The sequence below is a fragment of the Aeromonas sp. YN13HZO-058 genome (genome assembly GCF_001921245.1).
Classification (GTDB): domain Bacteria; phylum Pseudomonadota; class Gammaproteobacteria; order Enterobacterales; family Aeromonadaceae; genus Aeromonas; species Aeromonas allosaccharophila.
Window position 1 is genome coordinate 1 of record NZ_MQSY01000024.1, and the last position, 55,985, is coordinate 55,985.

At 61.1% G+C, this 55,985-nt stretch carries 54 protein-coding genes and 2 pseudogenes (1 of these 56 running past the window's edge); 18 read left to right on the forward strand and 38 right to left on the reverse strand.

The window, feature by feature from the left end; translation table 11 throughout:
- From BSP75_RS21250 to BSP75_RS05195, 11 genes and pseudogenes are all read right to left on the reverse strand, one after another.
- A pseudogene (locus tag BSP75_RS21250) lies at positions 1–243 on the reverse strand (IS3 family transposase); the annotation flags it as partial.
- A gap of 62 nt (positions 244–305) precedes the next feature.
- A pseudogene (locus tag BSP75_RS05150) lies at positions 306–598 on the reverse strand (transposase); the annotation flags it as partial.
- Positions 599–760: 162 nt separating this feature from the next.
- Positions 761–2,398, reverse strand: a complete 1,638-nt coding sequence (locus BSP75_RS05155) for a PAS domain-containing methyl-accepting chemotaxis protein (protein WP_075112521.1) — start codon at positions 2,396–2,398, stop codon at positions 761–763.
- Positions 2,399–2,655: 257 nt separating this feature from the next.
- Positions 2,656–3,516, reverse strand: a complete 861-nt coding sequence (locus BSP75_RS05160) for a TIGR03899 family protein (RefSeq protein WP_075112450.1) — start codon at positions 3,514–3,516, stop codon at positions 2,656–2,658.
- A gap of 103 nt (positions 3,517–3,619) precedes the next feature.
- On the reverse strand, positions 3,620–4,096 hold the full coding sequence (locus BSP75_RS05165) for a DUF3299 domain-containing protein (RefSeq protein ID WP_111807076.1): 477 nt from the start codon (positions 4,094–4,096) through the stop codon (positions 3,620–3,622).
- A gap of 31 nt (positions 4,097–4,127) precedes the next feature.
- The gene (locus BSP75_RS05170; protein ID WP_075112452.1) at positions 4,128–5,375 is read right to left on the reverse strand and encodes an ABC transporter permease; all 1,248 of its coding nucleotides are present in this window, start codon (positions 5,373–5,375) and stop codon (positions 4,128–4,130) included.
- Positions 5,369–6,058, reverse strand: coding sequence for an ABC transporter ATP-binding protein (locus BSP75_RS05175; protein ID WP_005354693.1), 690 nt, complete (start codon positions 6,056–6,058; stop codon positions 5,369–5,371). Before BSP75_RS05175 ends, BSP75_RS05170 begins: the two co-directional genes overlap by 7 nt.
- Positions 6,059–6,062: 4 nt before the next feature.
- Entirely contained in the window at positions 6,063–6,671 is a 609-nt protein-coding gene (locus BSP75_RS05180; RefSeq protein ID WP_075112453.1) for a DUF2796 domain-containing protein, read from the reverse strand.
- Between the two features lie 31 nt (positions 6,672–6,702).
- Entirely contained in the window at positions 6,703–7,002 is a 300-nt protein-coding gene (locus BSP75_RS05185; RefSeq protein WP_075112454.1) for a DUF2607 family protein, read from the reverse strand.
- Positions 7,003–7,046: 44 nt separating this feature from the next.
- Positions 7,047–7,589, reverse strand: coding sequence for a YtfJ family protein (locus BSP75_RS05190; protein ID WP_075112455.1), 543 nt, complete (start codon positions 7,587–7,589; stop codon positions 7,047–7,049).
- Positions 7,590–7,809: 220 nt separating this feature from the next.
- Positions 7,810–8,700 (reverse strand): hypothetical protein, encoded by an 891-nt coding sequence (locus BSP75_RS05195; protein ID WP_075112456.1) that lies wholly within the window; start codon positions 8,698–8,700, stop codon positions 7,810–7,812.
- A 139-nt stretch (positions 8,701–8,839) separates the two neighbouring features.
- On the opposite strand from BSP75_RS05195, the gene BSP75_RS05200 reads away from it, so the two are divergent.
- Positions 8,840–9,187 (forward strand): hypothetical protein, encoded by a 348-nt coding sequence (locus BSP75_RS05200; RefSeq protein WP_075112457.1) that lies wholly within the window; start codon positions 8,840–8,842, stop codon positions 9,185–9,187.
- A gap of 27 nt (positions 9,188–9,214) precedes the next feature.
- On the opposite strand, the gene ppa is transcribed toward BSP75_RS05200, so the two are convergent.
- The 3 genes from ppa to BSP75_RS05215 form a co-directional block, all read right to left on the reverse strand.
- Complete coding sequence (ppa, locus tag BSP75_RS05205) at positions 9,215–9,745, reverse strand: inorganic diphosphatase (protein WP_033137821.1); 531 nt, start codon at positions 9,743–9,745, stop codon at positions 9,215–9,217.
- A gap of 216 nt (positions 9,746–9,961) precedes the next feature.
- Complete coding sequence (locus tag BSP75_RS05210; protein WP_075112458.1) at positions 9,962–11,542, reverse strand: response regulator; 1,581 nt, start codon at positions 11,540–11,542, stop codon at positions 9,962–9,964.
- 110 nt (positions 11,543–11,652) lie between these two features.
- On the reverse strand, positions 11,653–12,534 hold the full coding sequence (locus tag BSP75_RS05215) for a LysR family transcriptional regulator (RefSeq protein WP_075112459.1): 882 nt from the start codon (positions 12,532–12,534) through the stop codon (positions 11,653–11,655).
- Between the two features lie 158 nt (positions 12,535–12,692).
- Here BSP75_RS05215 and BSP75_RS05220 point away from each other — a divergent pair, with 158 nt between their 5' ends.
- Both BSP75_RS05220 and BSP75_RS05225 read left to right on the forward strand, forming a co-directional pair.
- Positions 12,693–13,094, forward strand: coding sequence for an SMR family transporter (locus BSP75_RS05220; protein ID WP_042063140.1), 402 nt, complete (start codon positions 12,693–12,695; stop codon positions 13,092–13,094).
- On the forward strand, positions 13,082–13,402 hold the full coding sequence (locus tag BSP75_RS05225; protein WP_058052527.1) for an SMR family transporter: 321 nt from the start codon (positions 13,082–13,084) through the stop codon (positions 13,400–13,402). Before BSP75_RS05220 ends, BSP75_RS05225 begins: the two co-directional genes overlap by 13 nt.
- Positions 13,403–13,480: 78 nt before the next feature.
- Here the strand turns inward: BSP75_RS05225 and BSP75_RS05230 are convergent, their stop codons facing one another.
- The 3 genes from BSP75_RS05230 to hrpB form a co-directional block, all read right to left on the reverse strand.
- Positions 13,481–13,882, reverse strand: coding sequence for a VOC family protein (locus tag BSP75_RS05230; protein ID WP_058052526.1), 402 nt, complete (start codon positions 13,880–13,882; stop codon positions 13,481–13,483).
- Between the two features lie 58 nt (positions 13,883–13,940).
- Positions 13,941–16,259, reverse strand: coding sequence for a penicillin-binding protein 1B (gene mrcB, locus BSP75_RS05235; RefSeq protein ID WP_075112460.1), 2,319 nt, complete (start codon positions 16,257–16,259; stop codon positions 13,941–13,943).
- Between the two features lie 109 nt (positions 16,260–16,368).
- Complete coding sequence (hrpB, locus tag BSP75_RS05240; RefSeq protein ID WP_075112461.1) at positions 16,369–18,828, reverse strand: ATP-dependent helicase HrpB; 2,460 nt, start codon at positions 18,826–18,828, stop codon at positions 16,369–16,371.
- A 178-nt stretch (positions 18,829–19,006) separates the two neighbouring features.
- Here hrpB and thpR point away from each other — a divergent pair, with 178 nt between their 5' ends.
- The 10 genes from thpR (at position 19,007) to BSP75_RS05290 (ending at position 28,050) form a co-directional block, all read left to right on the forward strand.
- Complete coding sequence (thpR, locus tag BSP75_RS05245; RefSeq protein WP_075112462.1) at positions 19,007–19,564, forward strand: RNA 2',3'-cyclic phosphodiesterase; 558 nt, start codon at positions 19,007–19,009, stop codon at positions 19,562–19,564.
- On the forward strand, positions 19,561–20,304 hold the full coding sequence (sfsA, locus tag BSP75_RS05250) for a DNA/RNA nuclease SfsA (RefSeq protein ID WP_075112463.1): 744 nt from the start codon (positions 19,561–19,563) through the stop codon (positions 20,302–20,304). The genes thpR and sfsA overlap by 4 nt, the downstream gene beginning before the upstream one ends.
- A gap of 119 nt (positions 20,305–20,423) precedes the next feature.
- Positions 20,424–20,873 carry an RNA polymerase-binding protein DksA gene (dksA, locus tag BSP75_RS05255; protein ID WP_005335644.1) on the forward strand — a complete coding sequence of 150 codons (450 nt, stop codon included), beginning with the start codon at positions 20,424–20,426 and terminating at the stop codon, positions 20,871–20,873.
- A 111-nt stretch (positions 20,874–20,984) separates the two neighbouring features.
- On the forward strand, positions 20,985–21,893 hold the full coding sequence (gene gluQRS, locus BSP75_RS05260; RefSeq protein WP_075112464.1) for a tRNA glutamyl-Q(34) synthetase GluQRS: 909 nt from the start codon (positions 20,985–20,987) through the stop codon (positions 21,891–21,893).
- Positions 21,894–22,407: 514 nt separating this feature from the next.
- Positions 22,408–23,883 carry a polynucleotide adenylyltransferase PcnB gene (pcnB, locus tag BSP75_RS05265; RefSeq protein ID WP_058052520.1) on the forward strand — a complete coding sequence of 492 codons (1,476 nt, stop codon included), beginning with the start codon at positions 22,408–22,410 and terminating at the stop codon, positions 23,881–23,883.
- Positions 23,884–23,894: 11 nt separating this feature from the next.
- Positions 23,895–24,404, forward strand: a complete 510-nt coding sequence (gene folK / locus BSP75_RS05270) for a 2-amino-4-hydroxy-6-hydroxymethyldihydropteridine diphosphokinase (protein WP_075112465.1) — start codon at positions 23,895–23,897, stop codon at positions 24,402–24,404.
- Positions 24,401–25,195, forward strand: a complete 795-nt coding sequence (gene panB / locus BSP75_RS05275) for a 3-methyl-2-oxobutanoate hydroxymethyltransferase (RefSeq protein WP_042063124.1) — start codon at positions 24,401–24,403, stop codon at positions 25,193–25,195. Before folK ends, panB begins: the two co-directional genes overlap by 4 nt.
- A 113-nt stretch (positions 25,196–25,308) precedes the next feature.
- Entirely contained in the window at positions 25,309–26,166 is an 858-nt protein-coding gene (gene panC, locus BSP75_RS05280) for a pantoate--beta-alanine ligase (protein WP_042656634.1), read from the forward strand.
- A gap of 24 nt (positions 26,167–26,190) precedes the next feature.
- Positions 26,191–26,541 (forward strand): putative quinol monooxygenase, encoded by a 351-nt coding sequence (locus BSP75_RS05285; RefSeq protein WP_042063121.1) that lies wholly within the window; start codon positions 26,191–26,193, stop codon positions 26,539–26,541.
- A 144-nt stretch (positions 26,542–26,685) separates the two neighbouring features.
- Complete coding sequence (locus tag BSP75_RS05290) at positions 26,686–28,050, forward strand: cation:dicarboxylase symporter family transporter (RefSeq protein WP_042656636.1); 1,365 nt, start codon at positions 26,686–26,688, stop codon at positions 28,048–28,050.
- Between the two features lie 82 nt (positions 28,051–28,132).
- Here the strand turns inward: BSP75_RS05290 and BSP75_RS05295 are convergent, their stop codons facing one another.
- From BSP75_RS05295 to hpt, 12 genes are all read right to left on the reverse strand, one after another.
- Positions 28,133–28,660: a rhodanese-like domain-containing protein gene (locus tag BSP75_RS05295; RefSeq protein WP_075112466.1), complete on the reverse strand. Its 528-nt coding sequence runs from the start codon at positions 28,658–28,660 to the stop codon at positions 28,133–28,135.
- 4 nt (positions 28,661–28,664) lie between these two features.
- Positions 28,665–29,084 (reverse strand): MauE/DoxX family redox-associated membrane protein, encoded by a 420-nt coding sequence (locus BSP75_RS05300; RefSeq protein ID WP_075112467.1) that lies wholly within the window; start codon positions 29,082–29,084, stop codon positions 28,665–28,667.
- Between the two features lie 148 nt (positions 29,085–29,232).
- Entirely contained in the window at positions 29,233–30,594 is a 1,362-nt protein-coding gene (gene melA, locus BSP75_RS05305; protein WP_042063114.1) for an alpha-galactosidase, read from the reverse strand.
- A gap of 9 nt (positions 30,595–30,603) precedes the next feature.
- Positions 30,604–31,587: an ABC transporter permease gene (locus BSP75_RS05310; protein ID WP_075112468.1), complete on the reverse strand. Its 984-nt coding sequence runs from the start codon at positions 31,585–31,587 to the stop codon at positions 30,604–30,606.
- The gene (locus tag BSP75_RS05315; RefSeq protein WP_075112469.1) at positions 31,584–32,342 is read right to left on the reverse strand and encodes an ATP-binding cassette domain-containing protein; all 759 of its coding nucleotides are present in this window, start codon (positions 32,340–32,342) and stop codon (positions 31,584–31,586) included. The genes BSP75_RS05310 and BSP75_RS05315 overlap by 4 nt, the downstream gene beginning before the upstream one ends.
- Positions 32,343–33,353, reverse strand: a complete 1,011-nt coding sequence (locus BSP75_RS05320; protein ID WP_075112470.1) for a substrate-binding domain-containing protein — start codon at positions 33,351–33,353, stop codon at positions 32,343–32,345.
- 134 nt (positions 33,354–33,487) lie between these two features.
- Entirely contained in the window at positions 33,488–33,745 is a 258-nt protein-coding gene (locus BSP75_RS05325) for a DUF3343 domain-containing protein (protein ID WP_075112471.1), read from the reverse strand.
- A complete protein-coding gene (locus BSP75_RS05330; RefSeq protein ID WP_075112472.1) occupies positions 33,742–34,524 on the reverse strand; it encodes an acyl-CoA dehydratase activase in 783 nt (260 codons plus the stop codon). Before BSP75_RS05330 ends, BSP75_RS05325 begins: the two co-directional genes overlap by 4 nt.
- A 9-nt stretch (positions 34,525–34,533) precedes the next feature.
- On the reverse strand, positions 34,534–35,685 hold the full coding sequence (locus tag BSP75_RS05335; protein ID WP_075112473.1) for a double-cubane-cluster-containing anaerobic reductase: 1,152 nt from the start codon (positions 35,683–35,685) through the stop codon (positions 34,534–34,536).
- Between the two features lie 217 nt (positions 35,686–35,902).
- Positions 35,903–36,676, reverse strand: a complete 774-nt coding sequence (locus BSP75_RS05340; protein ID WP_005362866.1) for an ABC transporter permease — start codon at positions 36,674–36,676, stop codon at positions 35,903–35,905.
- Entirely contained in the window at positions 36,673–37,590 is a 918-nt protein-coding gene (locus BSP75_RS05345; protein WP_075112474.1) for an ABC transporter ATP-binding protein, read from the reverse strand. Before BSP75_RS05345 ends, BSP75_RS05340 begins: the two co-directional genes overlap by 4 nt.
- A 111-nt stretch (positions 37,591–37,701) precedes the next feature.
- Positions 37,702–38,232 carry a hypoxanthine phosphoribosyltransferase gene (gene hpt / locus BSP75_RS05350; protein ID WP_005335618.1) on the reverse strand — a complete coding sequence of 177 codons (531 nt, stop codon included), beginning with the start codon at positions 38,230–38,232 and terminating at the stop codon, positions 37,702–37,704.
- 201 nt (positions 38,233–38,433) lie between these two features.
- On the opposite strand from hpt, the gene BSP75_RS05355 reads away from it, so the two are divergent.
- The gene (locus BSP75_RS05355) at positions 38,434–39,048 is read left to right on the forward strand and encodes a TetR/AcrR family transcriptional regulator (protein ID WP_042063099.1); all 615 of its coding nucleotides are present in this window, start codon (positions 38,434–38,436) and stop codon (positions 39,046–39,048) included.
- A 68-nt stretch (positions 39,049–39,116) separates the two neighbouring features.
- On the opposite strand, the gene BSP75_RS05360 is transcribed toward BSP75_RS05355, so the two are convergent.
- Together BSP75_RS05360 and mpl are read right to left on the reverse strand one after the other, a co-directional pair.
- Complete coding sequence (locus BSP75_RS05360) at positions 39,117–39,728, reverse strand: flavin prenyltransferase UbiX (protein ID WP_075112475.1); 612 nt, start codon at positions 39,726–39,728, stop codon at positions 39,117–39,119.
- Positions 39,725–41,095, reverse strand: coding sequence for a UDP-N-acetylmuramate:L-alanyl-gamma-D-glutamyl-meso-diaminopimelate ligase (gene mpl / locus BSP75_RS05365; RefSeq protein WP_042030470.1), 1,371 nt, complete (start codon positions 41,093–41,095; stop codon positions 39,725–39,727). Before mpl ends, BSP75_RS05360 begins: the two co-directional genes overlap by 4 nt.
- 258 nt (positions 41,096–41,353) lie before the next feature.
- On the opposite strand from mpl, the gene BSP75_RS05370 reads away from it, so the two are divergent.
- Positions 41,354–42,067, forward strand: coding sequence for a phosphatase PAP2 family protein (locus BSP75_RS05370; RefSeq protein WP_075112476.1), 714 nt, complete (start codon positions 41,354–41,356; stop codon positions 42,065–42,067).
- A gap of 70 nt (positions 42,068–42,137) precedes the next feature.
- Here BSP75_RS05370 and galE read toward each other — a convergent pair whose 3' ends face one another.
- The 7 genes from galE to barA all read right to left on the reverse strand — a co-directional run bounded on the left by galE (position 42,138) and on the right by barA (position 51,139).
- Positions 42,138–43,151 carry a UDP-glucose 4-epimerase GalE gene (gene galE, locus BSP75_RS05375; RefSeq protein WP_075112477.1) on the reverse strand — a complete coding sequence of 338 codons (1,014 nt, stop codon included), beginning with the start codon at positions 43,149–43,151 and terminating at the stop codon, positions 42,138–42,140.
- Positions 43,152–43,268: 117 nt separating this feature from the next.
- Positions 43,269–44,258, reverse strand: a complete 990-nt coding sequence (locus tag BSP75_RS05380; RefSeq protein ID WP_075112478.1) for a hybrid-cluster NAD(P)-dependent oxidoreductase — start codon at positions 44,256–44,258, stop codon at positions 43,269–43,271.
- Positions 44,259–44,369: 111 nt separating this feature from the next.
- Positions 44,370–46,019, reverse strand: coding sequence for a hydroxylamine reductase (hcp, locus tag BSP75_RS05385; protein WP_075112479.1), 1,650 nt, complete (start codon positions 46,017–46,019; stop codon positions 44,370–44,372).
- A gap of 288 nt (positions 46,020–46,307) precedes the next feature.
- Complete coding sequence (locus BSP75_RS05390) at positions 46,308–46,775, reverse strand: Dps family protein (RefSeq protein WP_021229540.1); 468 nt, start codon at positions 46,773–46,775, stop codon at positions 46,308–46,310.
- Positions 46,776–46,930: 155 nt separating this feature from the next.
- Entirely contained in the window at positions 46,931–47,818 is an 888-nt protein-coding gene (locus BSP75_RS05395; protein ID WP_075112480.1) for an N-acetylmuramoyl-L-alanine amidase, read from the reverse strand.
- 34 nt (positions 47,819–47,852) lie between these two features.
- A complete protein-coding gene (locus tag BSP75_RS05400; RefSeq protein ID WP_042063090.1) occupies positions 47,853–48,332 on the reverse strand; it encodes a DUF1456 family protein in 480 nt (159 codons plus the stop codon).
- Between the two features lie 89 nt (positions 48,333–48,421).
- The gene (gene barA, locus BSP75_RS05405; protein WP_075112481.1) at positions 48,422–51,139 is read right to left on the reverse strand and encodes a two-component sensor histidine kinase BarA; all 2,718 of its coding nucleotides are present in this window, start codon (positions 51,137–51,139) and stop codon (positions 48,422–48,424) included.
- Between the two features lie 153 nt (positions 51,140–51,292).
- Here barA and rlmD point away from each other — a divergent pair, with 153 nt between their 5' ends.
- The 3 genes from rlmD to mazG form a co-directional block, all read left to right on the forward strand.
- Positions 51,293–52,615 (forward strand): 23S rRNA (uracil(1939)-C(5))-methyltransferase RlmD, encoded by a 1,323-nt coding sequence (gene rlmD / locus BSP75_RS05410; RefSeq protein ID WP_075112482.1) that lies wholly within the window; start codon positions 51,293–51,295, stop codon positions 52,613–52,615.
- Between the two features lie 502 nt (positions 52,616–53,117).
- Complete coding sequence (gene relA / locus BSP75_RS05415; RefSeq protein WP_075112483.1) at positions 53,118–55,331, forward strand: GTP diphosphokinase; 2,214 nt, start codon at positions 53,118–53,120, stop codon at positions 55,329–55,331.
- A gap of 180 nt (positions 55,332–55,511) precedes the next feature.
- Positions 55,512–55,985: the 5' portion of a nucleoside triphosphate pyrophosphohydrolase gene (mazG, locus tag BSP75_RS05420; protein ID WP_075112484.1), read on the forward strand. It continues 324 nt past the right edge of the window; 474 of the gene's 798 nt are visible here — the first part of the coding sequence; it begins with the start codon at positions 55,512–55,514; its stop codon lies beyond the right edge, outside the window.

The following is a 55,985-nucleotide window of genomic DNA, read 5'->3' on the forward strand; positions in this document are numbered from 1 at the left end:
CGGTCAGTCGTTCGTCCTCCCGCTGTCGTGGCGATACGGGCTGTTTCAACCACGCGTAGAAGCCACTTCGGTGAACCCCCAGGGTCTGGCACAGGGTAACGACACTGTACTGGTCGAGTCGGGAGGTTATGAACGCGTACCTTTCCTTGACTCGCTGGCAAAGTACGCGGCGGCCTCCTTTAGGATATTGCGCTCTTCGGTGACCTGGCGCAGTTCGGCTTTCAGGCGGCGGATCTCGGCTTGCAAGGCAGACTCTTCGAGCTGCTGGTCAGCGGGCTTACCGTACTGCNGTCGAGTCGGGAGGTTATGAACGCGTACCTTTCCTTGACTCGCTGGCAAAGTACGCGGCGGCCTCCTTTAGGATATTGCGCTCTTCGGTGACCTGGCGCAGTTCGGCTTTCAGGCGGCGGATCTCGGCTTGCAAGGCTGACTCTTCGAGCTGCTGGTCAGCGGGCTTACCGTACTGCTTGAGCCAGGCATACAGACTGTGGCTGGATACCCCAAGGGCGCGTGCAACGTCAGCCACCGGCCGTCCGCGCTCGGTGATTTGTTTAACGGCTTCGATTTTGAATGTTTCTGGATAACGCTGACGGGTCATAACACCTCCAATAGTTGCCTCATTTTAAGGCTATGAGGTGTCTAGGGAACTGGGGGCGATTCAGGTGAAGCGGGAGTATCGTCCTCTTGTTAGCGGGCATTAAAAAACCAAATGGGCCTGCGGGCCCATAGGGTTTTTCTGCGGTGATTGTTTGTGTTGTGGTTATCTGGCTTGGCGCACCGGCACGGCGCGGGTGGCTGCCACTTCGTAGCGGCTTTGGCTCGCCGGGGCGGTTTTCTGGAACTGGCGCACCAGCCGGTCGAGATCGCTCAACTGGTTTACCAGCTGGGTGATGCCGTGCACGGCATGCTGGCTGCCGACGCTGGAGTCATCGGCCAGGGTCTTGATGCTGAGCACGTTGCGGTTGATCTCGGCGGTGACGTGGAACTGCTCCTGCACCGCTTGGGCAATCTGGCCGCTGCCGGAGGCGACTTGCTGCAGCATGTTGTTGATCTGCTGGAGTATGGTGCCGGTCGCCGAGGCTTTCTGCTGGCAGCTCTCGGAGAGTTGGCAGCCCTTCTCCATCGCCTGCTCTGCATCCCCGGCGCTGGTTTGCAGCTCGGTGATCATCTTCTGGATTTCGCTGGTCGAGGATTGGGTCTTGATGGCGAGCGAGCGGATCTCGTCAGCCACCACCGAGAAACCGCGGCCCGCCTCGCCAGCCCGGGCCGCTTCAATGGCGGCGTTGAGGGCCAGCAGGTTGGTCTGGTTGGCGATGTTGTTGATCACATCGAGGATGCCGTCGATATCGCGGCAGTGGCCGACCAGCGCGCTGATGACGACCTTGGAGGTGGTCAGCTCGCTGTTCATGCCCGCCACGGCGGCCACGGTTTCGGCCACGCTGTGATTGCCGCTCTTGAACAGGTCGGCGGTCTTGTCCAGCAGGCTGGAGGATTCGCTGGAGCTCTGCGACACCTCGCGAATGGATTCCGACATCTCGGTCACGGCGGTCGCTACCTGATTGGTCTCGGCCTGCTGCTGTTGCAGGTTGTCGGTGATGGACTCGGCGTTGCGCAGATCCTCCTCGGCGGCCTGCAGGATCTTGCTGCAGGTCTGCTGGGTGCGGGCCAGCACGGCGTTGAACTCGGCCTGATTCATCACCATCGAGAGTTCGATGGCGGCGATGTTGTCCACCTTGTTGGTGTAGAGCAACTGCATCAGCGGGTTGTCAAAGCGGCTGCGGGCCATCTTGTTGAGCTTGCCGAGGCGGCGGGAGAGGGCATTCAGGGTGATGGCCGCTATCGCCAGCGGCAGGGCGGCCAGCGCCAGTTGCCAGTTCATATCGTGGTTGTAGCCCAGCGCCAACATAGCGATCAGGCTCAGCAGCAGGCAGAGGTTGATGGTCAGGGCATGGGAGAAGGTGGGCAGTTTAAGCGCCAGCGGCAGCTTGTCGTTGCGAAGGTCGGCATAGACCTTCTCGGCCCGCTGTTTGATCTCCTCGCTCGGGGCGGTGCGCACCGACTGATACTCCACCACCCGGCCGCTGGCATCCTTGATGGGGGTGACAAAGGCACTGACCCAGTAGTGATCGCCACTCTTGCAGCGATTTTTCACCGGCCCCATCCAGCTCTTGCCTTCGCGGATATGGTTCCACAGATCGGCAAAGGCCTGTTTCGGCATGTCAGGATGGCGCACCAGATTGTGGTGTTCCCCCACCAGCTCGTCGAGCGAGAAGCCTGCTATGTCGCAGAACTCATCGTTGGCGTAGGTGATGCGGCTTTCCAGATCCGTGGTTGAGATCAGGCTCTGGTGGTCTGAATAGAGGCGTTCTCTTTGGGTAACCGGTTGATTGATTCTCATGGCCATGCTTCCGAGCTGTGGTGGTTGAAAATTGAGCTGCATCAAGTTCAAAGCAAAGGGCGGGCCATCAATCACGTTAAGTGACTCTTGTGTCAATAAAGGGGCGCAGCCACTGAATGTGGCGCTGCTGTCGTTGCAATGTGCAAAAAACGAGCGGCAAGAGGCGAGGGGATCTGCATTTTGCACCTCACTTTGCTGAGTGAGGTGCAGTGATCGGGATTTGTGGCGCGTCGGTGGGAGTGTTCCCCCATCGACGATCAGGGGGTGGCGTCAGGGGGGGGCGGTGTGGTCTCGCTGACCTGATGCTGCACCTCGATCTGGATCCCCTGCACCAGCACGGTTTTCAGATCCTGCAGGTACTCCTCCAGCGGCGACTCTTGCAGCAGCTGGGCGAGCTCGTTGCCCACCGGGGTGAGCCGGTAGTAGAGCAGGGTGATGTTGTGCTGCTTGCACTGCAGCCGCCAGCGCTGGTTGCCGAACTCCAGCTCGACCCCGTCGGCGGGCAGCGGGCCGGACTCCAGCTCTGCGCGGTGCAGCAGCCCCAGTTCAAACAGCTGCAACAGGGCGTTGTAGGGCAGCCGGTATTTGCCAAGGCCGAGGCGTGTCGCCTTGGCGCGGCTCAGCAAGCTGGCCCCCTTGTGCAGCCCCAGCAGCAGCCGTTGCTCATCGCTGCCGGCATAGTGGCAGGTGAGGGCGCAGACTCGCTGGAACAGCATGGCTTCGCGCTGGGTCATCTCCTTGAGGGTAGAGAGCGCCCGGATGGAGAAGCGGCCCGGCGTGGCGACCTCGATGGCGAAGATGCGGCCCCACAGCTGCTGCATCGGCACCATGCTGATATCTTCTGCCAACTGTAGGAAGCGGGTCAGCCAGTCGCTGTCCATCTCCCCGCCGGCCGCCGTCTCTTCGCAGTGGCGAGAGGCCATCACCATGATGGCCTCCAGATTGCGCTGGCGGGCGGCCTGATCCGCCAGATGGCGAAAGGTGGCGCGCTGTTCGAAGGTGCTGTCGCTGTTGCGGGTGAGCATGCCGTCGATGCCGCGACTGCGGGCCAGACGCAGGGTCTGCTCCTGGCTGCTCAGGATCGAACTCTCTTTCTTGGGGGGGGGCAGATCGGCCATGCTGGCTCCATTCGCACAGGTTCTGGGCTGAATGTTACTCCAACCGGGATGCCAAGATAACAAAGCGGCCTCCGTGGAGGCCGCTTTTTTTGCAACGGGAGGATTACTCCTCGTAGACGCTCACTTCGACCGCTTCCATCGAGTAGGAGGCGGTCGCCATCTCGTGGCTGGAGCTGACCGTGCGCATCTTGCCCTTCACCCATATGGCATCCCACAGATCATCCACCGGCGCACCCTTGGGGTAGCTCACATAGATCACCTGATTGGTGGGGGGCGGCGGCACATGGATGCAGGCGCCGAAGTAGGGCACCAGCAGGAAGGCGGTGATCTTCTTGGCATCCCCTTCCAGCGGCACCACGAAGCCCGGAATGCGCACATCCTGGTTGTCCAGCTTCTTGTTTACCCCGCCCACCGGTTGCGGCACGGAGGCGAGATCCCCATCGTGGCTCACCTGCGGGGGTGGCAGCAGTTTTTCCCCTTCCGGGATGAGCACATCCCAGTCTATGGTCTTGTAATCGGCGGCCAGGGCGGGCAGCACCAGCAGGCTGGCGAGCAGCGCCACTATTTTCCACTTCATCATCTGTCCTTCTGTTTCTATTTAGGGCGTCTCGCTAGACACGAATGCTCATGCCATCGCTCAGGCTGTAGCGGTAAGCGCGGGCAGCGGGGAGCAGGCCAATCAGCATGCCTGCCAGCCACACTACCCCCAGCAGCTGCCACTCGTAGGCGCTCGGCAGCCCCAAGCTTAATTGCAGGCCATAGTGGCTGAGCAGCCAGGGCGAGGCAAGCCCCTGCCCCAGATAGAGCACGGCGACCCCGAGGGCGATGCCGACCGTGGTCAGCGCCATGGCCTCCAGCGCCAGCAGCAGGAACAGGTGGGCAGGGCCCGCACCGAGGGAGCGCAAAATGGCAAGCTCCCGGCGCCGCTCGTTAAGCCCCGCCAGCAGTGTGGTCAGCATGCCGATAAGGCCCGCCACCACCACAAAACCGGCGATGACCGACAGCGCGGTTTCCGCCACGCTCATCAGGCTCCACAGCTCCTGCAGGGCAGCGCCCGGCAGGATCGCCATCAGCGGCTCCTTGGGATAGGTGTTGACGCCGCGCTGCAGCTGGAACGCCAGGATCCGGTTGCTCAACCCCACCATAAAGGCGGTGATGGTTTTCGGGGTTAGATCCTGCGCCAGCGCCTGCTCCGGTGTCACGTTCTTGCTGTGACGGCCGGTATCCCAGCCCAGATGGATCGCCTCGATCCCCGCCAGCGGCACATGGATGGTGCGATCGATCGGCGTACCGGTCGGTGCCAGAATACCCACCACCTTGAACGGCAGATTGTCGTGCTGGCTGAACGAGGTGTTGCCGGCGCCGTGGGCGATGACGATGGCTTGATCAAGACGATAACCCAGCTTCTCGGCCACCTGGGCGCCGAGCACTGCTTCAAAGGGCGTGTCGAACGGCCGCCCCTCGCGCAGTTGCAGCGACTGCTGCTGACCGTACTTCAGGTGGGTGAAGTAGTCGCCATTGGTGCCGAGCACCCGAAATCCCTTGTGGGAGTCGCCAAGCGAAAGCGGGATGGTCCAGGCGACGCCCGGTTTCTGCTTGATGGCCTGATAGGAGTCCCACCCCACGTTGTTGGTGGGGTTACCGATGCGAAACACCGAGTAGAGCAGCAGGTTCACCTGACCGGAGCGGGCGCCAACGATGAGATCGGTGCCCGAGACGGTGTTGGAGAAGCTTTCACGGGCCTGGGTGCGCACCCGCTCCACCCCGAGCAGCAGGGTGACGCTGATGGCGACGGCCAGCAGGGTGAGCCCGGCGGTGAGGCGGCGGGCCCAGAGACTTTGCAGGGCGAGCTTTAGCACGTTGCCCTCCGGTTAAGTTGTTGCAGGTTTTCCACCCGTGGGAACAGGGGTTCGAGATAAGGGTCATGGCTGACGAAGATCAGGGTCGAGCCCTGCTTGTCGCACTCCTCGAACAACAGCTTGATAAAGGCCGCCCGGTTGTCGGTATCGAGGGCCGAGGTGGGCTCGTCGGCGATCACCAGCGGTGGTGAGCCGATCAGCGCCCGCGCGGCGGCAACCCGTTGCTGTTGGCCGATGCTGAGGGCGTGCACGGGGCGATGCAGCGCCTCGTCCGGCAGTTGCAGCTCCGCCAGCAGACGGCGCGCCTCCTGCTCCGGACTCCCTTGCAGGCGAGCCCGTTTGGCGGGCGAAAAGGTGAGGGCAGCGGTGACGTTGTCCTGCACCGAGAGAAAGGGCAGCAGATTGAACTGCTGGAAGATATAACCCAGATTGGCCGCCCGGAAGTGGTCACGGGCACGGCCAGAGAGCCGGGCCAATGGTTGGCCCAGCACCTCCAGGGTGCCGTGGTTGGCGGTCTGGATCCCGGCCAGCAACCCGAGCAGGGTCGATTTGCCGGAGCCCGACGGGCCCTTGATAAAGACCCGCTCACCCTCGCGGATGGTGAGGGCGGGCAGATCGAGCACAGCGTCGCCACCTGGCCAGGCAAAGGCCAGATCGCGGATCTCAACCACGGCTTTTTTCATGGCGTTACCAGCTCAGCTTGTTGGCGGATGGGGTCAGCTCGCCAGCGGTCTGGCCGGTGGGCAGGATCCCCTGCACGCTCAGCTTCTCAAGGCTCGGATAGACGCTGAACAGGGTCGCCTCAAGGCCGGTCAGTTTGGCGGGCGTGGCGCAGGTGTAGGTGTACATGGCACCCATATCGGCGTGACCCCCTTCGTCATGATCATGGTGGTGTTCATGCTCGTCGCTGGCAGCCTTGTCATGGTCATGGTCATGGTCATGGTCATGGTCATGGTCATGGTCATGGTCGTGATCCTCTTTGGCGGCCTGCAGCTCCTGCTGGGTCAGTTTGCAGCCAGCGGCCGGGTCGAAGCGGAACAGGGCATCAGGCTGCTGGAGGCGGGCGACCGCCTTGGCATACTGCGCCTTCTCTTCATCGCTCTTGGCGGCGTGCTCAAAGCCCACCAGATCGGCTGCGGGGGCCTGCAGCTCGATCATCAGCTGGTTGCCATCGACCACCAGATTGAGGTGACCATGACCATGCTCGTGGGCGCCGTGACTGTGGCTCTCGTGTTCATCGTGATTTGCGTGCACAGCAAAGGTGGCCGCGGCCAGCAACAGAGTAACTGCTTTCATCTTTAATCCTTTTTCAAAACAAATGGCGAAATTAAACAAAGGGATAGAGAAAAGCAGAGGCTGGCGGCGCACGGATGGCATAGCTGTGCAGCGTGGCGGTATCCGCCGATAGTTGCATGGTTGCAACAGCGGGCAGAACAGCCGTCGCATTGGGGAAACAATAGGGGGTGGCGGTGATGACTTGCTTGCCATCCAGATGGAGGGCGCAAACCAGGCAGTGATGGTCGTCGTGGCCGGGCAGGGCGGATTCAAGCTGATGCCGGGCAAGGGCAGGCTGCAGCCATAACCAGCCCAGCAGCAAGATCCAGATTTTCAGCTTGATACGACCCATAGACCCTTATGGAAAGGGCGCCATCAGCGCCCTTGCTCTCTGACTTAGAGATGGGACTTGATGAGCCCCATCACGGTAGCAATGTTGTTGGCATCGAGCTGGCCATCTTTGGCAAACAGCACCTTGCCCTCTTTATCCAGCAGGATGATCGCCGAGCTTTCCGGCATCAGATCCCAGGCGTTGCGCGCCATGCCCTTGGCATCCAGCACCATGGCGGACCAGGGGAACTCTTTCTTGCTGTCCTCGGCGCTGCTCTTCACGAAGCCGGAGGTGCCCCAGATGGCGTCATTGCTGTTGATGACGGTGACGGTCTGGTACTTGTCATGGGGCAGCTTGGCGGCCTTGATCGCCTCGATCATCGGGGCGTTCAGCTCCTTGGCACTGGAGCGACCGGCAATATGCTGGATCAGGAATACCTTGCCGGTGAGCGAGGTGCTCTGCCACGGTTGGTAGCCGATATCCTTGCCGTTCAGTACCAGCTCACCCTTGTCACTGACATTGACCAGCGGCACCGGGTTGCCATCCTTGACGTTGTGAGCAAAGACCAGAGATGGCAGCAGCGCCAAAGTAAGTACCAGATGTTTCATCCTGATGACACTCCATTTGTTATGTTATAACGAGTTTCGGATTGAGGGAATGGGCGAGCTTCATCCTAAACTGATCGGATCTGTTTAAAAAGTGTTAAATAAGATCGCAATTCAGAAGCGTCGGCGCCCCGCCAGTCAGGAGGTTGGCTGGCAAGGGCGGCTAGGATGGCATGACATCGAGAAAAATCAATGAATTGGCAGCTGGTCTGAGCTGTCTGCGTCAGTAGAGCGACTCGCTGATGAGGGGGATCTTGGCCATGGTCATCTGCTGGGCCAGCAGGGATGAGCCGGTCAGCAGCACATGGCGCTGATTGTTGATCACCACCACATCACCGGGTACGCCACTATCTGCCGTAATGGCCAGCCAGGCAGGGGAGACGCTGCCGATACTGATATCCGGATAGATGATGCTGAGCACATATTGCGGGGCCAGCTCCGCCAGCAGGCTGGCCATCAACAGCGCCTTCTCGTCGCTGTCGGCCTTGTTATCCTGCAGTGCCTGCAGCGGCGGCGCGAAGTGATCCAGCTGCTCCGGCTGGGTGGGAATGGCGTTTAGCCACTCCTGCAGCAGGCTGACGCTGGTGGCGAGATCCTTGGCGGCAAACTGCTGCGCCAGCGGTTTGAGCTGACCCTTGAAGTGATAGAAGAGCTGGGAGTAATCGGGTCGCACGCAAGGCAGCTTACGATTGGCCGGATGGACGCAGGGCACCACCCTCATCTGGTAGAAGGCATCCTCCTGATACTGTTGGTAGGCTTGCCAGAACAGCAGCGACTCCATGCTGTTGTCCCGCAGGGTGAAGGCCTGCTCCAGATTGCGAAACTTGGTGGCGGTCTCGGGGCTGCTCTGGTTGATCAGGTTGATGCTGTTGTAGAGGCGCGGGCTGATGTAGGCGTAGAGCGTCTCCAGCGGATTGGTGAGGGAGGCCTCCAGCAGGCTCATCTCGTGGCGACTGGCGGCCATCACCTGATCGTCGGTGGTCAGCTGGAAGTGCTTGCGCTGGCCATCGGTGGATTGCCACTGCCAGCTCATGTTGATTTCGCTGGCGTTGCTTGTGGCGCCAAGGGTGGTGCAGAGAGTAAGGCTCAGCAACAGCGCGGTGATCGGCTTCATGGTGGTGCTTCCTGCCGTGGACGATAATTAACAACTAGGTGAGCCGGCACCACTTTGGTGATGTTTCGTTTTGTGATCTGGATAACAGATTGATGTGACTTTTAATTTAATTGTGAAATTAAGTCACTCTGGAGGGGTTATGAAGCCTTGGATCTTAGTGCTGTCTGGGCTGCTCAGCCTGCCAGCCATGGCGGGTCAGGTGATCGTCAACAAGGGGATGTCCGTTGCGGATACCTTTGCCTTGCGCGATCAGCTGGCGCGCGAACACGAATGGCAGGAGTGGCTGCGCTTCCAGCAGGCCATCAAGTGGCTGGAGGTATTGCCGGTCAACTGCGAGCTGATGAGCCAGCCGGGCGGCGGCTATCGCTGTGGCGGTGATTATTACCGCCCCTACCAGAAAGATGGCCGTGAAATATACATTCAGGGCAATCCTGCCGGAGATACAGCCGGTCAGCGGCCGCAAATACCGACAAAAAAGGCGCCATAAGGCGCCTTTTTTCATACCGGATAACGCTTACTTGGCAGCGTAACGCTCGGCAGAGGTCTTGATCTCGGCTTCGGCAGCGGCCTTGTCGCCCCAACCTTCCACCTTGACCCATTTGCCCGCTTCCAGCTCTTTGTAGCGCTCGAAGAAGTGCTGGATCTGGGCGCGCAGCAGTTCCGGCAGATCGTTCACATCCTGGATGTGATCGTACTGCTTGGTCAGCTTGGAGTGCGGTACGGCCACGATCTTGGCATCTTCGCCAGATTCATCGGTCATCTTCAGCACGCCAACCGGGCGGCAGCGAATGACGGAGCCGGCCAGCAGCGGGTAGGGGGTCGGAACCAGTACGTCGACGGGGTCACCATCCAGAGAGAGCGTCGCGTTCACGTAGCCGTAGTTGCACGGATAGAACATCGGGGTAGACATGAAGCGATCGACGAAAATTGCGCCGCTGTCTTTGTCGACTTCGTATTTGATCGGGTCGGCATTCTGCGGGATTTCGATGATGACATAGATATCGTCGGGCAGGCTCTTGCCGGCCGGTACCAGGTTCAGGCTCATGATATTTCCTTCGTTGTTAGTATCAGGTTTGCAGGCCGATATTATAGCGATGTGATGTTAAATGACCATATTTCAGCGGATATCGCGGCCAAAGAAGAGAGATGTTTCCGGTTTACGGTGCTTTGATGTGTTTCGGATGCAACAAAACGGCAGTTTTGATGCCCTGCCGGTGACCTTGGCCACCGGCAGGGCATGTGGAGTTGCGAGCAAAGAGGGTCAGAGCGAGTAGGGGAGCCTCGACTCATTGACCAGCCGCGACAGGGCCGCCACCACCTGAGGGTCAAACTGGGTGCCGGAGCGGGACTGGATATACTCCATGGTCTGCGCCAGCGTCCAGGGTTCCTTGTAGGGGCGCTTGCTGAGCAGGGCGTCGAACACATCGACCACCGCCACGATCCGCGCCGACAGCGGGATCTGCTGGCCAGCCAGCTGTTCCGGATAGCCCTTGCCATCGAAGTGCTCATGGTGGCCCCGGGCGATCTCTGCCCCCAGCGATAGGTAGCTGGTTCCCTCCACCATCTCGCCCGCCTTGTACAGGATATTGGCACCGATATCGGCATGTTGCTCCATGATGGCCCGCTCGTCGGGATCAAAACGCCCCGGTTTGTGCAGGATATGGTCGGGGGTGCCGACCTTGCCCACGTCGTGCAGGATGGAGGCCATGCCGATCATCTCGACAAACTCCGGGGTCAGCTGCTCGGGATACGCGGCCATCTGTTGCAGCTCTTCCACCAGCGCATCGGAAAGCTTCTGGACCCGCAGCACATGCTCGCCAGTATCGGAGTCGCGAAACTCCGCCAGCGCAGCAAGCGCCACCACGGTTGCCTCCTGGGCGCGCAGCAGCTGGTTATAGAGGTAGAGGTTGTCGTAGGCCGCCGAGATGCGCTGGCAGAAGACATCCAGCAGATCGCACTCGAGCGGGTCGAGAGGTTGGGTCGGGGTGAAGCTCAGCACGAACTCGCGCCCATTCTGGGCGGCTATATAGAGGGAGTCCTGCGGATGCTCGAAGCGGTTGCAGCGTTCGTTCAACGCCTTTATCACCGACTCCTGCAGTGCCGGAAAGTCCTCAAGGAGCTGCTCTTCCAGCAGCCCTTCGTAGTCACCGGTCGCGGCCAGGATCTCCAGGCCATGCTCATCGGGGCGCCGCTCGGCGCAGATGGCCCCTTCGGTGCCCACATCGAGAATCGCGCTGATCTGTTTCAGCACACCGGAGGCGAACTCCTTGAGGGAGTGAAGATGATAGAGATCGCCTGCCCCTTCCAGAATTTTGCCGAGCCCCTGGCGGCTCTTGTCGATGGCGCTGAGGGTTTCGTAAGAGCGCAGGGAGGCGATGACGGTGGTGTAGAGCTTTTGCACCGTCAGTTCGGTCTTGGTCTTGTAGTCGTTGATGTCGTAATCGAGGATCACCCGCTGTTCGGGGGCCTGACCGGGCTGGCCGGTCCGCAGCACGATCCGCACCAGCGAGTTGCGCATCTCGTTGCGGATCCGGTGTACCAGTCGCAGACCGGCATCTTCGGTCTCCATCACCACATCGAGCAGGATCAGGGCAATTCTGGGATTGGCTTCCAGCATGCGACCCGCTTCGGCGCCGCTGTAGGCATTGAGCAGTTCAAGCGGGCGCGACTTGTAGTGAATATTGGAGAGGGCCAGGCGGGTGGCGTGATGAATGTCAGGCTCGTCATCGACGATCAGCACCTGCCAGGGGTTGAGTGCCTTGGGGACCACGACCTCTTCATCATCGAGTTCGATGATGTCGTCGTCCAGCCAGATATCGTCCTTGTCTTGGGCACTGCTCATATCGGTTACGCCTCCGGCGCTCAATGAGTATGTGAACAGTATGCACGATCACATCCGGTCGGATCACCCGGATAATTGTAGAACGTGAGCGGGCTCTGTCTCTTTTTACTCTATTCAAAAGGCTCCAGATACGCCTGGATCGACTTTTTCAACCAGGCCAGCACCTTGCCGTGGTAGGCATTTTCCGCCAGATAGACGCCGTAGTCCCGCCACTGCAGGCTGAACTTGTGTTTCAGGGTCAGCAGGGAGCCCTGCCGCAGCTGGCTCTGGATCAGCGGCGAGGGGAGCACCGCCCAGCCAAGTCCGTCGAGTACCGCATCGCGCATCAGCTCGAAACTGGAGAGCCCGATGTGCTGACCGCCGATGGGCAGCAGACTTTTGACCGAGAATTCATCCACATAGGAGAGGGTGACCTGGGTGTGGTCGGTCAGATCCTGCTGCATCACCCGCTTCAGACTGGCCAGCGGATGGCTGGGGGCCACCACCATCAGGGTACGGATCGGGTTAAGCAGGTCGATATTGAGGCCGCTGCGCTCCTGATCCTCGGTGATAAGGCCAAAGGCGGCATCGACGAAACCCTCTTCCACCAGCGCAGGCAGTTCGGGTGGGGAGGCGAGCACCAGCGAGATACTGGTGCCGGGGAACTGGCTGCGCAAGGCGGCCAGCATCTCGCGCCACACCTGTTCGGGGATGGCGTCATCGCGCGCAACCCGCAGCGCCACCTCGGCGCCGGAGGCGTAGTGTTCACACTTGAGCTTGAGGCTGTTGGCCGCCTGCAGCAGCCGTTTGCAGTCATCCAGCACCAGCTCGCCGATTTCGGTCAGGCGACTCTGATTGGCGCCGCGTTCAAAAAGTTCGACGCCTAGCTCCACTTCAAGGGAGGCGATGGCGGTACTGACTGCGCTGCGGCTTTTGCCAAGTCGTCTGGCTGTATTGGCGAGGGAACCACTGTTTGCTGATTCTACAAAGAGTTCTATCTGATAGAGCTTCATGAAGATGGGTCATGACGGAGTGTTCTGGCATTACCTTAGCCCGCCCGCGGATAACAAGGCAAACCGTCAGCGTCTGATAATTCGACGCTCAGCGATTCCTGACCGAGCCGCGACTGCGGCTATCATCTCTCCCGTCGCAGCAACAGAAGGAAAATTCTATGTTAATCAGTCGCATGCTTTTAGCACGCATATTCTTGACGGGGGCCATCCTCACCGAAGTGGCGGGGACATCCAGTATGGCGATGATCCCCGAGGATGCCGCGGGATGGCTGAACTACCTGCCGATGTGGGCCCTGATCACCCTCTCCTATCTGCTACTGGCTCAAGCCGCCAAAACAATCTCCATTGGTATTGCCTTCGCGTTGTGGGAGGGGCTGGGGATTGCACTGATCACCATCGTCTCCGTGCTGTTCCTCGATTACGACCTGAACGCTCAGGAGCTGAGCGGTCTGGCGCTGGCAATAGTGGGTATTGTTATGGTGACCATGGGGGAAACCGGGGATGAACCGGTGCGCAGGAGAGTCACCCGTAACAGCAAGGAGGCGGTATGCACCCGTTAATTATCGTACTTGGCGCGGCTTTGCTGGATATCGGTGCCAATATGGCGATCAACCGCTCGCGGGGTTTTCGCTACAAAGGGTGGGGTGTATTGGGGATTATGCTGGTGCTGGGTGCCTTTACCCTGCTCTCCGAAGCGGTGAGCAGTGGCAAGATCGATCTGGCCGTGGCCTACGCCACCTGGGGCGCCATCGGTATTCTGGGGACCGCACTCGGCGGTTTGCTCATCTTCCGTGAGCGACTCAAGCCCATCGGTTGGGCCGGGATGGTGGTGATGGCGCTGGCCGTTGCCATGCTGACCACCGCCTGATAGCGCTTCATAGATGACAAAGCCGCCCGGTTTCGCCGGGCGGCTTTTTGTTTGGCCGATTATTTGGCCGATGCAGGCTCAGCAAGGCGCTTCGTAGAGCTCCAGTGGCAGACCGTCGGGGTCGGCGAAGAAGGTGAAGCGCTTGCCGGTCAGCTCGTCCACCCGCACCGGCTCTACCGCGATCTGATGGGCCAGCAGGTGGGCGATGACCCGGTCGAGGTCGCTGACCCGAAAGGCGAGATGGCGCAGACCGCACGCCTCGGGCGTAGAGGGGCGGCTGGGGGTGATTGGGAAGCTGAACAGCTCCAGCTGGCTGCCGTCCGGCAGGGCCAGATCCAGTTTCCACGACTGGCGCGCTTCACGCAGGGTTTCGGCGATGATGGGTAGCCCCAGCACCTCGTGGTAGAAGTGGCGCGAGCGTGGGTAATCGCTGGCGATGATGGCCACATGGTGGATGGCGTCAAACAGCGGAAAGGTCATGGTGTTTCCTTGTCAGCAGCATAGTGAACGGGCAGCCTGCGCTGCCCGTGTTGTTGATCTAGTTGAAGAAACCGCCGAACCAGTCATCCAGCGCACTGCGTGGCGTCGCACTGCTGGCGCAACCGGCCGGGGAGCCCATGGTGGAGGCCTTGGCCGGCACCTGCAGGCTGCCCGGGCAGTCGCTGGTGACGCGAGTGCCGCTGGCGCGGGAGAAGTTGGCCCAGGTGACCCCTTCCGGCATCTTCAGCCCCAGACTGTTGACGCCGCGTTGGCTCATGTAGCCGCTAAAGAGTTGCAGCGCGCCGCTGGCACCGGTCAAGCCCGCCGGGGTGTTGTCGTCGCGACCGACCCAGATACTGACCAGCTCGTTGTTGTCCATCCCGGCAAACCAGGAGTCGCGCAGCTCGTTGGTGGTGCCGGTCTTGGCTGCCATGGTGGCGCCGGGGAACTTGGCACTGAGCGCGCGGGCCGTGCCCTGACTCACCGTCTTGGTCATGGCGAACAGGGTCAGCCAGCTCGCTTGCTGGTCGGTGACCCGCTTGGCGGTCTGATCATGCTGATAGAGCAGGCTGCCATCCCCCTTGACCACGGCGCGGATCGCCGACAGCGGCTGGGTCAGCCCCTGATTGGCGATGGGCAGATACATCTGGTTCACCTCCATCGGGGAGAGCGCTACCGCCCCCAGCACCAGCGACGGATAGGGCTGGATCTCCTGCTGGACCCCCAGCTTGTGCAGGGTATCGACCACTTTTTCCAGCCCGACCTGCAGACCCAGATTGACGGTCGGCACGTTGAGGGAGCTGGCCAGCGCATCCATCAGCGGCACGCTCTGGCGGAACTTGCGATCGTAGTTTTGCGGCGTCCAGACCTGACCATCCTGACCGCGAATGCGGATCGGCTGATCTTTCAGCGGGGTCGCCAGCGTCAGGCCGTTGGAGAGGCCGGTGAGGTAGACCGCCGGTTTCACCAGCGAGCCGATCTGGCGGCGGGCATCCAGCGCCCGGTTGAACCCGGCGTAGCGGGGATCGCGGCCACCCACCAGCGCGACTACTTCGCCCTTGTGCCAGTCGGAGACCACCATGGCCGCCTCCAGCTTCTTCTTGCCGCGCAGCTTTTCGATCTCGGCGAGGCCCGATTCGACCGCACGCTCGGCCGCATGCTGGGCGATGGGGTCGAGACTGGTGAAGATCTTCAGGCCAGATTGCTTGAGCAGATCGGCGCCGAAGCGGCTCTGGATCTCGCGCTTGAGCAGCCCCATAAAGGCCGGGGTGCGGCCATAGCTCATCTGGCCGCGAGCGATGATACCAAGGGGCTGACGGCTGGCCAGCTCATATTCGGCCTGGGTCAGGCTGCCGTGATCCATCAGCAGCTTCAGCACCAGATCACGGCGGGTCTTGGCCCGCTCCGGGAAGCGCCAGGGATCGTAATAGGAGGGGCCTTTCACCAGACCGACCAGCAGGGCGACCTGATCGATATCCAGCTCGTTGACCGGAATGCCGAAGTAGAAGTAGGAGGCAAGCCCGAAACCATAGACCCCTTGCGAGAAGTTCTGCCCCAGATAGACCTCGTTGAGGTAGGACTCGAGGATCTCGTCCTTGCTGTAGCGATAGTCGATCAATACCGCCATGTAGGCTTCCTGCAGTTTTCGCCACAGGCTGCGTTCACGGGTCAGGAAGAAGTTCTTGGCCAGCTGCTGGGTGAGGGTACTGCCGCCCTGCACGGTGCGACCCGCGATTAGGTTGGCGAACATGGCGCGCATGATGGCCACCGGCGAGACGCCGCCATGCTGGTAGAAGTCGCGATCTTCGGTGGTGAGCAGGGTCACCAGCAAGCTGTCGGGCACCTCGGCGATGCGCACCAGCAGGCGATCTTCCCGATCTTCGGTATTGAGGCGATCGAGCAGCACCGGGTCCATCTGGGCGTAACCGAGCTGGCGCTGGTTCTCCAGCGACTGGATCCCCTCAAGGCGCGGGCCGTTGAAGGTGAGGCGCAGGCCGCGGGCCCCGTCGGCGCCGTCATAGAACTCGAACGGACGGCGAATAAGCTCGATGCGGTTGCCGTTGATGGTGTATTCACCCGGCGTGTGAGGCTGGCGCACCTGCTTGTAGCTCAGCATGTTGAGCTCGCGCAGCATCTGGTCTCGCGACAGGCGCTGGCTGGGGTAGAGCTCCAGCGGGCGGCTGTAGACCATCACCGGCAACTGCCACTTCTCGCCATCGAAGCGCTCGCGCACCTTGGTATCCAGATAGATGCCGAACACCACCATAAAGGCCGCCACCACCAGGGAGAGCTTGAAGCCAAGCCAGAACAGCTTGCGCCAGATGGTGCGTTTGGGAGCGGCCTTCTTGGGAGGGCTCTTGCGTCGTTGGGTTGCCATGGTTCCTCTTTACCTGTTCATCATTATTCGTTGTGTTGCCATCGCGGCGTAATCGAACGATCGCGGCCGATTATCCATCAAATAGTCGGTGAGATTTCGTTCATCGAACCTACATCCCCATCTTCTTCTTGGTGACCCTGGTCGGCATCGCCTCCAGCGGATTATCCGGCCAGTAGTGGCGGGGATAGCGTCCCTTCATCTCTTTTTTCACCTGCTCGTAAGAGCCAGCCCAGAAGGCAGCCAGATCGGCGGTGATCTGCAGCGGCCGCTGGGCGGGGGAGAGCAGCTCCACCACCAGCGGCACCCGGCCATCGGCCACGCTGGGGGTCGAACCTTGCCCGAACATCTCCTGAATACGCACCGGGATCACCGGTGCCTGCCCCGGCTGATAGCGGATCCGCACCCGGCTGCCGGTGGGCGCCGCAAAGTGGCTCGGCAGCGCCTCGTCCAGCCGCTTGGGCAGTGGCCAGGGTAGGGATTGACGCAGGATATCGCCGAGGTTGAGCTTCTTCAGCTGCTCCAGCCGGGTCATGCCGCTCACCGCCGGCAGCAGCCACTGTTCCAGCGTGGCCAGCAAACTTTCCTCATCCATCGCGGGCCACCCCTCATCGGGCAGCCAGTCGCGGGCGCAGCGCAGACGGGCCAGCAGCCCTTCGCTGCTCTCGTCCCACGGCAGCACATGTAGCCCCTTGCGGCGAATGCCTTGCAGCAGGCAGCGCCCTTTCTGCTCGTCCGACAGCTCGGTCAGCGGTCGCTGGCTCAGCACCAGCTCACCGATCACCTGCTGGCGCTCGGCGCGCACCCGCTCTTCCCGTTCATCCCAGTCGAACCATTGCCGCTCGCTCACCAGTTCCGGCAGCAGGCGTACCAGCTCGTCCAGATCGACCGGTTCGGCGATAAAGATGCGGCTGCCGCGATCGTTTTGCCCCATCTCGATGGCGATAAGGGCGGCTTGTCCCTGACAGGGATGACCTTCTACCAGATCGCAGCTCACCCCACCACTGAGTTGATAGCGGCTGCCGCTGCGCAGTTTGCCGATTCGATCCGGCCAGGCGAGGGCACAGAGCAGCCCGAGCCACTGACCCTGCGCATTGGCTGGGCGCACGCCAAGCCGCTCAAACCAGCGGGCCGCGCTCTGGCGCAGGGCGCTTTGACGGCGATGGAACAGCACAGAGAGGCGCTCCGATCCTCGCAGATCTTCTTCCTGCAACGCCACCAGATATGCGGCATCGGCGACAATCCCTGTCAGACCCTCGGACTCCAGCTCGCGGGCGCGCAGCAGCATGCGGGCGAGGCGAGGGTGGGTACCGAAGGCGGCCATGGCGCGGCCAGCGGGAGTGAGTTGTTGCTCACCCTCCGGCTTCATGGCGCCAAGGGCCACCAGCAGCCGCTGGGCGCTGGCCACCGCTGCGGCGGGGGGCATATCCAGCAGCGGCAGATCTTCCACCTTTGCCCCCCACTGGGCGGCGTCCAGCAGCAGGCCGGTCAGCTCCTGAGTGAGAATGTCTGGCGGGCTCTGCTCGGCGAGCCGCTCCTGCACTTCGCTGCTCCAGAGCCGGTAGCAGACGCCGGGGCCGAGACGACCGGCGCGACCGGCCCGCTGGGTGGCGGAGGATTTGGCTATCTGGCGGGTCTCCAGTCGGGTGACGCCGCTTTTCAGATCGAACGAGGCCCGTCGCTCCAGCCCGCTGTCGATCACCACCGAGATCCCCTCGATGGTGAGGGAGGTCTCCGCCACATTGGTGGTGAGCACCAGCTTACGGCGGCCCGCAGGCGCCGGTTCGATGGCCGCTTGCTGCGCCGCCATGTCGAGGCGACCGTAGAGGGGGGCGAGGGTCACATCATCCGGCAGTTTGTCTGCCAGCCCCCCTTGTAACCATTGCGCCAGTCGCTCGATCTCCCCCTGTCCCGGCAGAAAGACCAGCAGGCTGCCGCGGTGGGCGGCCAGCGCTTCGAGCACCACGGCACCGACCTGCGGCTCCAGCCACTGCTGGCGGTTGGCGGGGCGGTAGTGGTAGTCGATGGGAAAACCGCGTCCTTCAGAGCGGATCACCGGCGCATCTGGCAGCAAGGTCTCAAGCGCCATGCCATCCAGGGTGGCGGACATCACCAGCAGCTTGAGGTCATCGCGCAGCCCTTGCTGGCTCTCGATGGCGAAGGCCAGCGCAGTATCGGCGTGCAGGCTGCGTTCGTGGAACTCATCGAAGATCACCAGCGAGACGCCGGTCAGCTCGGGATCCTGCTGCAACATCCGGGTCAGCACCCCCTCGGTGACGATCTCGAGCCGGGTCGCTGCGCTGGTGCGGCTCTCGCCGCGTACCCGCAGGCCGATGCGCTCGCCCACCTTCTCCCCCAGCTGGCGTGCCAGAAACGTGGCGATATTGCGCGCAGCCAGCCGCCTTGGCTCCAGCATGATGATGCGGCCGGGCAGCCGGTTCTGGCGCACCAGCTCCAGCGGCAGCAGGGTCGATTTGCCCGCACCGGGTGGCGCCTGCAGGATCACGCTGCTGTGGCTGTCGAGGGCGGCAAAGAGTTCGGGCAGTACCGAAACGATGGGGAGCTGGGACAAAGCGATGAGCACCTTCTGTGGCAACCGGTAAAACGGCGCCTATTCTGCCACAGCCACTCGCGCCACCGTGAGTGGATGTGCGGAGATGGTCACTCGGGCGGGAGGCTGGCGAGACATGGCCGGATGGCTGCCATAGAATGGGCCCATCCAATGAGCGTGAAAAAGGCATTATCACCACATGGCCAAACTCTTCTTTGCCCTGCCCGTCAAGGAGCTCGCCCCCGAGCTCATCGCCTGGCGCGATCAGCAGCCCTGGCCCGGTCAGCCGGTGCCGCAAGCCAACCTTCACCTGACCCTGGCTTTTCTGGGTGAGGCGGATGAGTTGACCACCCGCCGCCTGATCGCTGCCGTAGAGCGCCAGCACTGTCCGCCGCTCTCCATCAGGCTGGATGAGACCGGCTGGTTCAGCCGGGCAAAGGCAGCCTGGATTGGCCCGAAGGAGTGGCCCAACGAGCTGAACGTGCTGGCCCGGGCGCTGCGCCGCCACGGTGAGAAGCTGCGCCTTGGCAATGGCGAGCAGGGTTATCGCCCCCACGTCACCCTGTCGCGCAAGGCGGGTGAGGCACCGGCCATCCAGCTTGCCCCAAATTTTCTGCTGCAGGCTGACGAGTTCTGCCTCTATCAATCCATCTCGACCCCGGACGGGGTACGCTACGAGCCGCTTGCCTGCTGGCCGCTGCGGGCAAGAAGCAAAGAGGGATTGGATAATGAAGAGCAACGGAGGGTAAACCCGTGATCTTTGATCCCCCCCTGCAATCGGGCCAGCTGGTGGCCCGCTACAAGCGCTTTCTGACCGATGTGCAACTCGATAACGGCGAGGTCATCACCATCCACTGCGCCAATACCGGTGCCATGACCGGTTGTGCCGATCCGGGCACCCGGGTCTGGTACTCCACCTCCGACAACCCCAAGCGCAAACTGCCCAACAGCTGGGAGATCGCCGAGAGCCCGGCGGGCCACTTTATCTGCGTCAACACGGCGCGCGCCAACCAGATCGCCCGCGAGCTTATCGAGCAAGATGCCATCGCCCCGCTGGTTGGTTACAGCCGGTTGCGCACCGAGGTGAAGTATGGTGAAGAGAACAGTCGCATCGATCTGCTACTGGAAGATGACGAGAAGGGCAATTGTTACATCGAGGTAAAATCAGTGACCCTGCTCGACGAACGTGATCAACCGGGCATGGGTTACTTCCCCGATGCGGTCACCGCCCGTGGTGCCAAGCACTTGCGCGAGCTGATGGCGATGAAAGCGGCGGGCCACAGAGCCGTGCTGCTCTTTATGGTGTTGCACTCCGGAATAAGCCGGATGCGCCCTGCAACCCATATAGATCCGCACTATAGTCTGCTAATTGAGCAGTCAATTGCGGCGGGGGTTGAAATTTTATGCTATCGGCCCCATGTTGGGGTGCATGGCATGGTGGCCCAAGATTTCATCCCATTTGAATCTGGTCACCTGTTACCCGAGGGGAGTGCATAAATATTGGAGTGGGTAACATTATTGGTACGGCTCGTTTGCTTACCCGTTACCCTTCTGCTATAGATGTCGCCCTCAATTTATGGATGGCACGGGTAGCGTGCTGAATTAGGAGACAGGGCATGCCAACAGGCGAAAACAGGAAATCTCTGGGCCCCCTGGCCATTGCGGGTGTCGCGCCTTACCAGGAAAAGCCGGGTGAGGAGTACATGAATGACCAACAAAAGGCGCATTTTCGCAAGATCCTGGGTGCCTGGCGCAACCAACTGATGCAGGAAGTTGATCGTACCGTCGACCATATGAAAGACGAGGCTGCCAACTTCCCGGATCCCGTGGATCGTGCCGCGCAAGAAGAAGAGTTCGCTCTTGAACTGCGTACCCGCGACCGTGAACGCAAGCTGATCAAGAAGATCGAGAAGACCTTGCAGCTGCTTGAAGACGATGATTTCGGTTACTGCGAACACTGCGGTATCGAGATCGGTATCCGTCGTCTGGAAGCCCGTCCGACTGCCGACCTCTGTGTCGATTGCAAGACGCTGGCCGAGATCAAGGAAAAACAGATGGCCGGTTGATCCCGACCCTCTGGTATATGAAAAAGGGAGCTCGCGGGCTCCCTTTTTTATTGAGCTTTTGGCGGTCGCCCCCCAGAATGCAGCCTCAATGAATCGCTTATCCGAACAGCCATGCCCGTGAATTCCCCGTCCTCATCCCTTGCGCGTCCTTATGTCGGCCGCTTTGCTCCCTCACCTTCCGGCCCACTTCACTTCGGTTCGCTGATCGCCGCCCTCGGCAGCTTTTTGCAGGCCAGATCGCAGCAGGGGCGCTGGCTGGTGCGCATCGAAGATATCGATCCGCCGCGGGAGATGGCGGGGGCGGCTGACCTGATCCTCAAGACCCTTGAGGCATATGGCCTCGAGTGGGATGGGGAGGTGATGTTCCAGAGTGCGCGCCACGGCCGTTATGACGAGATCATCGACCAGCTCTATCGGGTTGGCGATCTCTACTGGTGTCGCTGTACCCGGCGCGAAATCATGGCGAGCGGTGGCTTTTACAACGGCCACTGCCGCACTCTCGGGCTGACGGCAGAGGGATGTGCCGCCCGGCTGCGCCAGCACCATCCGGTCTACCACTTCGATGATCGCTTGCAGGGCCATATTGCGGTCCCGGCGGCGCTCGCCGAGGAGGATTTCATTATCCGCCGCCGCGACGGGCTCTACGCCTACAACCTGGCGGTGGTGGTGGATGATATGGACAGCGGCATCACCGAGATAGTACGCGGCGCCGATCTGCTGGAGCCCACAGTGCGCCAGATTGCCCTCTACCAGACCCTGGGGGCACCGGTGCCCGACTGGGTACATTTGCCGCTGGCGGTGCTGGCCGATGGCAACAAGCTCTCCAAGCAGAACCATGCGCCGGCGCTGGCGCTCGATGAGGTGCGACCGGCCTTGTGGCAGGCACTGCACTTCCTCGGTCAGTGCCCCCCCCCCGAACTGATGACAAGCCGGATCGACGAGATCATCGGGTGGGGCATCGCCAACTGGCGGCTCGAACGGGTGCCCGCCAGCGAGAAGATCCCGTTGGACCTTGAGTAAAGAGAACCGGTTTTCGTGTAATAGGATGTGAGCTGGGCGCAGATAGANGCCAGCGAGAAGATCCCGTTGGACCTTGAGTAAAGAGAACCGGTTTTCGTGTAATAGGATGTGAGCTGGGCGCAGATAGACCGCGATTTTCGCTGGCAGATGGTTTCATGCGGGATCAATTGTCAGCACGGTTTTTCATTTGGTCAGGTGTGAGCTATGCACAGGTAGACCGCTATTTTTTGGCCCGGTTTGATTCAAATGAGCTGAAGTAACCGCATGGTTTTTCATTTGGTCAGGCGTGAGCTATGTGCAGATTGACCGCTATTTTTGCTGGCGACCTGTTTCATTCGGGATCAATTGTCAGCACGGTTTTTCATTTGGTTAGGCGTGAGCTATGCACAGGTAGACCGCTATTTTTTGGCCCGGTTTGATTCAAATGCGCTGAAGTAACCTCATGGTTTTTCATTTGGTCAGGCGTGAGCTATGATAGGCCGCTATTTTTTGGCCTCCCGTCAATTTAGAAGTCATGAAGAGGTGTACCATTTTTTCCCAGATCGCAAACTTTTGCCGCAAGGTGCTCGGCAAGGAAGATGGCGAGCAGCCGGTGGAATCCCCCATTCCAGCCCGTGTCGCCGGTCAACGTCGTACCTTAAGCCGTGATCAGCACCCTGTTTCGCGCAAAGAGATCAGCGAGAATGCCCTCAAGGTGCTCTATCGCCTGAACAAAGGGGGCTATGAGGCCTACCTGGTCGGCGGCGGAGTCCGGGATATTCTGCTCGGGAAGACGCCCAAGGATTTCGACATCGCAACCGATGCGACGCCGGAGCAGATCAAGGCGCTGTTCAGCAACTGCCGCCTGATTGGCCGTCGTTTCCGCCTTGCCCACATTGTCTTTGGTCGTGACGTGATCGAAGTGGCCACCTTCCGGGGTCACCACCATCAGGTCAATACCAGCAAACATGTGTCGGCCCAGTCTGATGAAGGCATGCTACTGCGCGACAACGTCTACGGCACCATCGAAGAGGATGCCGAGCGCCGCGACTTTACCGTCAACGCCCTCTACTACAGTGCCAAAGATTTCACCCTGCACGATTTCGAAGGGGGTCTGGAAGATCTGGCCGAGCGCAAGCTTGAGCTGATCGGTGATCCCGAGACCCGTTATCGTGAGGATCCGGTGCGGATGCTGCGCGCCGTGCGCTTTGCCGCCAAGCTGGACATGACCATCAGCCCGCGTACCGCCGCCCCCATCAAGGAGCTGGCGCCGCTGCTGCAAGACATCCCTGCTGCTCGCCTGTTTGAGGAGACCCTCAAGCTGTTCCTGGCTGGCGACGGTCTGGCGACCTACAAGTTGCTGCGCGAGTATGGCCTGTTCCAGCAGCTGTTCCCGCAAGTGGCGGCGCTGTTTACCCCGCACGGCAACTCGCCCTGTGAGCAGCTGATCGAGCTGGCGCTGATCGATACCGACACCCGTGTCCGTGAAGATAAACGCGTCACTCCCGCCTTCCTCTACGCCACCCTGCTGTGGGGCGCTGTCGAGGCCCGTGGTCGGGTACTGGAGAACGAGAGCGGCCTGCCCTGGTATGACGCCTTCATGCTGGCGATCAACGAGGTGCTGGACAATCAGGTGCGGATCATCGCCGTTCCTCGCCGTTTCACCACCGATGTCCGCGACATCTGGGCACTGCAACAGCGTCTGACCCGTCGTCAGGGCAAGCACCCCGAGCGCGCCATGGAGCATCCCAAGTTCCGCGCGGCGTACGACTTCCTGTTGCTGCGCAACCGGGTCGAGCGTGGTCTCGGCGAGCTGGCCAGCTGGTGGGAGCGCTATGTCGCCTCCAATCCGGATGTGCGCCCGCAACTGCAGCGCGAAGCGACCCGCCGCCCGGCGAGCGGTGAGCGTGCCCCGGCCGGTGAGGCCCGCAGCAACGATGGCGAGAAGCGCAGCAGCAACAGCCGCAACCGTCGTCGCCCCCGTCGCCGCAAACCGAAAGTGGCCGAGTGACAACAGACGTGATGACCGAGGTCTTCATCGCCATAGGTTCCAACCTGTCTGACCCGCTGGGTCAGGCTCGTCGCGCCGTCGCCGCGTTGGGCCGGTTGCCGGAATCTGTGCTGGTGGAGGCCTCGTCGTTTTACAGCAGCCGCCCCATGGGCCCTGCTGACCAACCGGACTACGTCAATGCCGTAGCCCGGCTTAACACCCGGCTCGCGCCCCTTGCGCTGCTGGATCAATTACAAAAAATCGAGCTGGAACAGGGACGTGTGCGCAAGGATGAGCGGTGGGGACCGAGAACGCTGGATCTCGATCTGCTGCTCTATGGGGATCAGGTGATCAACCATGAGCGCCTGATCGTACCCCACTACGGCATGAAGGAGCGGGAGTTCGTGCTGCTGCCCCTTGCCGAAATTGCGCCTGCTCTGGTGCTGCCCTGCGGCACCCCGCTCGCCCGACTGGTTGCCCGCTGCCCGCACAATGATTTGGCCATCATTGCCCCGCGTGCAGACGTACAGGAGCCTCTATGAGCAAGATCACCACCGCCAGCCTGCTGAAAATGAAGCAGGATGGTCAAAAGTTCACCGCCATCACCGCCTATGATGCCACCTTTGCCAAGCTGTTCGACGACGAGGGCGCGCACGTGCTGCTCATCGGCGATTCGTTGGGCATGGTGCTGCAAGGGGGTCAGGATACCCTGGCGGTCAACATGGATGAGATGGTCTATCACACCCGCTGTGTGGCGCGCGGTGCCAGCAAGGCACTGGTGGTCGCCGACATGCCGTTCATGAGCTACGCCACGCCGGAGCAGACTTACCAGAATGCGGCCCGCCTGATGGCGGCCGGTGCCCGCATGGTGAAGATGGAAGGGGGCGACTGGCTGTGCGACTCCATCCGCCACCTCACCCGCAACGGGGTGCCGGTGTGTGGTCACCTCGGCCTCACCCCGCAATCCGTCCATGTCTTTGGCGGCTTCAAGGTGCAGGGGCGCGACGAGTTTCAGGCGCAAGAGATCTACCGTCAGGCCCTCGAACTGCAAGCGGCCGGTATCCAGCTGCTGGTGCTCGAGTGTGTGCCCACTGCGCTGGCCGAGCGCATCACCAAGGCGCTGCGCATCCCGGTGATCGGCATCGGTGCCGGTCCCGCGACCGATGGCCAGATCCTGGTGATGCACGATGCCTTTGGCGTCACCTCCGGCTATGTGCCCAAGTTCACCAAGAATTTCCTGGCCGAGACCGGCGATGTGCGTGCCGCCATCCGCCTCTATGTCCAGCAGGTGAGCGAGGGAAGCTTCCCCGGCCCGGAGCACTGCTTCAACTGATCCTGGCGGTTGCACGATGGGGGCTGCGGCCCCCGTCTCTGCTTGTCAGCCTCGTACAGTTAATCCCTATAGCTAATCCGTATCTTATTGATTCATCTAAAGGTGAACTGCTGATGTTGGTCGTAAATAATCCCGTCGTTCTGCGTGAGCAGATTAGCCAATGGCGCCGTGAAGGGCGAGCCATCGCATTCGTGCCCACCATGGGCAACCTGCATCAGGGCCACCTGACGCTGGTGAAAGAGGCGCACAGCCACGCCGAGAAGGTGGTGGTCAGCATCTTCGTCAACCCGATGCAGTTCGACAAGGCCGAGGATCTCGCCAACTACCCGCGTACTCTGGAGCAGGATTGCGCTGCGCTGGAAGTCGCCGGCGTCGACATGGTATTCACCCCGACCCCGGAGATCATGTATCCGCAGGGGCTGGCGAGCCAGACCTTCGTCGAAGTGCCGGGCCTCTCCGGCCTGCTGGAAGGGGCGCTGCGCCCCGGTCACTTCCGTGGGGTCAGCACCGTCGTCACCAAGTTGTTCAATCTTGTGCAGCCGGACGTGGCCTGCTTTGGCCAGAAGGATTACCAGCAGCTGGCGCTTATTCGCAAGATGGTGGCCGACATGGCGATGCCCATCGAGATCGTCGGTGTGCCGACCGTGCGGGCCGAAGACGGGCTGGCGCTCTCCTCGCGCAACGGCTACCTGACTGCCGCCGAGCGGGCCATTGCCCCCGAGCTGGCGCGCACCATGAACTGGATCGCCGAGCAGATTGAAGCGGGTGACCACCACCTGCCGTCGCTGGTGGCGCAGGCCAGTCAGCGTCTCGACAATGCCGGTTTCCGTACCGATGCCATCGACATCGTCGATGCTGCCACACTCGAGTCCGCCACTGACGAGAGCGCGCAGCTGGTGATCCTGATGGCCGCTTATCTTGGCAAGGCCCGCCTTATCGACAACCAAGTGGTCACGCTGCAGCAAGCCTGAGCCCGCCACAACCAGGAGGACCCCATGTCCAAGAAGGTTTACTGCATTGCCCAATTCCTGCCGAAACCCGGTCAGGAGCAAGCCCTGTTTCAGGTGCTGCAGGCGCTCGAGCCCAATACCCTGCGTGAGGATGGTTGCCTGCAATATCGGGTGACCCGCCACATCCCGAGTCCGTTTGCCGAGGGGGAGAGCTTCCCCATCGTGTTCAACGAGATTTGGCAAGATATGGCGGCCTTTGAAGCCCACTGCCAGCGCGCCGAGATCACCGCGTTCTTCGAGCGTTACTGCCTGGCCGATGATGGTTTGGCCGCCAAGTGGAATGTCTGCGTCTATAGCGACGAACCCGAACAGTACGACGCCCCCGTAAAGAAGTAATTCCCCCGATTGCCAGCGGACGCCCCCTCGGGCGTCCGCTGCTTTTTCACGCCTGCCATTTGGCGTTTTCCCCCGCGACTCTGCTCGCACCCGTTGTTTTCTCTCTCCACAATCGGCCCTGATGGCCGCTACAGGTGTTTATTTATGTTTACCTTGTTTGCTTCGTTGCTCTTCTGTCTGCTCTGTTTTGCCCTGACCCGACTGCCCGCCACGGTGCCGCTGTCGCGCAAGGTGCTCGCCGGTCTGCTGCTGGGGGGGCTGTTTGGTCTCGGTCTGCAACTGGGCTGGGGCGCCGATGATGCCGGTGTCCAGCAGACCCTGGAGTGGGTCAATATCGTTGGCGGCGGCTATGTCAGCCTGCTCAAGGTGGTGATGATGCCACTGGTGTTCACCTCCATCCTCTCCGCCATCAACAAGCTGGAGCAGGCCCAGTCCCTCGGCAAGATCAGCGCCGTGCTGATCGGCTCCATGCTGACGCTGGTGATGATTGCCGGTGTGGTGGGGATGACCATCACCCATCTGAGCGGTCTCACTGCCGAGGGGCTGTTGAGCCACGGTAGCGACAGCGCCGCCCTGCAACAGAGCATGAGCACCATCGACAGTGCCCAGACCCTGCCCGCCCTGCTGCTCTCGCTGGTGCCCACCAACTTTGCCGCCGACATGGCGGGTAGTCGAGGTCTCTCGGTGATCGGGGTGGTCATCTTCACCGTGCTGGCCGGGGTGGCCCTGCTGCAGCTGAAGGCGGAGCACCCGGAGGCGGGGGCTCGCGCCGCCGTGGCCATCGACACCCTGCAACTGTGGGTGATGAAGATGGTGCGGGTGGTGATTGCGCTCACCCCCTATGGCGTGATGGCGCTGATCGCCCGGGTGGTGGCTCACTATCCCCTGAGCGAGATCCTCAATCTGCTCGGCTTTATTCTGGTCTGCTACGTCGCCATTCTGGCGATGTTTGCGGTACACATGGTGATCCTGCTGCTGCTCGGCCAGAACCCGCTGCATTATTTGCGGGAAGTGTGGGGCGTGCTCACCTTCGCCTTTATCTCCCGCAGCAGCGCCGCCTCAATTCCGCTCAGCATCGAGACCCAGCAACGTCTTGGGGTGCCCGCCAGCATCGCCAATTTTGCCGCCTCGTTCGGTGCCAATCTGGGTCAAAACGGCTGCGCCGGTATCTATCCGGCCATGATGGTGGCGATGATTGCCCCCATGCTCGGCATCAACCCCTTCGATCCCCTGTTCCTGCTGACCCTGCTGCCGGTCATTGCGCTCGGCTCCATCGGGGTGGCTGGCGTCGGCGGTGGTGGCACCTTCGCCGCGCTGATCGTGCTCTCCACCCTCAACTTCCCCATCGCGCTGGTGGGGGTGATGATCGCCATCGAGCCGCTGGTGGACATGGGCCGTACCGCCCTCAACGTCAACGGCTCCATCATGGCGGCGATGATCACCAAGCGGTTGCTGGGCAAACAGCAGCTGGCCGAGACGCAGGTGTTGGAGCAGCAGGCCGCCAGCTAACCCCGAGCGTTACCCAATATGAAAGAAGCCCGCAGTTGCGGGCTTCTTTATGTCGGCTGTGTTGCCCTGTGGGCAGGCGCGCTTACTCGGCAGAGACGGGGTAACCGGCGCCTTTCCAGGCGAAGATACCGCCCGGCACCCGATAGACCTGCTGATAGCCCTGAGTCACCGCCCAGGCGGCGGCGTTGTGGCTGCGACCGCACTTGACGAAGCCGCAGTAGATCACCACAGGGCGGGACTTGTCTTCACCCAACAGCGCCTGGAACTGCTCCGCCGTGGCGCTCCCCTCGACGATCTCGCTCCAGTTGTCGCCGGACTTGGCCTCCTTCACGAAGACAAAGTTCTTGGCGCCCGGGATGTGCTCTTTCTTGTAGGAGTCCTCATAGGGCATGGTGTCGATGATCACCAGCTCCTCGCCCTTATCCATCCGGGTCTTCAGCTCGGCCACGGTCAGCAGCTGATAGCCCCCTTGCTGTGTCTCTTGCGCCAGTTGCACCGCCGACTGCTCCAGCTTTACCTCCTGCTCGAACTGGTTGTCGCCACAGCCACCGAGGGCAAAACTGGCGGCGATCAGCGAGGCCAGCAGGGTGCGGGATCGCAATGTCATCATGTCACTACTCCTTTGGAACGGAAAAAACGGGGCGGGAAGTTCGCAGCAGGGCGCCCGCAAGCGTCAGTAGCAGCAGATCCCGCAGGATGGCTTCTGGCAGCGAGCTGAGATCAGCCTTGCCAAGACAGCCGCAAGAGATGTCGAGGCCGATAGCAACGCCATAGCCCAACACCGGAATAAACAGGGCGAGCAGCCCGATCACCAGCCACAATCCCCAGCGCCGGTTGGCAATGACCGCGAGTCCGGCGCAGAGCTCCAGCGCGATCAGCCCCCAGGCCACCGGCGGGATCAGTGACGGCCAGATCAGCCCGAAGGCCGCGATCTGTTCGACAAACAGGGCGGGGGATACCAGCTTGAACCCGGCCGAGGCGACGAAGAAGCCACCCAGTGCCAGATTGGCCAGCATGCGCAACAAAGCAGGCATGTTCTACCTCTTTATAGAGAGGGATGAATTCTAACAATTCCCGATTGAGCCGCAATGGCTAACCCCATGCAAGACCACATAAATCTCTATTTTGCGGGGAAAGGGTCGGTACTGGGTATGAACGCCGCAGTCCCGACCCTTATTGCAATCAGGCGAACTGGGGTAGCCACTGACGTTGGGCGGCGTACATCTCGTCGAACATCTGCTGGATCTGCTCCAGGGTACAGACGGTGGCGGTGACCGGATCGAGGGCCAGCGCGTAGCGGGCAGCATCGAGATCGCCGGTCAGGGCCGCCTGCACGATCAGCTCCTGCACCGCAGTGTTGCTCTTGCACAGGCTGGCGCACTGGGTCGGCAGTCGCCCCATCGCCTGCGGTTGCAGTCCCTTCTCATCGACCCAGATCGGCACCTCCACCACGCAGTCGGCGGGCAGGTTCTCCACCAGCAGTCCCTCGGGCTGGCAGTTGGCCAGATTGCCGTTGATGCGGGTGCGCTCGCCGCTCACCATGGCGTGGATCAGCTTGGGCCCGTTGAGCATGTTGGGGGCGATGACGAAGGGTTTTTCCCCCGCCAGCTGGGCGGCGATCTCCGCCTTGCCGGCAGCGTGGACCTGCTCTTCCAGGGCCAACAGATTCCAGCGTTGGGGCAGGAAGTGGTTGATCATCGCCTCGTTCTTGCGGAAATAGGGCAGGTAATCGCTGCAGTGCCAGTGGTTCTCGGTACACCAGAGGCCAAAGAACTTCAGCACTTCGCAGCGCACGCCGTCCGCCTCGCGGGTTTTCGGATCATTCACCAGCGCCCGGATCTTCGGCTGCATATCTTCGCCATGGATGGCAAAGCGGGTGATCCAGGTCATGTGGTTGATCCCGGCGAACTCGTACTCCACCTCGGCGGGTACATCGTGATACATCAGGCGCTGCCAGCGTTCCGGGGTGGAGGGGTGATCCACCCAGGGGCCGACCCCCAGATAACCGGCCAGTTGGGCGACGGTGTAGCGCACTCCATAGCAGAGGCCGATGGACTGGATGGTACTTGCTTCTTTGGCGGCCCAGGTGAGGGGCGCCAGCGGGTTGGCGTAGTTGATGAAGAGAGCGTTCGGACAGAGTTCCTCCATATCCCGCAGGATCGCCAGCATAGGTGGAATGTGGCGCAGGGCGCGGAAGATGCCGCCCGGTCCCATGGTGTCGCCCACTTCCTGGATCACCCCGTATTTGGCCGGGATCGCCATGTCCAGCTTCCAGGGGGCGAGGCCGCCCACCTGAATGGCGCTGATGACGAAGTCCGCATGGCGAATCGCATCGCGCTGGCTGGTGGTCTGGCTCACCTGCATCGGCAGGCCGGATTGCGCCACCATCATGGTGATGAGACGGTGGCTCTGGGCCAGCACCTCGGGATTGAGATCCATCAACACCAGCTCGGTGCCCGCCATGGCGGGGTAGGAGAGCAGGGCCGAGACAATCTGGCGGGTAAACATGACGCTGCCAGCGCCAATAATGGTGATTTTGCTCATGTCAGAACCTTATTTGAAAAAACGGGAACGCCAGCGTCCCTGTTGAAGTTGCAGCATGCTGCCGTGGATCATCAGGGCGGCGAGGATCATCACCCCGTAGACCAGTCGGGTCCAGAAGCCGTCGAGACCGGCACTGATGATGCCCGCCTCCAGCATGCCGATGATGCAGGCGCCAAACAGGCTGCCCAGCAGAGTGCCTCTGCCCCCCAGTACCGAGGTGCCGCCAATGAACACAGAGGCAAACACCAGCAGCATGTAACCCTGCCCCTGATTGGGCCACCAACTGCTCATCTCGACGCTGATCAGCACCCCGACCAGCGCTGCGAGCAGCCCCATCAGCATGAAGAGGCCGAGCCGCATCCGGTTGACCGGCACCCCCATCAGGCGTGCAGCCTCCGGGTTGTCTCCGATGAAGTTGATATTGTCACCCAGCTCGTGATGAGCCAGCAGCAGCCAGAGCAACAGCGCTGCCAGCAGGCTCCAGAGGGCCTGGGCGGGCAGCCACTCCCACACTCTGCCAGTTAGCAGGGTATGGAGCAGGGTGTCGCGGATCTCGGGCAGGCTGAGGGCCAGCCCGTCGGCCAGCACAGTGGTGAGGCCGCCGATAAAGAACTGGGTGCCGATGGTGGCGATGATGGAGGGGATCTGGAACTGCACGATCAGCAGGGCGTTGAGCAGCCCGCACAGCAGCCCGCCCGCCATCGCCCCGAGCAGTGCCAGCAGCGGCGAGCCGGTGTGCTGGAACAGCCAGGCGAAGATAAATCCCCCCAGCGCGATGACCGCAGGAAAGCTCATGTCGATCTCGCGGGCGATGATCAACAGGGTCATGCCCAGCGCCAGCAGGATGGTCAGCGGAATGGTCGAGAGCAGGGAGGTGTAGATCCGGCCATGGAAAAAGGTGACCGGACTGATGCTGGCAAACAACCCCCACAGCAGCAGCAGGATCAGCCCGGTCAGTAAAGGCGCCCGATGGGCGAGCAGGAAGTGTCTCATTGGCTACCCCTTCTGACGGCATCGAGCAGCGCCTGTTGCAGGGCCGGGAGGGTCATGTCGGCTTTGTGGTACTGGGCGACGATGGCGCCCCTGTCCATGACCACGAAGCGGTCGGCGACCCGGTAGGCATCGGCCATGTTGTGGGTGATCAGCAGGCAGGCGCGGCCCTGGGCCCGCAACTGTTCGATAAAGCTGAGCACCTTCTCGACCTCACCGAGGGATAGGGCGGTGGTCGGCTCATCGAGGATCACCAGCCGGGCATCAAACAGCATGGCGCGGCCGATGGCCAGCCCCTGTCGTTCGCCGCCAGAGAGCAGGCTGACCGGCGCATCGACGTTGGCACCGATGCCACGAAAATGGAGCTCCCGCAGCAGCTCGGCGGCCCGGCATCGCTCTTCTTGCCGGTCGATAAAGCCCCAGCGATTGCGCAGATGGCGTCCCAGAAAGAGGTTGCGCCAGACGCTCTGCTGCTCGCCGAGGGCGCCGCTCTGATAGACGGTCTCGATGCCGAGCCGACGGGCGGTGGGCACATCGTAGCGATCGCCTGCCACCGTCTGCCCGGCAACGGTCAGGGTGCCGCTGCCGAACGGTTCGGCACCGGCAATGACCCGGATCAGGGTCGACTTGCCCGCGCCGTTGTCGCCAAGCAGGGCAACCACTTCACCCGCCCGCTGCTGGAAATGGATATCCCGCAGGGCCTGCACCGGGCCGAACCATTTGTTCAGCCCGTGCAGCTCGAGGGCCAGTGGCACCATTTAGCGCAAACCTTTGGCCGCCAGCGGGGCGATGAGCGCGATGTTGTCTTTGGTGACAAAACCGGCCCCGGTGTTGATGTCCAGACCGGCAAAGCCGTAACGCTCGCTCAGCACCAGCTGGACCACCGAGAGGTAACCCATCAGGTAGGGTTGGCAATCGGCTACCAGTTGCACATAACCGGACTGGATCCCGTCTGCGGTGGCGGGGGAGAGGCTGAAACCGGCGACAAACAGCTCACCGGGTTTGACGGCGGCGTTGCGCAGGAAGTTGCCCATCTGGGCGGTCAGGGCACCGTGATCCACCAGCACCATCTTCACGTCGGGGTGGGTTGCCAGATAGGAGGTGACGACCGGGGCACCCAGGGACGGGTCTTTGTCCACTTCCTGCGAGATCTGGATGAAGTCGACCTTCATACCCGCCTCTTCCAGGGTCTTGATCAGGCCACGGGTGGAGTCGCTGCGCTGGGCGATGTCCTTGATGCCCCACACCATGGCGCGGTCACCCTTCTTCAGGCCGCTGCGGCGCAGGGCCTCTTTGGCCAGATTGATGCCGCGGGTAGCGTTGTTGTCGCCCACGTAGCCAAAGCCGTTGCTCAATTCATCGGCCATGGTGCCGGAGAGCTCGGTGTCCACCGAGGTCACCTTGATCCCCTTGGTGATGGCGTCGGCAATCAGCGGCTGGTAGGCGCTGTCACCGGGGTGGCCCATCACCACGATGCCGGTGGGCTTGGCGGCCACTGCCTGCTTGAAGTTCTCGATCATTTTCTGGGGTTGCCAGTCGGAGTAGACCAGTCGCAGATCCACCCCCAGATCTTCAGCCGCCTGTTTGGCGCCATTCTGCACCACGGTGACGTAGGATTCGCCGACCGGGCCGCCGAGATCAAACCAGATGGTCATATCCTTGCCGGAGGGGGCCGCGCCCACCTGGGAGGCGAGCAGGCAGCCGGACATCAGCAGGCCGGTCAGCCAGCGTTTGGCCGTGTGAGTATTGCCAGTGTGGGTGTTGTGCATTGTGTTTCTCCTTGTTGTAAATGTGGGCGCGGTGGATCGCCTGCGGTGAGGCTCAGGCCATTCAAAGCGCCGGGTAAATGTGGTTGCTACCACGATCGGGTGTCGGGCGGTCAAATGGGGTGGTTCCTGCAGGCTCACGAGGCTGGATAGCGGGCCAGCTCCTGATAGTCGCCGTCCGCTTCGCAGCGAAAGACGGCGGCGGTTTCGCCGCACTGGCACCACAGCTGCCACTCGTCTGGCAGACAGTGGAGGCGAATGGCGAGGCCGCAGCCAGCGCTGAGCTGGCGTGGTACGTCGCAGACCCGAAACGACTGGCCGTGCTGCTCCAGCCGCTTGCGCAGCCTGACCGTGCCGAGGGTGGAGTGGAACAGGTAGAGGAACTCCTGATTCATGGTTTGGCTCCCGTGCTGGCGCGCGCGCCAAACAGCGCGGCCCCCAGCGCACCGGCAAACTGGGCATCCGGATGGGTGGCGACCTCGCAGCCCAGCCCTTCTGCCAGATAGTGGCGGAAGGTGGCGCAGTGGCTGACGCCGCCAGTAAAGAGCACCGTCGGTCTGGCGCCGAGGCGGCCGATGAAGTTGGCACTGCGCCGGGCCATGGATCGGACGATGCCAGCGAGGATAGACTCGGCCGGAATACCCGCCGAGCGCAGGCTGATCGCCTCCGACTCGGCAAACACGGTACACATGCTGCTGATGTCGTGGGGCTCTGCGCCCTCCAACAGCTCGTCGAGCTGCTCGACTCGCGCCCCCAGGGTGCGGGTGATCACCTCGAGAAAGCGGCCGGTACCGGCGGCGCATTTGTCGTTCATCAGAAAGTCGGTGAGGTTGCCGTCGCCATCAAGCTGGATCACCTTGCTGTCCTGCCCGCCGATGTCGATGACGGTGTGTACCGATGGACAGAGCAGGCGGGCACCCAGCCCGTGGCAGGAGATCTCGGTGACCCGGCGATCGGCGAACGACGCCAGATCCCGGCCATAGCCGGTCAGGGTCAGGTGGGGGCGCTCTGGCAAATCGGCCGAGAGCTCCTCCCAGCCTTGCTCGATGGCGGCCAGCGGACGAAAGGGGGTCGGCACCAGAAAACGGCGGACGATACGCCCGCCATCCCGGCTGTCGAACAGGATCCCCTTGGTCGCGGTGGAGCCCGAGTCAATCCCGATGGAGAGTGACACGGCGCCTCCTCACAGCATTTCGATAAAGGCAGCCAGCCGGGTCGCCAGTTGTCCCTTGTCGGCGCTGGAGTAGTCGGTTTCGACCGCCATGTAGGGGATGCCGTGGCGTTCGCGCACATGGCGCTTGATGGCGAGCGACTCCACCGCATAGGTGTGGCAGGCCTGCAGTATCACATCGATCACCCCGTCAGCCTGATACTCCTCCACCATCTGGCTCAGCAGATTCATGCGCTGGTGGTTGGGGGAGATGCAGGAGCAGCCGATGGCCAGATACTTGTCGGTCAGGGCATCGAACAGGTCGCCCTCTTCCCTGACGCACTGCTCGGTCGCCTTGGCGCCGGTGCAGTTCTCGTAACCCACCACCCAGCCGCCGTGCTCCTCGATGAGGCGTACCACCTTGTCGGCAGCGCCGCCGATGGGACAGCCGGTGATGAGGATGCGCGGGCGGGCATCGAGCCGCTTGCCTTCGGCATAGTCGGCCTTGATGCGGCGGGTCATCTCCTGCAGCTCGCCGATAAGCTGCTCCTTGTCGAAGCGGAAGGTGGCGCCATATACCACCTTGAGGATGTCGGTGCCGCTCAGCGCCGGCGGGTTGAGCTGACCCAGCCGATAGAAGTCGGCCAGCGCGCGGCGCTCGCGGTTCTTCAGCACGATGGCGTCGCGCAGTGCCTGCTCGCTGATGGGGTTGCCGAACTGCTGCTCCAGCAACTCCTTGAAGCGGACGATTTCGCTGCGCCACAGGGTGCGGGAGGCCTCGTCATCGGCGCGGTTGGGCAACTGCATCACATGCACCGGTTTGAACTCTGCCATGTACTCGTACATCTTCTTCTTGCCGTCGCAGGTGGTTTCCCCCACCACCAGATCGGAGAAGTAGAAGTAGGGGCACTTGTCGGTCTTGCCGAACCCGTAGCTGCTCTTGATGAGCGGGCAGAGGTTGCGGGGCAGATCCTTTTCGGCCTCCTCGATGGTCTCGTCGCTGGTGGAGCAGAGCGATACCACCACGGCGCCGGCGGCTATCGCCACCTCCTGCGGCATAAAGGTGCAGTAGGTACCGATCAGGGGGATCTGTCGCTCCTTGAGTGCCATTACAGCCAGAAAGCCCTGACGACGGGCATCTGAAAAACTCTCGAAAATGGCTGGCAACTCGGTGATCAGTGACATAAGCGATCCTGTCCTGCTGGGAAATGAGAGAGAGGAAGAGGCCGTCCATCACGGCTCTTCCAACCGCGGGAATTATACCTTTGGGGGTAATCCGAAAATTGCGGTGGATCACAAGGTGCCGGATAAAGCCTTAATAACAGGGAGGTTATCTGATGTGTGATGAAGATAGGAGGATGAGAATAAACAACGGGCACCGCGAGGTGCCCGTTGCATGTCATCAGTGACGCAGCCCGGTGCCCCGAGAGATGAGCCACCAGGCGATACCGTAGAGGGCCACGATAAAGCCGATGATGATGAGGTAGGCGGTGCCGAGCGGCACGTCGGAGATACCGAGAAAGCCGTAGCGGAACGCGTTCACCATGTAGATGATGGGGTTCACCTGGGAGACACCTTGCCAGAACGGGGGCAGCAGGCTGATGGAGTAGAACACCCCGCCCAGATAGGTGAGCGGCGTCAGTACGAAGGTGGGGATGATGCTGATGTCGTCGAAGGTCTTGGCAAACACCGCGTTGATGAGGCCTCCCAGCGAGAAGAGGATGGCGGTCAGCAGCACGGTCACGCAGACGCTGAACAGATGGTGGATCTGCAGCGGCACGAAGAACAGCGACACCAGGGTGACGATGAGGCCGACACAGAGGCCGCGCGCCACGCCACCGCCGACGTAGCCGGCGATGATGACGTAGTTGGGCACCGGCGCGACCAGCATCTCCTCGATATTGCGCTGGAACTTGGCGCTGAAGAAGGAGGAGGCGACGTTGGAGTAGGAGTTGGTGATCACCGACATCATGATGAGGCCGGGCACGATGAACTCCATGTAAGTGAAACCGCCCATGTCACCGATGCGCGAACCGATCAGGTTGCCGAAGATGACGAAGTAGAGGCTCATGGTGATGGCTGGCGGCACCAGGGTCTGGATCCAGATCCGGGTAAAGCGGCTCACCTCTTTGGCCAGAATGCTCTTGAAGGCGATGTAATAGATGGCCAGATTCATGCTTTTCTCCCCTCTTCGACCAGATTGACGAACAGCTCTTCCAGCCGGTTGGCCTTGTTGCGCATGCTCACGACCTGCACCTGCTGGTTCGACAGCTGCTCGAACAGGCTGTTGAGTGACTGGCTCTTGTCGAGATCCACCTCGAGGGTGCGCTCATCCTGCATGCGGCCGTTGAACTCTGGCACCTCAGGTACGGCAGAACCTGGCGCAAGGTCGAGCAGGAAGGTCTCGCGACCCAGCTTGCCCAGCAGATTTTTCATGCTGGTGTTCTCGATCAGACGCCCCTTGTCGATGATGCCGATGTTGCGGCAGAGCATCTCGGCCTCTTCCAGATAGTGGGTGGTGAGGATGATGGTGACGCCCTGCTCGTTGAGATCCTTGAGGAAGGTCCACATGGAGCGGCGGATCTCGATATCGACCCCGGCGGTCGGTTCATCGAGGATCAGCAGTTTGGGCTCGTGCATCAGGGCGCGGGCGATCATCAGACGGCGCTTCATGCCGCCGGAGAGGGTGCGGGCAGGCATGTCGCGCTTCTCCCACAGATCGAGCTGGCGCAGGTACTTCTCGGCGCGGATCTTGGCTTCCGCCTTGGGTACGCCGTAGAAACCGGCCTGATGGGTGACAATCTGGATCACTTTCTCGAACTGGCTGAAGTTGAACTCCTGCGGCACCAGCCCGAGCTGAGCCTTGGCCTGTTCCAGATCGCTGTCGATGTCGTAGCCAAACACCTTTACCTTGCCGGCGCTCTTGTTCACCAGCGAGCTGATGACGCCGATGGTGGTGGACTTGCCCGCGCCGTTCGGGCCGAGCAGGGCGAAGAAATCCCCCTGCCTGACGGTAAGATCGATGCCTTTAAGGGCTTCGACGCCCCCCTGATAGGTCTTTTTCAGGCCGCTGATTTCCAGTGTGTTCATTGCAACCTCTGTGATGGTTGAATCCGGCTCGATACAGAAAAGGCGGCCAAGGCCGCCTGCACAGAGTAAAGGGCACAAGGCCGCTTCACCCGTGATATTCCTGAACCTGGCTTACTCCTGGGGTACCACTTTGCCGATAAACGGCAGGTTGCGGTACTTCTGGGCGTAGTCGATGCCACAGCCGACCACGAATTCGTCTGGAATGGCGAAGCCAATCCAGTCGACCGGCACCTGCACTTCGCGGCGGGAGGGTTTGTCCAGCAGGGTGCAGATGGCCAGGGATTTCGGCTCGCGCAGGGAGAGGATCTCGCGCACCTTGTTGAGGGTGTAACCGGTGTCGATGATGTCTTCCACGATCACCACATCCTTGCCCTTGATGTCATCGTCCAGGTCTTTGAGAATGCGCACGTCACGGGTGCTGTGCATGCCGGAGCCGTAGCTGGAGGCGGTCATGAAGTCCAGGGTGATGGGCAGCTGGCACTGGCGGCAGAGGTCAGCCAGGAAGATGCAGGAACCGCGCAGCAGCGCAATCATCACGACTTCGTCAGAACCCTGATAGCGGGCGGTGATCTCTTCACCCAATTTGGCGATCCGGGCGGCTACTTCAGCCTCGGAGATCATCACCTCGACGGTGTGTTTCATCACTTACTCCCATAAGGCCAAAGGGGATTTGGCCGTTCATGAATATCAAAACCGATGATTCTACCACTCATGTCGAAGGGTGCTAGAGATACGTGGTGCTTTTATCGGCTTATTTTAATTGATAGAGTTAGCAGGCACTCAGGCATGATTAGTTAAAATACTATAAACACCATAATCAATAACTATTAGATGATAAAAACTATGGAACCACGCGCAGAAATAAGACGTCGTACCCGGCTGTCGCCGGAAGCTCGTCGCTCCCAATTGATGGAATGTGCCATCGAGGTGTTCTCCCGTCGCGGCATTGGCCGTGCCGGTCACGCCGAGATTGCCGAACAGGCCAAGGTCTCTGTGGCTACCGTCTTCAACTATTTCAACACCCGCGAGGAGTTGGTTGATGAGGTGCTGGCCGAGATCGAACGCTTTGTGAACCAGATGCTGTCGCAGGCATACGGTGACCAGGGCTCCATTTTCGACAAGATCCAGCGTCATGTACGCCTCTCTGTCGATGCCGCCTACGATCAACCGGATTATGCCGGTATCTGGCTGGAGTGGAGTTCATCAGTTCGGGAAGAGGTATGGCCCCGCTATACCCGGCTGCTCGATCAGTGCCTTGAGCTGATCGCCAGCGAGCTGCAAACCGCCATGGATGCAGGGGAGATCACCAGCGTGCTGTCGGCACAGGATCTGGCCCGCTCTTTGACCGGTTTTGGCTATGTGATGATGCAGATGATCAATCAACCCAAGCGCCCGGCGCGCGAAGAGGTGACTGATTTCCTGTTCAAGTACGTGACGGCACCTATTCAGGCTTGCTGATACGGCTTAACGAAAAAAGGCGCCCCTCATCGAGGGGCGCCTTTTTTTATCCGGTTTGTCTGGCTAGCTCAGCCGTGGCCATAGCCCCAGCGGTTGGTCAACTCATGCTCGACACCGAGATGATCGAGGATGCGGGCGACCATAAAGTCCACCAGATCCTCGATACTTTTCGGCTCATGATAGAAACCGGGCGCGGCAGGCATGATGGTCACCCCGAGCCGCGCCAGTTTCAGCATGTTCTCCAGATGGATCGCCGAGAAGGGGGTTTCGCGGGGCACCAGGATCAGCTGGCCGCGCTCCTTGATCACCACATCCGCCGCCCGCTCCAGCAGGTTGTCCGAGGTGCCGTTGGCAATGGCCGAGACGGTGCCCATGGAGCAGGGGCAGACCACCATCTGTTTCGGTGCCGCCGAGCCGGAAGCCACCGGCGAGAACCACTCCTCCTTGCCGCAAGCCACGATCTGCCCCTCCTTGGCGCCATATTGGCGGCAGAGATAGGCAGAGAGCTCTTTCGGCGAGCCGGGCCACTCCTGCTGCTGCTCGGTCTTGAGTACTACTCTGGCCGCCGAGGAGGCGAGCAGGTAGACCCGATAGTCCGCCTGCACCAGACACTGGAGCAGGCGCAGGGCGTAGGGGGCGCCGGAGGCACCGGTCAGCGCCAGGGTGATCGCTTTGTTCATAGTTCGCCGTGGTAATCCTTGAGGCGGGCGATCAGCTTGTCATGAATGCCGCCGAAGCCGCCGTTGCTCATGATCAGAATATGGTCGCCATCGCGGCTCTCGGCCACCAGCCGGTTGATCAGGGTTTCCAGATCGTTGAACACCTTGGCGGGTCGGGTCATATGGGCGGTCACTTCCCCGAGATCCCAGCCGATGTTGGGCGGCTGGAAGAAGAACACCTCATCGGCGCCATCGAAGCAGCCAGCCAGCTCCTCCTTGTGGACCCCCAGCTTCATGGTGTTGGAGCGTGGCTCCAGCACCGCCAGAATGCGGGCCTCGCCCACCTTGGCGCGCAGGCCGCCGAGGGTGGTCTCGATGGCGGTGGGGTGGTGGGCAAAGTCGTCATAGACGCTGATGCCAGCTACCTCGCCCTTGAGCTCCATCCGCCGCTTGGGGGATTTGAACTGGCAGAGCGCCGCGATGCCATGCTCCACCATGACACCGGCATGGCGGGCGGCCGCGATGGCCATCAGGCCGTTGTTGACGTTGTGTTCGCCGATGCACTCCCAGTGCACCTCGCCCTGTTTTTCGCCATCCAGCCAAACTTCGAAGGCGGAGCCGTCATCGGCCAGTTTGACCGCCTTCCACTTGGCGTCGTCCTGACCGACCAGCTCCACTTCGCTCCAGCAGCCCATCTTGCGCACGGCGGTGAGGTTGTCATCGGCTTGCGGGAACAGCACCCGGCCATTGCTCGGTACGGTGCGCATCAGGTGGTGGAACTGGCGCTGGATGGCGGCGAGATCCGGGAAGATATCCGCGTGGTCGAACTCCAGGTTGTTCATCACCAAGGTGCGCGGGTGGTAGTGGACGAACTTGGAGCGCTTGTCGAAGAAGGCGCAGTCATACTCGTCCGCTTCGATGACGAAGAAGGGGGCGGAGCCCAAGCGGGCCGAGACCGGGAAGTTGCCCGGCACGCCGCCGATCAGGAAACCGGGCTCCAGCTTGGCGTACTCCAGCACCCATGCCAGCATGCTGGCGGTGGTGGTCTTGCCGTGGGTGCCGGCAACGGCCAGTACCCAGCGATCCTGCAGCACGTGCTCCAGCAGCCACTGGGGGCCGGAGATATAGGGCAGATTGCGGTCCAGCACATATTCAACACAGGGGTTGCCGCGGCTCATGGCGTTGCCGATCACCACCAGATCCGGCGCCGGATCGAGTTGGGAGGGGTCATAGCCTTCGGTCAGTTCGATGCCCTGTTGCTCGAGCTGGGTACTCATGGGGGGATAGACGTTGGCATCCGAACCGGTCACCCGGTAACCAAGCTGTTTTGCCAACACCGCCAGACCACCCATAAAGGTGCCGCAGATCCCGAGAATGTGAATATGCATACCGCTTCCTTTCGCAGTAAAGGGAAGTGCGCATTCTAGGGGGTGTTGCGGTGGTGGCACAAGCCGCACTCATGGTGAGAGACCCAAAGATGCGGCACTGGAGGCAGAAATCTTGTCACTGTTCTGGCGTGCGAGGCAGTAATGGGTGGGTCGGTTTTATTTGAGGCTTGATTTCGTGTCGCACTTTCTTACAATTCTTCGGTTTTGTGACGCACCCTACAGTTTTACCATATCGCCCTTTTCCAACGGAGAGTCCCCATGGGCAAGTTCCTGCTTTGCTATCTGGTCGGTGGTCTGGTGGCCATCAGTTGGGCTGCGTTGCCCGCTCATGGTCCTTGGGATCAGTGGGACCTCGCGATTTTTCATACCGTTAACGGCTGGCTCGGGCAGTCGCCGTTGTGGGCCGATCTGGTGGCTATCACCAATAACCGGCTGTTCGATCTGGCGGTACTGGCCTGCATGGGGCTGATCCTGGCCCGCTGTTTCTTCGCCCGGGATCTGGCGGGGCGTCGCCAGCTGGTGGCGATGGGCATTGTGATGCTGCTGAGTGCGCTGGCGATCAATCAGCTTGGTCATCAACTGCCGGTGGAGCGCCCCAGCCCGACTCTGATGGTGAGCGACGCCTTGCGAGTCACCCATCTCAGTGCGATCCCGACCAAGGACTCTTCCGGTGATAGCTTCCCGGGGGATCACGCCCTGTTCCTGATGATCTTCGCCGGTTTTGCCCTGCGCTATCTGCCGCGCTGGGCCGGTGTTAGTGCGCTGCTGATGGTGCCGATCTTTTCCGCGCCGCGCATTCTGGCGGGGGCCCACTGGTTTACCGACGTCTATGTCGGCGCACTGGGGCTGGCGACCCTCTGCCTGCCCTGGTTACTGCTGACCCCGCTGGCGGATCGGCTGATCGCGCGAATCGTTCCCTATCTCGCGCCATTGCCGTTGCTGCGCAGCCAGACCCACTGCCAGACCCGCTGATTGAGCGTCGCAAAATAAAACGCCCCGACATGAAAATGTCGGGGCGTTTTGTTATCAACCCGCTAGATCATCAGCCTTGATAGCCGTTCGGGTTGTTGCTTTGCCAGCGCCAGGTATCGACCATCATCTGCTCCAGACCGTGCTCTGCCTGCCAGCCCAGCTCGGCACGGGCCAGCGTCGGTTCGGCCCAGCACTCGGCGATGTCGCCCGGGCGACGGGGTTTGATCTGGTAGGGAATGGGGCGGCCGCTGGCGGCCTCGAACGCCTTGACCATCTCCAGTACTGAGTAGCCCTGACCGGTGCCCAGGTTGTAGGTGAAGACGCCTGTGTCACTCTTGATGCGGGCCAGTGCTTTGAGGTGACCGATGGCCAGATCTACCACATGGATATAGTCGCGCACGCCGGTACCGTCTGGCGTCGGGTAGTCATTACCAAATACCCCCAGCTCCTTGAGCTTGCCGACCCCCACCTGGCTGATATAAGGCAGCAGGTTGTTGGGAATGCCGTTGGGGTCTTCACCAATCAGGCCGCTCTCGTGGGCGCCGACCGGGTTGAAGTAACGCAGCAGTACGATGGCCCAGCGCGGATCGGACTTTGACACGTCGCGCAGGATCTCTTCCACCATCAGCTTGGAGCGACCGTAGGGGTTGGTGGCGCTGGTGGGGAAATCTTCCCGCAGCGGTACCGAGGCCGGATCGCCGTAAACGGTAGCCGAGGAGCTGAATACCAGCCGGAACACGCCAGCCCTGGCCATCTCTTCGCACAGCACCAGAGTGCCGCTGATGTTGTTCTGGTAGTAGGTGAGCGGGATCTGGCTCGACTCCCCGACTGCCTTGAGGCCGGCGAAGTGGATCACTGACTCGATCTGGTGGGCGGCAAACAGCTGCTGCAGACAGGCTCTGTCCAGCACATCCCCTTCGACGAAGGTGACCGGTTTGCCGGTGATCTGCTCAACCCGCTTGAGTGACTCAGGTGAGGAGTTGGAGAGGTTGTCGAGTACCACGACCTGCTGCCCCGCGCCGAGCAGCTCAACCAGGGTGTGGGAGCCGATATAGCCGGCGCCCCCTGTGACCAGTATTGTCATTTTTTATCCCGTGTTCTGGTGAAACTGGGGGCAGAGTCTACCCGTCCTGTCTGCTCTGGAAAAGCTTGGAACTCCAATGAAGCCTTCGTTACTGCTCAAGAAAGCCTTCGCCACGGCTCAATAATCGAGGCTGATATCCCCTTTCGCGGTGCAGGAGCAGGCCAGTGCCACGCCGTTCGCCAGATCCTGTGCATTCAATGTCATCACGCTTTGGCGCTCGATATTGCCCTCGGTAGAGCACCGGCAACTACCACATACGCCTGCGCGACAAGCTGCCATCATGGTTTCACCCGCCATTTCTAGCGCCGCCAGCAGGGTCTGGCCCGGCAAAATTTTCACTTTCTTGCCGCTCTTTTTCAGGGTCAGCCAGAAGTGGTCGTTGGTGGTCGCGGCTGGCTCTGCGGTGGGAAGACCAAAGGACTCCTGATGCAGTTGCTCCGGTGGCAATCCCAGCTCCGCCAGCATGGTGCTAATAGCCGCCATATAGGGAGTTGGGCCGCAGAGATAGACATGACGCTCGTGCAGGTCAGGGGCCAGTTCGGCCAGCATGGTGGGGGTGAGTCGGCCAACCCAGGGGTGGTCAGCCGGAGCTTGCTCCAGCACGAATGCATGACGTAGCCCGATATGTGCCTCAGCCAGCACAGTCAGCTCCTCGGCAAAGATCACATCTGCTGGCGAGCGGGCGCTATGGATAAAGCGGATATCGGCGTCCGGCCGTTTGGCAAGCTCGTCCCGCAGCATGGCCCACATGGGGGTGATGCCGGAACCGGCACTGAGCAGCAGCGGCCGCTCGCAAGGGAGGTTGGTCAGGTTGAACTCGCCGAACGGGCCATCGGCCTGGATCTTGTCTCCCACCTGCAAGGTCTGGTGCAGATGGCGGGAGACTAGCCCCACATCCTTGATGGTGACCTGCCAGCACGAATCTTGCGGGCTGGAGGAGAGGGTGTAGGCGCGGCACTCCGGCTGGCCGTCGATCTCGGTATGCAGGGTGATACACTGGCCAGCCAGTACGGGAGGGAGGCTGCCAGAAAGCGGCACTAGCTGCCAGCTCACTACGTCGTGGGTGTTCTGCTGGCGGCCAATGCAGGTGAGCGTGAGAGAGGTCATCACAAGGCTCCTTATGTTTGAAACGGTTTGAAAAACGTCTGATGAAAAAGCCGGGGCCAGAAAAAAGGCGAGCTGGGCGGCTCGCCAAACGCTTACAACATGAGGTGCCGATCAGGCCGCCAGGATCTCGGCCAAGTCAGCCTCGGCCGTGGTGGTCCCTTTCAGGCCAAACTGCTCCTCCAGCACCTTGAGCAGGGCCGGGGTGAGGAAGGCGGGGGCGGTCGGCCCGGTACGAATGTCTTTCACCCCGAGGGAGAGCAGGGTGAGCAGAATGACGATGGCTTTCTGCTCGAACCAGGAGAGCACCAGCGTCAGCGGCAGATCGTTGACCCCGCACTCGAACGCCTCAGAGAGCGCCAGCGCCAGCTGGATGGCAGAGTAGGCATCGTTGCACTGGCCCACGTCCAGCAGGCGCGGAATGCCGCCGATGTTGCCAAAGTCAAGCTTGTTGAACTTGTACTTGCCGCAACCCAGGGTGAGCAGCAGGCTGTCGCGCGGCGCCGCCTTGGCAAACTCGGTGAAGTAGGCGCGCTCGGCCTTGTCGCCGTCACAGCCACCCACCAGGAAGAAGTGGCTGATCTCCCCGGCTTTTACCTTCTCAATCACCGCGGGTGCGGCCTGCATCAGGGCGTTGCGGGCAAAGCCGATGGTGATGAAGTGCTCCAGCTCGGTGTGTTTGAAGCCATCGAGTGCCAGAGCCTTGGCGATCACGGCGGAGAAATCATCTCCCTCCAGATGGGTCACACCCGGCCAGCCGACGATGGAGCGGGTGAAGATACGATCCGAGTAGTTGCCCACGTTCGGGTCGATGATGCAGTTGGAGGTCATCACTACGGCGCCCGGGAAGTTGGCAAACTCCTTCTGCTGGTTCTGCCAGGCGGAGCCGTAGTTGCCCACCAGATGGGGGTACTGCTTGAAGAAGGGGTAGGCCAGTGCGGGCAGCATCTCGCCGTGGGTGTAGACATGGATGCCGGCCCCCCTGGTCTGCTCCAGAATGAGCTTGAGATCCACCATGTCGTGGCCGGAGACCAGGATGCACTTGCCGGGGATGGGGGTGACGCGTACCTGGGTCGGCTCAGGATGGCCGAAGGCGCTGGTTTCACCCAGATCCAGCATCTCCATGATTTTGAAGTTGAGCTGACCGATCTCCATGGCACAGTTGAACAGCCGACCCATTTCGCTCGGGTCTGTGCTGAGCCAGCTCATGATGCGGTGGAATTCGGCGGCCACCTCGTCACTCTGCTGATCCAGCACCCGAGCGTGCTCCATATAGGCGGCCGCGCCCTTGAGGCCGTAGAGGCAGAGCAGGCGCAGCCCCATGATGTCTTCATTCACCTCGTTCTTGCCCCGATTGGGGGCGGCTGGCGCAGCATGGGCGAGCTGTTCCAGCAGCTCGGCGCCGGGCTCGAAGTGAGCGGATTGCGGCAAGTCGTTGACCTGCACCGCCATGGCGGCCAGACGATCGGCCAGCTGCTGGCGATAAGCGAGGGCCTGATTGACGTACGCCACGATGCGATTCGAGTCGAAGTTGACGTTGGTGAGGGTGGCGAAGAAGGCCTTGGGCACGAAGGCATCGATCTCGCGGTCGATGATGCCCTGCTCGCGGGCGGCCAGCGCCCAGGCGCTGAGTCCCTGCAGGGTATAGATCAGCACATCTTGCAGATCCGAGGTTTCCGCAGTCTTGCCGCACATACCTTGTGCGTAGGCACAGCCGTTGCCTGCCGGGGTACGAATTGTCTGTTCACATTGCACACAAAACATCATGTCTCTCCTAATTGGACATTTCAGTTGTCTGTTTTGTGGCGATTCTATTCCCCTCGTGAAAAACTTAATAGACATTCAATTTGCCAATTAAGGTTCCCTTGATGCAGATCAAAAATAAAAAAAGCCGCCCAAACAGGGCGGCAAGCGGGTGGATAAAAGGAGAGACAACTCAGGTTTGCAACAGAACATAACAATCAAGCGGGTTGGGCCGAGTCTGGTCAGGTGCCCCCGGCCCGCAACTTCCTCAAGTCAGCATACGTGTGTTGTAGCCGGCTTGGTTCACTATCAGGCCAGATAAGCTCGCAACATCCAGACCAGTTTTTCCTGCTGCTGCACATAGTCGGAGAGGATGGAGGCGGTGCCTTCATCACCGGCTTCGGCTGCCTGACCCAAAATGCGGCGCTGGGCGACCAGCAGTTCGCGGAAGCTCTCCAGCAGGGATTCGACACAGGCGCGGCCATCGTGCAGACCTTTCTGCTCGGGGATGGCAGAGACTTTCAGGTAGTCGCTGAAGCTGTGCATCGGCACCCCGTCCAGGGTAAGGATCCGCTCGGCCAGCGCATCGACTTTGAGCAGCAGGTCGTTGTAAATCTCTTCAAATTTCAGGTGCAGTTCGAAGAACTGGTTGCCACGGATATTCCAGTGGAAGCCGCGCACGTTCATGTAGAGGATCTGGTAGCTGGCCAGCAATTTGTTCAACTCGGCTGCCAGGGCTTGTGATTGAGCAGTATCAAGACCAATCGGGCTTTTCATCATTCACCTCCAGATTTGGAAATCGGTTTGAAATTTTCTTTCGGAACGCAGTCAGAGTAACGCCTTGCAAAATGCAGGGACAATTGCTTGTGCCTAACTGTTTGATAGCTAACGGCTATCAAACAGTACGCAGCAGCGGGGACAATGGATGAGGATTAGGGGAAGTATTTTTCGAGCAGCGCCATCAGGATGGCCTGACACTCGCGGTCCGCTTCGCTATCGACCTTGCTGGCGCGAAAGTGGAGCTGAAAGGCGCGCATGACGGCGCGGCTCTGCTCATCCCACTGGCCGGTCTGGGGTAGGCCGTAGCCATAGCGGGCCAGCTGTTGTTGCCACATTGCCGCATCCCAGTCGGGCAAGGGGCTGGCCAGTAGCTCGGCTACCCGATCTTCATCGGGCCAGGCGCCGACCCCGTACGTCAGATAGAGCTGGCGCCAGGGGAAGTGGGGGCCGGGATCCTGCTTGCGCTCGGGGGCGACATCGCTGTGGCCCAGCACCTGGGTCGGTGGAATGCGGTAGCGGGCGACCAGCTCCCGACTGAGGGCGCCGACGGCGGCAATCTGCTGCGGGGTATAGGGTTGCCAGCGGCGGGCATCGGGGGCCAACGACTCATCTTCCGCTGGATAGCCGAGGTTGACGATCTCGATGCCAAGGGAGCTGGCATTGAGTCCGGCATATTGGTGCCAGCGGCTGCGCCCTGCATGCCAGGCGCGCGCACTGTCCGGCACCAGCTGATAGACCGGTAGCGGGGTCTCGCGGTTATCGCGGGGGATCAGGTAGTGGGCGCTCACCTTGTGCTCCGGCTCGGTCAGCAGGCGCAGGGAGTTGGCATCATCTTCGTCGGTGTAGTGGAGGATCAGAAAGGCGATCCGCTCGTTCTGGTTGGCGCTCTGATAGCGGGTCGAGAGCTGGTACTCGGACGGGGTGCAGGCGCCCAGTAGCAGAACTGGTGGCAGAAAGAAGAGGGGAAGCAGACAGCGCCAGCGCCATCCCCCTGCCGCAGCCAGTCTGCTGAGCGTGGGGGGAGTGAGTCGCTGGCACATGTCGAAGGCCCTGCCCGGTCAGTCGCGCTGCTGGTTAGCTGCGGTACTTGGCAGTGAGCCCGATCAGGAAGTTGCGCAGGATCTGATCCCCGCAATCCTGATAGTGCTTGTGATCCTTGGAGCGGAACAGGGCACTGAGCTCGGACTTGGAGAGGTTGAAGTCGGCGAGCTTGAGCGTGCCGAGCATGTCCTCTTCCTTGTAGTTGAGGCCGATGCGCAGCTTGCGCAGGATCATGTTGTTGTTGATCCGGTTCGGGATCACCTGGGCCGGGGCATCTTCCCGCACGCCACGGCGCGCGATGATGAAGCCATCGAGGAACTGGCTCAGGGCCGAGTCGGGACAGGCGACATAGCCTGCCTCTTGCTCTTCACCTTCCGCCGCCTCTTTCATCAACCAGCTGTGCAGCTGGGCGTGAGTGACCGTCAGGTTGCCCTTGGCAAACATCTCGACCATCTCATCGTTGCTGATGGTGAGGGCATAGCGCAGACGGCGCAGAATATCGTTGTTGGTCATGCTGACTCCTGTGTAAACGGCGCAACTTTACCATCTGGCGGCTCTCGCGTCAGAAAAAGCGGGGGCCGGTACAGTTCGGGTCAAGCTCATCAAGCCTTACCGAGATAACGGGGGGCCTCCTGGCGCACCAGTTCCAGCGCATCTTGCAGCTCCAGCAACTCGGGTTCCAGCTCGCTGACCGGCACGCCGTCGCGCAGCTGTTGCTCAAGTTGGGAGAGCAGCCGTTGCAGCCCCGGCACCCCGGAATAGGCACAGCCACCGTTGAGGCGGTGGAGCTGGGCCAGCACTTCGCTATCTTCAATTTCGCCAGCCAGTGCGCTATCCAGCACCGGCTCGACCTCGTCGAAACTGGCCAGCAGCATGGTCAGCATCTCTTTGGCGAGATCCTCTTTGCCCGCCGCCTGACGCACCGCCAGCGCCCAGTCGATCTGCTGGGCGCCGTCATTCTGGTGGCGGCGATAGGCAAAGTCGGTGATCAGCTGGGCCAGCATGGTCTCGTCGATGGGCTTGGCCAGATAGTCGTCCATCCCCTGGCGGATCAGCCGCTCCCGCTCGCCGGGGATGGCGTGGGCGGTCACCGCCACGATCGGGGTGGTGGTGTTGAGTGACTGGTTGCGGATCGCCTGGGTGGCGCTGATGCCATCCATGATCGGCATCTGGATATCCATGAAGATGATGTCGAACGGCTGGCTCTGGGCCTGCTTGACCGCCTCCTTGCCGTTTTTGCACACCACCACCTGACTCACCATCTCCTTGAGCATGGCGGCGATCAGCTTGAGGTTGGCTGCGTTATCATCCACCGCCAGCACCTTGATCGGCTGCAACTGACGCGGCGCGGGCTGGGCGGGCAGCTTCTGGCGGCTCGCCTCGGGCGAGAGCAGGGCGTGCAGCAGCTTGCGGTGATTGACCGGTTTGGAGAGGCAGTGCTGGGCGCCGTGGGCCAGCATCGCCTCGTAGAGCGCCGGCTCGTGGCTGCTGAGCAGCACTATGGTGTTCTGCTGCTGGCCGCTCAGGCTGTCGAGGCGGCCGATCACCTGCTGCGGTGTATGCAGGGTGCTGCTGCCGATGATCACCATCTCCTGCTCGCTCATTTCTGGCCAGGGGTCATCGCTGGTCAGTGGCTGCACGTCGAGCTGCCACTCCGCCAGCAGGGCGAGTAGGGAAGCTTGGGCGAAGGGATCCGGCTCCAGCAGCCAGAGCCGTTTGCCACGGATCCGATCCAGCGGCAATTGATCGGTCTGGGGCAGGGGCGAGACCTCCACATCGAGGCTGAACGAGAAGATCGAGCCCTTGTCCAGCTCCGACTCGAAGCGGATCTGGCCGCCCATCTGCTGCACCAGCTTCTGGGTAATGACCAGGCCAAGGCCGGTGCCGCCATAACGGCGGGAGATGGAGGAGTCGGCCTGATTGAAGGCCTGGAACAGTTGGCGCTGCTGCTCTTGCGAGATGCCGATACCGGTATCGCGGATCCGGATGTTGAGTCTTACCTTGTGGGTGCCGCTGCCTATCTGCTCGATATGGACATCCACGTTGCCCTGCTCGGTGAACTTGATGGCGTTGCCAGCGAGGTTGGTCAGCACCTGCTGCAGCCGCATGGGGTCGCCGGTGAGGGAGTCCGGCACGTCGGCATCCACCCGCAGGGAGAGTTCCAACTGCTTGTCGTGGGCGCTGGGGCCGAGCAGGTGCATGGTCTCGTTGAGGGTGTCACGCAGGCTGAACGGGATATGCTCCAGCTGCAGCTTGCCCGCCTCCAGCTTCGAGAAGTCGAGGATGTCGTTGATGATGCCAAGCAGGTTGCGCGCCGACTTCTCGATGGTCTGCATGTAGTCGGTCTGGCTCGGGGTCAGGCTGGTTTTCAGCAACTGGCGGGTAAAACCGATAACGCCGTTGAGCGGTGTGCGCAGCTCGTGGGACATGTTGGCGAGAAACTCCGATTTGACCCGCGCCGCCTCTTGCGCTCGTTTCTTGGCCATGTCGAGCTCGACGTTCTGGATCTCGATCTGCTCCAGCGTTTCGCGTAAATCCGAGGTGGCCTGATCGATATTCTGCTGCATCTCTTCGTGATATTCGGAGAGCGCCTTGGCCATGGCGTTGATGCCGTTTTTCAGCATATCCAGCTCGCCGGTCAGCTCGCCGCTGACCCGGGTATCGAGCCGCCCCTCCCTGATCTTGTGCACCGCCTGCACCATATTGGTGATGGGCTGGGTCACGCTCTTGACCAGACGGAAACCAAACAGGGTACTGAAGGCGACCCCAATGAGCACCATGATCACCGCAAAGAAGGTGTCGCGGTACTGCAGCAGCATGGCCCGATCGGTCGCCATCTGCATCGAGATGTAGCCGATCATCGGTGGCTCTACATCGCTGGGCAGCGGGAAGCCATCGAGGCTGGTTTCGGCCTGGATCGGGGTGCGCAAAATGATGTCGTCCCCCTGAAACGTCACGCTGGTCAGATCCGGAATGGGCTCGCCATCGGGCAGTCTGAGCCGGGTGAAATCCCGGTGGTAGTTCGAGGTGACGAACAGCTGGTTGTCCTGGGTGAAGACCGCGATGGACTTGATGAAGGGGGAGTTTTTGCGGTGGGTCAGGCCAATCAGCCGCTTGAGGGATTCGCGACTGTGCTGGGTCATGCCATATTCACTGGCGATCGCCAGCGGTTCGATGATGTTGATCCCCTGATCAATGAGGTTGTTTTCCAGCTGCTGGTAGCGGTGGAAGGTGAAGTAACCGGCCATCAGGCCACCGATGATCAGGGTCGGCAGGATGGTGAAGGCGAGAACGCGTGCTCTCAGGCCATATTTGGTCATACGAACAGGCCACCAGTGAACAGGGTTGGCGATAGGGTTGATGGCAATGCACGGGCTCTCAGGCCGTATTTGGTCATACTATTATTCTTGTGGGACAATACCCGGCAGCAGATTCCACAATCATGACATAGCCACCTATAGGCACCAAGTTTTATGGCCCAGTTTTTCAAGCCCCAAAAGAAGTCCACCCAGCTCCAACGCATTGAATTTACGATAGACACCCTCGATCACCACTGCGTCGGTATCGGTCGCCATCAGGGCAAGGCGATCTTCGTCGAAGGGGCGCTGCCCGGCGAGACCGTCAAGGCACGCATTACCGAAGAGAAAAAACAGTATGGTCACGCCGCCTTGCAACAGGTGGTGACCCCGGCGGCCAACCGCATCGCCCCCTTCTGCAGCCACTACCGCGAGTGCGGCGGTTGCAGTGCCCAGCACATGTCGGTTGCCGATCAGCAAGCGGCCAAGGCGGCCGGGCTGGTCAGCCTGTTCGAACGGTTGGGCAACATCAAGGCGCCAGCACTGGAGCCGGTACTGACCGGTGAAGATCGCGCCTACCGTCGGGTCTGTCGTCTGGCCATCAAATTTGACAAGAACGGTCGCTGCACCCGGGTCGGTTTCCGTCGCCGCAACAGCAACGATCTGGTGGAGATTGACGGTTGCCCGGTGCTGGCCGAGCCGCTCTCTGCGCTGATCCCTGCACTGCGTGAGTGCCTCAATCGCCTCAAGAGCCAGCGCGAGCTGGGCCATGCCGAGCTGATTCAGGCCGAGCAGGGGATCATGATGCTGCTGCGCCACACCGGCCGCCCCAATGAGGCGGATCGCGCCCTGCTGGTGGAGTTTGCAAAAGCCCAGGGGATCGACCTCTATCTGCAGGCCGCCGATGATCGTATCGAAGCGCTGCAGCAACAATTTTCCCCATCCTACTCGCTGGATGGCCTGTCTCTTGCATTTGCTCCCGGTGATTTCATTCAGGTCAACGGCCCCATCAACCAGAGCATGGTTGAGCAGGCGCTGACATGGCTCGGGGCGAGCAAGGATGACAAGGTGCTCGATCTCTTCTGCGGTATCGGCAACTTCACCCTGCCGCTGGCCCGTCAGGCTCGCGAAGTGGTGGGTGTCGAAGGTGAACTGGCCATGGTGCAGCGGGCCGAAGAGAACGCCCGTCGCAACGGCATCACCAATGCCCGTTTCTACAAGGCCGACCTGAGCGATGACATCGTTGGCATGTCCTGGGCGCGGGAAGGGTTTGATCTGGTGCTGCTTGATCCGGCTCGCCCCGGTGCGCTGGAAGTGATGGGGCACGTCGCGAAACTTTCACCCAAGCGGGTGGTCTACGTCTCCTGTAACCCGGTCACCCTGGCGCGGGACAGTCAGGTACTGGTGAAAGGGGGTTACCGTCTGGTACGCCTCGGCATGCTCGACATGTTCCCTCACACCGGTCATCTGGAGTCCATGGCACTGTTTGAACGGATCTAGGCTGTGGGGTATCCAGATGTTCCATAGCAGCGGTCATCTGGAGTCCATGGCGCTGTTTGAACGGATCTAGGCTGTGGGGTATCCAGATGTTCCATAGCAGCGGTCATCTGGAGTCCATGGCGCTGTTTGAACGGATCTAGGCTGTGGGGTATCCAGATGTTCCATAGCAGCGGTCATCTGGAGTCCATGGCGCTGTTTGAACGGATCTAGGCTGTGGGGTATCCAGATGTTCCGTAGCAGCGGTCATCTGGAGTCCATGGCACTGTTTGAACGGGAGTAAATGACTCATCAGTTTGGCGATGCCTGATTGGTCATCCGGCTGTTTGATCAGATGTGATTGGGGTAATCTAGACCCTTGTCGTTCGGCAGGGCCTGTTGGCGCGCTCTATTGTCTTTCTGGACAATATGCCTTGAAAAGTGCGCTGGATATCCCCATTTGAGGCAATCTCATGAGAGGGAGAAAGTGACAGCTTTCGGCCCGATAATTTAAAGGATTGATACCATGGTTGCGGTTCGCGATATTCATTTGAAAGACAACTTCACCCTGGAGGAGTGGGTCGGCTCGCTCTCCTTGAGTGACAGTGACAAGGATCAGCTGCGAACCGTTTACCAGTACTGTCTGACGCTCGGTGACGAGGCGCTGACCAGCAAGTTGCTGGTGCGTGGCATCGAAATGGTGGGCATCCTGCAGATGCTCAGCATGGATATCGGTACCCTCAAGGCCGCCATCATCTACCCCTTCGTCGAAGCCGGTCTCATCAGCCAGGAGCGGATGGACGAAGACTTCGGCTCCAAGATCGCCAAGCTGGTGGAAGGGGTGCTGGAGATGGAAGCTATCCGCTCCCTGCAAACCCTTCATCGCAGCGAAACCTCGCCGGAGCAGGTCGACAACGTGCGCCGCATGCTGCTCGCCATGGTCGAGGATGTGCGCGCCGTGGTGATCAAGCTGGCGGAGCGGATCGCCTGCCTGCGTGAGGCAAAGACGGCAGATGAAGAGACCCGGGTGCTGATGGCCCAGGAGATCACCAACATCTATGCGCCGCTCGCCAACCGTCTCGGCATCGGCCAGCTCAAGTGGGAGTTGGAAGATCTCGCCTTCCGTTACCTGCACCCGGATACCTACAAGCAGATCGCCAAGCAGCTCGACGAGAAGCGGCTCGACCGCGAGCGCTACATCCGCGAGTTCGTGCAATCCCTGCGTAATGGCCTGAAAGAGGCCGGGGTGGAAGCGGAGGTTTATGGCCGTCCGAAACATATCTACAGCATCTGGCGCAAGATGCAGAAGAAGCACCTCGAATTCAACGAGTTGTTCGACGTGCGCGCGGTGCGGGTAGTGACCAAGCGGCTGCAGGATTGCTATGCGGCGCTCGGTATCGTGCATACCCAGTTCCACCACATTCCCCGCGAGTTTGACGACTATGTCGCCAACCCCAAACCGAACGGCTATCAGTCGATCCACACCGTAGTGGTGGGGCCGGAGGGCAAGACCGTCGAGATCCAGATCCGTACCGACCAGATGCATCAGGATGCCGAACTCGGTGTCGCGGCACACTGGCGTTACAAGGAAGGCGCGCAGGCTGGCGGCAAGGCCAACACCTTCGAAGACAAGATCGAGTGGCTGCGCAAGCTGCTCGCCTGGCAGGAGGACCTCTCCGAGAGCGGCTCCCTGCTCGAGGATCTGCGCAGTCAGGTGTTCGAGGACCGGGTCTACGTCTTCACCCCGAAAGGGGATGTGATCGACCTGCCGGCGGGCGCCACCCCGCTCGATTTTGCCTATCACGTCCACAGCATGATCGGCCACCGCTGCATCGGCGCCAAGATTGACGGCCGCATCGTGCCGTTTACCTACGCGCTGCAGACCGGCGATCAGGTTGAGGTGATCACCCAGAAAGAGCCGAACCCGAGCCGCGACTGGATGAACCCCAACTCCGGTTTCCTGCGCTCCAGCCGGGCGCGGGCCAAGGTAGCAACCTGGTTCAGAAAGCTGGATCGGGACAAGAATATCGTGGCCGGTCGCGAGCTGTTCGAGAAGGAGCTGGATCGCCACAACCTCAGCATGTCCAAGATCGACAAGGGCAACATGCTGCGCCGCTTCAATCTGGAGAGCACCGACGATCTGCTGGCCGGTATCGGCAGCGGCGATATCCGCATCAACCAGGTGCTCAACTATCTCGACACCTGCTACAACAAGCCGACGGCAGAAGAGGAAGATCGTCGCCTGCTGGAGAAACTGGAGCAGAAGGCCAACGCGCCGATGCGCCAAAAGCCCAAGGATCACATAGTAGTGGAAGGGGTCGGCAATCTGATGACCCATATCGCCCGCTGCTGCCAGCCGATTCCGGGGGACTCCATTCAGGGCTTCATCACCATGGGGCGTGGCGTCTCGATCCACCGGGAAGATTGCGAGCAGCTCAAGGAGCTGTCACGGCGCAATCCGGAGCGGCTGATCGATGCGGTGTGGGGGGAGAACTACTCCGGCGGCTACGGCCTCACCATCCGGATTATCTCCAACGATCGCTCCGGCCTGCTGCGCGATATCACTACCGTGCTGGCCAACGAGAAGATCAACGTGATGGGGGTGCGCTCGCGCTCCAATGTGCGCGAGCAGACTGCCGAGATCGACATGGAGCTGGAGATTTACAACATCAACGCCTTCAACCGGGCGTTGGCCAAGCTCAGTCAGCTTAACGATGTGATCAGCGCCAAGCGGCTGTAATTATCGAACCGACCGGCCCCTGTGGCCGGTCTGCATTTCCGACCCTTTTTGAACGAATCAACAAGCGAATATCCCATGTCTCAACGTTACTACCGCTCCCAACTGCTCGACATGAGATTGCTCGGCTGCGCGGCGTGATGTCGCTTTATCCCCATTTAACGAACCGAAAGTGAGTAGCCCATGTCTCAACGTTACGACCTCTCTCAACTGCTCGACATCATGGCTCGTCTGCGCGATCCGCAAAACGGCTGTCCCTGGGATCTGAAACAGGACTTCCAGAGCATAGTGCCGCACACCCTGGAAGAGGCCTATGAGGTGGCCGATGCCATCGAGACCGAGGATTGGCAGGGGCTGAAAGGGGAGTTGGGGGATTTGCTGTTTCAGGTGGTGTTCTACGCCCAGTTGGGTAAAGAGCGGGGACTGTTCGATTTCGCCGATATCGTCGACACGGTGAGCGAAAAGCTCATTCGCCGCCATCCCCATGTGTTTTCCGATGCAGATCTTTCCAACGAGCAGGCGGTAAAAGCGAACTGGGAGGCGGAAAAAGCCAAAGAGCGCGTGGCACTCGATCAAGAGAGCGTGCTGGATGACATTCCGCAGGCGCTGCCGGCGCTGACCCGCGCCGCCAAAATTCAGAAACGCTGCGCCACCGTC

Coding starts and splice junctions, on each gene's coding strand:
- BSP75_RS05155 (WP_075112521.1), bottom strand. CDS start 2,398: ATGAGAATCAATCAACCGGTTACCCAAAGAGAACGCCTCTATTCAGAC.
- BSP75_RS05160 (WP_075112450.1), bottom strand. CDS start 3,516: ATGGCCGATCTGCCCCCCCCCAAGAAAGAGAGTTCGATCCTGAGCAGC.
- BSP75_RS05165 (WP_111807076.1), bottom strand. CDS start 4,096: ATGATGAAGTGGAAAATAGTGGCGCTGCTCGCCAGCCTGCTGGTGCTG.
- BSP75_RS05175 (WP_005354693.1), bottom strand. CDS start 6,058: ATGAAAAAAGCCGTGGTTGAGATCCGCGATCTGGCCTTTGCCTGGCCA.
- BSP75_RS05180 (WP_075112453.1), bottom strand. CDS start 6,671: ATGAAAGCAGTTACTCTGTTGCTGGCCGCGGCCACCTTTGCTGTGCAC.
- BSP75_RS05185 (WP_075112454.1), bottom strand. CDS start 7,002: ATGGGTCGTATCAAGCTGAAAATCTGGATCTTGCTGCTGGGCTGGTTA.
- BSP75_RS05190 (WP_075112455.1), bottom strand. CDS start 7,589: ATGAAACATCTGGTACTTACTTTGGCGCTGCTGCCATCTCTGGTCTTT.
- BSP75_RS05195 (WP_075112456.1), bottom strand. CDS start 8,700: ATGAAGCCGATCACCGCGCTGTTGCTGAGCCTTACTCTCTGCACCACC.
- BSP75_RS05200 (WP_075112457.1), top strand. CDS start 8,840: ATGAAGCCTTGGATCTTAGTGCTGTCTGGGCTGCTCAGCCTGCCAGCC.
- ppa (WP_033137821.1), bottom strand. CDS start 9,745: ATGAGCCTGAACCTGGTACCGGCCGGCAAGAGCCTGCCCGACGATATC.
- BSP75_RS05210 (WP_075112458.1), bottom strand. CDS start 11,542: ATGAGCAGTGCCCAAGACAAGGACGATATCTGGCTGGACGACGACATC.
- BSP75_RS05215 (WP_075112459.1), bottom strand. CDS start 12,534: ATGAAGCTCTATCAGATAGAACTCTTTGTAGAATCAGCAAACAGTGGT.
- BSP75_RS05220 (WP_042063140.1), top strand. CDS start 12,693: ATGTTAATCAGTCGCATGCTTTTAGCACGCATATTCTTGACGGGGGCC.
- BSP75_RS05225 (WP_058052527.1), top strand. CDS start 13,082: ATGCACCCGTTAATTATCGTACTTGGCGCGGCTTTGCTGGATATCGGT.
- BSP75_RS05230 (WP_058052526.1), bottom strand. CDS start 13,882: ATGACCTTTCCGCTGTTTGACGCCATCCACCATGTGGCCATCATCGCC.
- mrcB (WP_075112460.1), bottom strand. CDS start 16,259: ATGGCAACCCAACGACGCAAGAGCCCTCCCAAGAAGGCCGCTCCCAAA.
- thpR (WP_075112462.1), top strand. CDS start 19,007: ATGGCCAAACTCTTCTTTGCCCTGCCCGTCAAGGAGCTCGCCCCCGAG.
- dksA (WP_005335644.1), top strand. CDS start 20,424: ATGCCAACAGGCGAAAACAGGAAATCTCTGGGCCCCCTGGCCATTGCG.
- gluQRS (WP_075112464.1), top strand. CDS start 20,985: ATGCCCGTGAATTCCCCGTCCTCATCCCTTGCGCGTCCTTATGTCGGC.
- pcnB (WP_058052520.1), top strand. CDS start 22,408: ATGAAGAGGTGTACCATTTTTTCCCAGATCGCAAACTTTTGCCGCAAG.
- folK (WP_075112465.1), top strand. CDS start 23,895: ATGACCGAGGTCTTCATCGCCATAGGTTCCAACCTGTCTGACCCGCTG.
- panB (WP_042063124.1), top strand. CDS start 24,401: ATGAGCAAGATCACCACCGCCAGCCTGCTGAAAATGAAGCAGGATGGT.
- panC (WP_042656634.1), top strand. CDS start 25,309: ATGTTGGTCGTAAATAATCCCGTCGTTCTGCGTGAGCAGATTAGCCAA.
- BSP75_RS05285 (WP_042063121.1), top strand. CDS start 26,191: ATGTCCAAGAAGGTTTACTGCATTGCCCAATTCCTGCCGAAACCCGGT.
- BSP75_RS05290 (WP_042656636.1), top strand. CDS start 26,686: ATGTTTACCTTGTTTGCTTCGTTGCTCTTCTGTCTGCTCTGTTTTGCC.
- BSP75_RS05295 (WP_075112466.1), bottom strand. CDS start 28,660: ATGATGACATTGCGATCCCGCACCCTGCTGGCCTCGCTGATCGCCGCC.
- BSP75_RS05300 (WP_075112467.1), bottom strand. CDS start 29,084: ATGCCTGCTTTGTTGCGCATGCTGGCCAATCTGGCACTGGGTGGCTTC.
- melA (WP_042063114.1), bottom strand. CDS start 30,594: ATGAGCAAAATCACCATTATTGGCGCTGGCAGCGTCATGTTTACCCGC.
- BSP75_RS05310 (WP_075112468.1), bottom strand. CDS start 31,587: ATGAGACACTTCCTGCTCGCCCATCGGGCGCCTTTACTGACCGGGCTG.
- BSP75_RS05315 (WP_075112469.1), bottom strand. CDS start 32,342: ATGGTGCCACTGGCCCTCGAGCTGCACGGGCTGAACAAATGGTTCGGC.
- BSP75_RS05320 (WP_075112470.1), bottom strand. CDS start 33,353: ATGCACAACACCCACACTGGCAATACTCACACGGCCAAACGCTGGCTG.
- BSP75_RS05325 (WP_075112471.1), bottom strand. CDS start 33,745: ATGAATCAGGAGTTCCTCTACCTGTTCCACTCCACCCTCGGCACGGTC.
- BSP75_RS05335 (WP_075112473.1), bottom strand. CDS start 35,685: ATGTCACTGATCACCGAGTTGCCAGCCATTTTCGAGAGTTTTTCAGAT.
- BSP75_RS05340 (WP_005362866.1), bottom strand. CDS start 36,676: ATGAATCTGGCCATCTATTACATCGCCTTCAAGAGCATTCTGGCCAAA.
- BSP75_RS05345 (WP_075112474.1), bottom strand. CDS start 37,590: ATGAACACACTGGAAATCAGCGGCCTGAAAAAGACCTATCAGGGGGGC.
- hpt (WP_005335618.1), bottom strand. CDS start 38,232: ATGAAACACACCGTCGAGGTGATGATCTCCGAGGCTGAAGTAGCCGCC.
- BSP75_RS05355 (WP_042063099.1), top strand. CDS start 38,434: ATGGAACCACGCGCAGAAATAAGACGTCGTACCCGGCTGTCGCCGGAA.
- BSP75_RS05360 (WP_075112475.1), bottom strand. CDS start 39,728: ATGAACAAAGCGATCACCCTGGCGCTGACCGGTGCCTCCGGCGCCCCC.
- mpl (WP_042030470.1), bottom strand. CDS start 41,095: ATGCATATTCACATTCTCGGGATCTGCGGCACCTTTATGGGTGGTCTG.
- BSP75_RS05370 (WP_075112476.1), top strand. CDS start 41,354: ATGGGCAAGTTCCTGCTTTGCTATCTGGTCGGTGGTCTGGTGGCCATC.
- galE (WP_075112477.1), bottom strand. CDS start 43,151: ATGACAATACTGGTCACAGGGGGCGCCGGCTATATCGGCTCCCACACC.
- BSP75_RS05380 (WP_075112478.1), bottom strand. CDS start 44,258: ATGACCTCTCTCACGCTCACCTGCATTGGCCGCCAGCAGAACACCCAC.
- hcp (WP_075112479.1), bottom strand. CDS start 46,019: ATGTTTTGTGTGCAATGTGAACAGACAATTCGTACCCCGGCAGGCAAC.
- BSP75_RS05390 (WP_021229540.1), bottom strand. CDS start 46,775: ATGAAAAGCCCGATTGGTCTTGATACTGCTCAATCACAAGCCCTGGCA.
- BSP75_RS05395 (WP_075112480.1), bottom strand. CDS start 47,818: ATGTGCCAGCGACTCACTCCCCCCACGCTCAGCAGACTGGCTGCGGCA.
- BSP75_RS05400 (WP_042063090.1), bottom strand. CDS start 48,332: ATGACCAACAACGATATTCTGCGCCGTCTGCGCTATGCCCTCACCATC.
- barA (WP_075112481.1), bottom strand. CDS start 51,139: ATGACCAAATATGGCCTGAGAGCACGCGTTCTCGCCTTCACCATCCTG.
- rlmD (WP_075112482.1), top strand. CDS start 51,293: ATGGCCCAGTTTTTCAAGCCCCAAAAGAAGTCCACCCAGCTCCAACGC.
- relA (WP_075112483.1), top strand. CDS start 53,118: ATGGTTGCGGTTCGCGATATTCATTTGAAAGACAACTTCACCCTGGAG.